We start from the raw sequence: 56548 nt of genomic DNA on the forward strand, positions 1-56548 counted from the left end.
AGGTTGCCGTTGATCGCCTGACCAATCGCGTAGGCCCAGAGCATTGCAGCAGACGCCCATCCGAGGGTCTCCTTGCTCAAACCGAACTCGGCCTGAATCCCCGGAATGGCAAAACCGAAGGTCTGCCGCCCGGTGTAGAAAAACAGGTAACAGAACATCGCCGCCAGCAGCATGCGCCACTGCGCGACCCGGAACGAGGCAGAACGGACGGCGAGACCAGGCATTGTTTCGGCACGATTCATGATCTTTTCCTTATTGTTGTGGGTTCCCGCCGTTTGTCGTCGGCGGGTGCACTCTTTTTTGGTGCGGCAGGAAATCACCGCGGCGTTGTACGCCGCCGGCTGTGCTTGGGTCGTTCAGGTTGCGGGCGAGGTCAGGCGGCTTGTGAACCGATGAAGTTCTTGCCGCGCGCGCCCTGCATCGCGAGGTGGATGATGTCTTCGGCGTCCTTGGCCGAGACGCCGTAATCGGCAAACTCGGTCTTTACCCCGAGGCTGTGCAGGAACTCGCGCAATTGCTGTTGCGCAGTGAGCAGATCTTCGCCGAATACCCGTTGCAGGATGCGGTCACGTGTTGCGTCATGACCCCAAGCCAAGCCGAGCACCAACGGCAGGGTGAAAGAGCAGGCGATGCCGTGGGGCAAGCCGTGGCGCAAGGTCATCTCATAGGAAATCGAATGCGCCAGCGCGGTTTTGGTGTTGGAAAACGCCAGCCCGGCCTTGAGTGCGGCCAGTGCCATGCGCGTGCGCAACTCTTGGCTCGACAGGTCTTTGTGCAAACGGGGCAGGCATTCGAGAATGTCCTCAATCGCAGAAATGGCGAAGGTGTCGGAGACCGGGTTGGCGTTGACGTTCCAGATCGCTTCCAGCGCGTGGGACAACGCATCGAGACCGGTGGAAACGGTGACACTGGCCGGTACGGTGAGCATCAGTTGCGGATCAATAATCGCCACGCGCGGCCAGGTGCAGTCCAGGTGCAGCGAGTATTTCTTCTGGCTGGCGCTGTCCCAGATCGTCGCCCACGGCGTGACTTCGCTGCCGGTGCCGGCGGTGGTCGGCGCGGCGATCAACTGTTTGCAGCGTGCCGGGGTGAACGGTTTGCCGGCCGCCAGCAGCGCCAACAGTTCATCGAAATGCCCGGATTCGGTGCCGACGATCAACGCTTTGGCGGTGTCGATGGCGCTGCCGCCACCCACGGCGAGTACCACGTCACATTCGCCGGCGTGCTGCCAGAAATGCTCGTAAGTGCTGCGCAGATGGCCGACGTCGGGGTTGGGCTGGACGTCTTCGACAATGTAGATCAGACGTTCGCCGAGCAAGCGTTGCAAACGGTCCACCAAGCCCAGCCCTCGGGCTTCAGGGAAGGTTACGAGGGCGACGCGCTGTTGCTCGGTGATGGCGGCGAGGTCTTGCAGGCTGCCCCAGCCGAAGCGGGTATCGACGGGGTTCTGAAAACGGGCAGTCATGGTGGATCCTTCTTGTTGTTGTCGTGTGGCCACATACTCGATGGCGGTCGACAACGGTACAAATCGATAAATCGCAGGTTTGAATCGGCTCAGCCGATAGCCGCTTTGCGCTAGCGCGCCGAACCGCTCTGGATAGCCGCGCGCAGGCGACTGGAGATGGCGTCGGCGACGATCACCATGAAGGTGATAACGATGATGCAGGTCGCGGTTTCCTGATATTTGAACAACTTCAGACTGCTCACCAGTTCGAAACCCAAGCCACCAGCGCCGACCATGCCGAGCACCGTGGCCGAGCGCAGGTTGACCTCGAAGCGGTACAGAATCACGGCAATCCACGCGGTGATGACTTGCGGCAAAACGCCAAACACGATCACCTGTAGCGGCCGGGCACCGGTCGCTTGCAGCGCTTCAATCGGGCCTTGGTCGATCTCTTCGATGCTCTCGGCGAAGAACTTGCCGAGCATGCCCAGGCCATGCAGCGCCAATGCCAATACACCGGGGAACGGGCCGAGGCCGACCGCCGAGACAAAGATCAGCGCGAGGATCAGTTCGTTGATGCTGCGGGTGAAATTCAGCGCCTGACGCGTGGTGTGAAACAGCCAACGATTGCGGCTCAGATTACGCGCCGCGAGAAACGACAGCGGAATCGCCAGCAACACGCCGAGCAGGGTGCCCCAAATGGCGATCTGCAAGGTTTCCACCGCTGGCGCGACCAGACGCGGAAGAATGCTCAGGTCCGGTGGGAAGGTGCGTGAAAGGAAATCACCGATTTGCGGCAATCCCGCTGCAAGTTCTCCGAGACTGAGTTGAGCACCTTGCGCGCTCCAGTTCAGTGTCCACAGCACAATCAGGACGACGGCGCCCGTAGTCAGCCAACTGCGCGGGCCACGCGGACGATCGCCGACCCACTGATAGTTTTGCGATTGCATGTTCAGGCCCTCGAGGCAGCGCGGTAGGACAGGGTGGGCGTCGGGATGTCAGCGGAGAACTCTGTGGATTGCCCCGGATAGATTCGCGCCAGATCCGCTTCGGTCATGCTCGACGCTTGGCCATCGAACACCAGACTGCCGTGAGCGAGGCCGACCACGCGGTCGCCAAACTCGCGGGCGTATTCGACCTGATGCAGATTGCACAGCACGGTGATGCCCAGTTCGCGGGTGGCATCGCGCAGGTACTGCAACACCAGTCGCGCGGTTTTCGGGTCGAGGCTGGCGATCGGCTCATCGGCCAGAATCACCTGCGGCCGCTGCGCCAAGGCGCGGGCAATGCCGACGCGCTGCTTCTGCCCGCCGGACAGCGAATCGGTGCGCTCACCAGCCTTGTGCGCCAGTTCGACGCGCTCCAGGCATTGCATTGCCAGCGCCACATCGTCACGGCGAAACAGTTGCAGAATCGAGGCGAGGGTGCCGACGGAACCGAGGCGCCCGGTCAGCACATTCTTCAATACGCTCAGGCGCGGCACGACGTTGTGGTGCTGAAAAATCATCGCGACTTCACGGCGCAAAACGCTGGTATCAGGGCAGGCGAGGGCGTCGATGCCGGCCACGTTCAACGTGCCGCTGTCGGCCTGCGCCAAGCGATTGATGCAACGCAGCAAAGTCGATTTGCCGGCGCCCGACTGACCGAGCACCACGACGAATTCGCCCGCAGCGACGTCAAGGTCGATGCCGCGCAACACCGGGTTGCTGCCGTAATGCTTGGTCAATTGACGGATGCTGATCATTTCATGCTCCGCAAATCGAGATCGAGCACCTTGGCGGTTTCGCGTACCACGTCATAGGACGCGTCGGTGGTGGGCTGGAAGCCATTGAGCACGCCCTGATCACCCCACGGCACGTCCTTGATCGAAGCCAGCGCGTCGGCGATTTTCTTCTTCAGTTGCGGATCGAGCGCCTTGCGCCAGACCATCGGCGATTCGGGGATCGGCCTGGAACTCCAGACAATTTCGAAGTCATCCTGCTTGACCACACCTTTGGCCACGGCGCTGGCAAAGATGCGGTCAGCCACGGCGGCGGCGTCGACTTTCTTGTTCTCGACCGCGAGGATACTGGCGTCGTGGGAACCGGAGAAAATCACCCGTTTGAACAGCGTGTCCGGGGCGAACCCTGCCTGCTCCAATCCTGCTTTCGGGAACAGATGACCGGATGCCGAACTCGGGTCGACGAACGCGAATGTATGGCCCTTGAGGTCGGCCAGCGAATGAATGCCGCTGTCCTTGCGTGCCAGAATCACGCTTTTGTAAGCGCTCTGGCCGGTCTTCTTGGTCACCGCCACCGAGAACGCTTCGACGTCCGCCACCGAGGTCGCCAGCACGTAGGAGAACGGCCCGAGGTACGCGACGTCGAGTTTGCCCGAGCGCAGCGCTTCGATGATGCCGTTGTAGTCGGTGGCCACGAACGGCACCACCGGCATGCCGATTTTGGCTTGCAGATCGTCGAGCACTTGTTTGCTCGATTCGATCATCGCTTGGGAGTCTTCCGAAGGGATCAGGCCAATGGTCAGTTTGTCCTTGGCCCAGACCTGGCTGGCACTCAAGGCAAGTACGGCAAGGCTGGCGGCACGCAGAAACTGGTTAATTGTTTTCATGGCATTCCACGGTGTGGTTGGGAGTTGCCACAGGCTAGGTCTGTCACGTGACAGTCATTCAATCAATTCAATATGGGAAACGGCAGTTAACTATTGATGGAGTCTATGGATGTCGAGCGCTAAGTTGCGGGCCTTTCTCGCCGTCGCCCGCCACGGCAGTTTCAGTGCCGGGGCGCGGGCGTCAGGCTTGAGCCAACCGACCCTGACCACTCAGGTGCAGGCCTTGGAACGTCAGCACAATGTTGAGCTTTTCCACCGGCGTGGGCGGCGGATCGAGTTGTCGGATGTGGGTCGGCAACTGCTGCCTATCGCTCAGCGCATCGCCCTGCTGGAACTGGAAGCGCATAACCTGATGCGTGATTCCGGGCGGCTCGACAGCGGCCAGCTCAAGGTCGGTGCGGTGGGGCCGTTTCATGTGATCGAGATGGTCGACAGTTATTTGCAACAGCATCCGAACATCGACGTGTCGATCCGCGTCGGCAACTCGGCGCAAGTGTTGTCGGATCTGGAAAATTACGTGACAGATATCGCCGTGTTGGCTGGGCGTCAGGATGATCCGGCGTTGAGTTCAGTGCGTTATGCGCGGCACGCAATCATCTTGTTTGCGCACCATGAGCATCCGCTGGCCAATCGTGGCAGCGTGCGGCTGGAGGAACTGGAAGGGCAGCGTTTGCTGCAACGCGAACCCGGCTCGACCACGCGGCTGGTGCTGGAGCAGGCGCTGAATGCGGCGCAGGTCAAACCGCGCATCGCCATGGAAATCGGCAGTCGTGAGGCGTTGCGGGAAGCGGTGGTGCGTGGGTTGGGGTTGGGTGTGGTGTCGGAAGCGGAGTTTATTGCTGACCCCAAAATACGCACGATCAGAATCGAAGGCGAGGAGCTGTTTACGGAAACGTATTTGTATTGTCTGGCCGAGCGGCGTTCCAGTCGGCTCATCTCATCGTTTTTCGACGCGGCGCTGGGTTGATTTGCAATTTCGCATAAGGCTTGGCTAATATACGTTCCATATACACATCGTATCGGATCCATATATGGGCATCGTAAAGATTTCAGAGGACATGCACGAGAACCTGCGTATCTCCAGCAACGCCCTCAGCCGCTCGATCAACGCGCAGGCCGAGCACTGGATGCGCATCGGCATGCTCGCCGAACTGCATCCCAACCTCGACCACAGCGCCATTTGCCGCTTGCTGATCCGCGCCGAACAGAACGGCGGGCTGGATCTGCAACAACTGACTCAGGAAGCCGTCAGCGCATGAGAAACCAGATCAAGATCAACACCCCGGCCGACATCGCGCAATCTCGCGCTGCCGGCAAACTCGCCGCTGAAGTGCTGGCGATGCTAGTGCCACACGTCAAGGCCGGCGTCACCACTGATCAGCTCGATCAACTGTGCAACGACTACATCGTCAATGTGCAAAAAGCAGTGCCGGCCAACGTCGGTTATCACGGCTTTCCGAAAACCGTCTGCGCCTCGGTCAATGATGTGGTCTGTCACGGCATTCCGTCGGGCACGCCGTTGAAGGATGGCGACATCGTCAACCTCGACATCGCGGTGATCAAGGACGGCTGGTTCGGCGACACCAGCCGCATGTACGTGGTCGGCGAGGCAACACCCGAGGCGCAGCATCTGATCAAGACTACCTATGACGCCATGTGCGCGGGGATTCGCGTGGTCAAGCCGGGCGCCACCTTGGGCGATATCGGCCACGCGATCCAGACGTTGGCGGAAAAGGAAGGCTTAAGCGTCGTGCGTGAGTATTGCGGGCACGGGATCGGCAAGGTCTATCACGATGAACCGCAAATCCTGCATTACGGCTTTCCCGATCAGGGCATGAAGCTCAAGGCCGGGATGATTTTTACCGTGGAGCCGATGCTCAATGCCGGCAAGCGCCATGTGAAGAACATGCCCGATGGCTGGACGGTGCTGACCAAGGATGGCTCGTTGTCGGCGCAGTGGGAGCATATGGTGGCGGTGACGGAGACGGGCTTCGAAATCCTCACTGCATGGCCGGATGAAATCGAAGGCTATTCCCCGATCACCTAAACACCATAAACCCTCTGTGGGAGCTCGCTCGCGAAGACGCCGTGTCAGTCAACATCAACATTGAATGACACAGCGCATTCGCGAGCAGGCTCGCTCCCACAGTTGGAATGCACTCCTGTAGGAGCTGTCGAGTGAAACGAGGCTGCGATCTGTTGATCTTGTTTTTAACAGCAAGATCAACAGATCGCAGCCTGCGGCAGCTCCTACAAGTTATGTGGTGCGTGCAGGGACGCTTTGCAGCCAATCAAGCACCTCATCCCACAACGGCTGTGCGCTTTCACGGAAGTAACCCATGTGCCCGTACGGTTTGCTGCCCAGTGGCGGCTGCAGATCCAGCAATGTCAGCGGCGCATTCACCATGGCTTTGACAAACGCATCGCGCGAACGCGGCGGCGCCCACGGATCATCGACCGACGTGGCGAAAACGCATGGCGTTGTGACCTCGGCGTAGAGCGCATGCAGATGGCTCATCTGGTGGTCGTCGAAGTAGTAGTGGGGGAATTTGCACCAGCGTTTCCAGTCGTTGTAAACGCCCAGCGGCAAATCATCGCCCATGCCTAGCATGCTCCAGGCCATGTAGCCTTTGCGGGCGACAATCACCGGCAGCACAAACGTCCACATCAGACGGATTTTCCAGGCCTCGGTTCGGGACATCCAGCCGCTCCACCCCGCGCCACTGCCCAGGGTGTAGCAAGCTGTCAGGGCGGGGTGATTGGGCAACAGACCAATCGCGTGACCACCAAACGAATGGCCGACCCAATACAACGGCAAAGCTTCCTGGCTTAGCAGATCCACTGCCGCCGCCAGATCCTGATAAGCCCAATCCAGATAAGACATCTCAAAGCCTTTGAGGGAAGCCGGCTTCGATTCACCGATGCCCCGGTAATCGAGGGTCAGGACATTGAAGCCCTGACGCGCTGCATGCTCGGCAAAGCGCCGATAAAAACGCTGTTGCACCCCGGTGGCGCCGGCCATGATCAGGTTGCCTTTGACCGCGCCCGGCGCGCTGTAGCGCTTGGCTGACAACGGATAACCATCGCGGGCAATGAGGGCGATGTCCTGTCTCTGGATCGATTCGGTGAAGGCTGCGGCCATGGTGTTCATGAAATTGTTCCGAGTGAGTTGAGCAAAGCCTTCAGCGACCTTTGAACTGCGGTTCGCGCTTTTGCATCATCGCCATGACGCCTTCGCGGACATCCTCGGTTTTGATCAGGGCCAGCAGTTGTTCATCAAGCTTCGACAGTGCCACATCGTCTCCCTGATCCTGCGCCAGAAACGCCGATTGCAGCGTCGCCTGAATCGCCAGAGGCGCAGCCTTGGCAATGCATTCGGCGTATTCGATGGCGCGTGCCAGAGTCTGGCCGGGTGCGACCACTTCGGTCAGCAGGCGCATGTGCAGGGCGGCAGTGGCATCGAACTCTTCCCCCGTGAGCATGTAGCGCATGGCGGCGGTCCAGCCCGCTGCGCGGGTGAAGCGCACGGTGGAACCGCCGGCGGGTGAGATCCCGCGCAACACTTCCAGATGAGCGAAACGGGCATTGGTGGCGGCAATGCTGATGTCGGCGTTGAGCATCAATTCGATGCCCGCCGTCCAGCAAATGCCTTCAATGGCAACCACCACCGGTTTACGCCTGCGCGGTTTGGAAACGCCCCATGGGTCGATGCCTTCTTCAGGATACTTGAAGGCGCCTGACACCAGTTTTGGCGTCAGTTCCATCAAGTCCAGACCCGCAGTGAAGTGCTCGCCATGGGCGAACAGCACGGCGCAGCGCAGTTCGTCATTGCGCTCATACTCGCCGATGGCCAATGCCAGGTCCGTCAGCATTGCACTGTCGAATGCGTTGCGTTTGCCGGCGCGATCCAGACCGATCAAAAACAACTGACCGCGTTGTTCGCGGGTGACTCGGCCGAGGCCACTGTTGGCTTCGTTCATCTCTGCTCTCCCTGATTTTTTGTCGGCGGCCAGTTACTGACCATCCGTTCGGTAAATAGAAACTAAACGAACAGTTGGTAACCGTCAAATTGAGAAGGGCAGGCTTATGTCATAGAATCACCGCCAGTTATCCGGATCAGGAAATACTCGTGCGACCGTTGAAAATCCCCCGTGAAGAGCTGCTTCTGCGGTGCGCCAATACCTTCAAGCGCCTTGGCTATCATGGCACCACCATGGACGTGCTTGCGTCCGCTTGCGGCTTTACCAAGGCTTCGTTCTATCACCACTATCCGAACAAGGAGGCCTTGCTGCGTGACGTGCTCGACTGGACGCATCAGGTCATCAACCAGACCTTGTTTGCCGTGGCCTTCGACGAAAAACTCACGCCACAAGAACGCCTGAGCAAAATGGGCCGCAAGGCTGCGCGGCTGTTTCAGGATGACTCGATTGGTTGCCTGATGGGCGTGGTGGCGGTCGATGCGGCGTACGGTAAAAGTGAATTGCTGGAGCCGATTCGCGGTTTTTTCGATGCATGGGCCAAGGCGTTTGCGCATTTGCTGGAAGGCGAGGTCGATGAGGGACAAGCCTTGCTGACCGCTCGACAATGGGTGGCGGATTACGAGGGGGCGATTCTGCTGGCGCGGGTCTATGGTGACGCGGCTTACATTGATGCGGTGACGCGTCGGGCGCTGGAACATTTGAGTGCCTGTCAGGCACCGACATAAGGCTTACCCGCTGGGTGTTGTGTCCTCGACAGTTGTCAGTCACGACACACATTGATTTCTTATCCAATCAGGGAGCAACACGATGAGTGTAATCACCCCGGCCGTGATGGCCGATCTCGTGCCCGACGGCGTGCTGCATGCCGCCATCAACTTCGGTAACCCGGTGCTGGCGCAGCGCAGAGCAGATGGTGCGCCGCAAGGTGTTTCGGTGGCTTTGGCGATCGCGCTGGCTGCCGAGCTGGGTGTCGAACTGGAGATGCGCACCTTTGATGCGGCGGGCAAGGTCTTCGCGGCGTTGGAGGAGGGCGTATGGAATCTGGCATTCCTCGCCATCGAGCCGGTGCGTGAGGCGCAGATTGCGTTCAGCGAGCCGTACGTGATCATTGAAGGGACTTATCTGGTCGAGGCGCAGGCCTCGTATCGCAACGTCGAGGATCTCGATCAGCCAGGATTGCGACTGGCCGTTGGCAAAGGCGCAGCCTACGACCTGTTCCTCAGTCGCACGCTGCAGCACGCACAATTGGAGCGTGCCGAAACCTCGGCGGGTGCCGTTGACCTGTTTATCGAGCAACACCTGGATGCCGCCGCCGGTGTCCGTCAGCCATTGCAGAAAGTCGCGGATGCCGACGCGCGTTACCGCGTGTTGGACGGCGCGTTCACGGCGATTCGCCAGGCCATGGCGGTGCCCCGTGGGCGGGAGGCAGGCGCAGCGTATGTGCGGGCGTTCGTCGAGCGCAAGAAGGCTGAAGGGTTTGTCGCTGCAGCGCTGGCCGAGAGTGGGCAGGGCGATGTGACGGTCGCGCCTTGAGAGCAAAAAAAAGAGCCACCGCAGCCCTGAGGGGCAAACACGGTTCAATTGTAGGAGTGAGCCTGCTCGCGATAGCCTCTATGCGAGCAAGCCCGCTCCCACATTTGCAATGCATTCCTGTAGGAGCTGTCGAGTGAAACGAGGCTGCGATCTGTTGATCTTGTTTTTAACGGCAAGATCAAAAGATCGCAGCCTGCGGCAGCTCCTACAGGGGGTTTCAGTGGGAGCCGGCGGCTTTGTTGAGGTCGCTTTCGGTCCATTCGGTGTAGACGCAAGCATCAGCGGTGGCCCAGCGCACTTGCACCGGATCGCCAGCCTTGAGCGGCATGCCGGCGGCTGACAGTGCTTTAACCGTCATTGAGGTGCCGCCCGAGGTGACTACGCTGCACGTCTGGCTCTCACCCAGAAACAACACTTCCACAACCTTCGCTGATACCTCATTCCAACCCGACGGCAGCGGTTCGCTGATTGCTTGCGCCACGCTCAACGCCAGTGCCTTTTCCGGCCGCACCATCAGCAAAACATCCTGATCGGTGTGCAACCCAGCGGTCAGGCGAATCGACAATGACTGTCCTTCAAACGAAGCCGCCGCATTGCCTTGAGCCTTGAGTTTGAGGAAGTTCGAGTTGCCCAGAAACGACGCGACAAACGCATTCGGCGGATTCTGATAAAGGTCGTAACCGCTACCCAGACCGACAATCTTGCCGTGACTGAAAATCGCGATGCGTTGCGACAAGCGCATGGCTTCTTCCTGGTCGTGGGTCACGTAAACAATGGTGATGCCCAGACGGCGATGCAGTTGGCGCAGTTCGTCTTGCAAATCCTCGCGCAGTTTTTTATCCAGCGCACCGAGCGGTTCGTCCATCAGCAAAATGCGTGGTTCGTAGACCAAGGCGCGGGCGATGGCGACACGTTGTTGCTGGCCGCCAGACAGTTGCGAAGGGCGGCGATGCGCGAACTGCTCAAGCTGCACCAGTTTCAGCATCGCATCGACGCGCTTTTCACGTTCGGCGGCCGCCAGTTTGCGGATCGCCAACGGGAAGGCGATGTTGTCGCGCACCGACAGATGCGGGAACAACGAATAGCGCTGGAACACCATGCCGATGTCACGCTTGTGTGGCGGCACATTCACCAGCGACTGACCGTTGACGAGGATCTCGCCGCTGCTCGGCGTTTCAAACCCGGCGAGCATCGACAACGTCGTACTTTTGCCCGAGCCGCTGGAGCCGAGGAAGGTGAGGAATTCACCGTCCTTGATGTCCAGCGAGATGTTGTCGACGGCGGCAAAGTCGCCGTAGTGTTTGTTCAGGTTGCGCAGGCTGACCAGGGGTTTGTCGTTCTGCTGGGAAGCGTCTTTGATCACGGCACTCATGTCGTACTCCTGGGCGCTCAGGCGCTGATTTCGTTGCGCCGGCGCAATGCGGCGGCGATCACCATGACCAAAACAGACAAGCCGATCAGCAACGTCGAAGCGACGGCGATCACCGGTGTCAGGTCCTGGCGCAGGGTGGTCCACATTTTCACGGGAAGGGTTTGCAGGGTCGGGCTGGCCATCATCACGCTGAGCACCACTTCGTCCCACGAAACGAGGAAGGCGAAGAGGGCGCCGGCGACCATGCCCGGGCGAATCGCCGGGAAGGTCACCTTGAACACCGCTTGCAGGCGCGAGGCACCGCAGATCACCGCCGCGTCTTCAATCGACTGATCGAACAGCTTCAGCGAGTTGATGATCGAGATGATGGTGAACGGCAACGCGACAATCACATGGCTGACCACGAAGGCGAACATGGTCCCGGTGTAACCGAGCTTGAGGAACAGCGCGTACACCGCCACGGCGATGATCACCAGCGGCACGATCATCGGCAGGGTGAACAGACCGTAGAGCATTTCCCGGCCGGGAAAACGTCCGCGCACCAGCGCAAACGCCGTCGGCAAACCGAGAGCCACGGCGCAGATCGTGGTCAGTACAGCGACCTTGAGGCTGGCCGCTGCAGCGTTCATCCAGTCGGGATTGGAGAAGAACTGGCCGTACCATTTCAGCGTCCAGCCCGGCGGCGGAAACACCAGCCACTGCGAAGAGCCGAACGACAGCAGCACGATAAACACGATCGGCAACAGCAGGAACAGACCGATCAGCCCGGTGGTGGCATACAAGCCGAAGCGCATGCGCCGGCTCATCGCATTGGGGGTCAGGAGCATGTCGGCTTACCTCGCGTTACTGGCGCCAACCGGGGATTCCGGCTGAAGCTTCAGGTAGAAGTAGAACAGCACCAAAGTGATCGCGATCAGCAACGCGGCGCCGGCACTGGCCAGTCCCCAGTTGAGGAACGATTGCACCTGCTGAATGATGAACTCCGGCAGCATCATGTTCTGCGCCCCGCCGAGCAGCGCCGGGGTGACGTAGTAACCGAGAGACATGACGAACACCATCAAGCCACCGGAGGCCAGACCCGGCCGGCACAGCGGCAGGAACACCCGGAAGAAGTTGGTCCACGGACTGGCGCCACAGATCGAACCGGCCTGCAGAATCATCGGGTCAATGGCCTGCATGGTTGCCTGCAACGGCAGGACGATGAACGGGATCATGATGTAGCTCATGCCGATCACTACGCCGGTGAGGTTGTGCACCATCTCCAGCGGCTGATCGATGATGCCCATCGCCATCAAGGCCTTGTTGATCACGCCCGAAGCTTGCAGCAAAACCAGCCATGAATAGGTGCGGGCGAGCAGGCTGGTCCACATCGACAGCAGCACGATGTTGAGGATCCAGCGCCCCCAGCCGCGCGGCACCAGGGTGATCGCCCAGGCCAGCGGAAAGCCCAGCAGCAAGCTGAACAGTGTCACCAGCCCGGCCACCGAAAAGGTGTTGAGCAGCACCCGGGCATACGCCGAGTTGGCGAACAGTTGTTCATAGTTGCCGAGGCCCGGGGTCGGTTCGAGCACGCCGCGCAACAGCAGGCCAATCAACGGCGCGAGAAAGAACAGGCCGATGAACAGCAGCGCCGGTACGAGGTTGCCGGCGCCGCGCCAGCGTTGTTTGAGGGACGGGGCTTGCTGCATCGCAACCGCCTGGGTTCCGTGGGCCGAGCCGGCAGCGCTGGTCGCGCTCCCGGTGGCAGTGGAGGGACGGGACGCGGTGGCCGCCATTTTCATTTGACCAGCCATTCGTTCCACCGTGTCGCGATGGCCTGGCCGTTTTTGGCCCAGTACGCGAAATCTAGAGTGATCTGATCCTTAGCGTAGGCAGTCGGCAGGTTGGGGGCCAGCGTCGAATCCAGACGCTCCACACTGTCGAGGTTGACCGGGGCGTAGGCGGTCAGGTTGGAGAAGTCGGCCTGGCCCTTGGCGCTGCTGGCGGCAGCGAGAAACTTCATCGCTGCGTCCTTGTTTTTCGAGCCTTTTGGAATCACCAGAATGTCGGCCATGACCAGGTTCTGTTTCCAGCTCACACCGACCGGTGCGCCGTCTTCTTGCAGGGCATGAATGCGGCCGTTCCAGAACTGGCCCATGCTCGCTTCACCGGACGCCAGCAGTTGCTGCGACTGCGCGCCGCCACCCCACCAGACGATGTCTTTCTTGATGGTGTCGAGTTTCTTGAAGGCGCGATCCAGATCCAGCGGGTAGAGCTTGTCGGCGGCCACGCCGTCGGCCAGCAGCGCCAATTCGAGCACGCCGGGGCTTGGCCATTTGTACAGGGCGCGTTTGCCGGGCCAGGTTTTGGTGTCGAACAGGGCGCTCCAGTCCTGCGGTTTGTTGGCGCCGAGTTTGCCCTCGTTGTAGCCGAGGACGAAGGAGAAGAAGAACGAGCCGACACCGTGATCGCTAACGAATCGCGGGTCGATCTTGTCGCGCTGGATGACTTTGAAATCGAGGGGTTCGAGCAGGCCTTCAGCGGCGGCGCGCAGGGCAAAGTCGGCTTCGACATCGACCACGTCCCACTGAACGTTGCCGCTCTCGACCATGGCTTTGAGTTTGCCGTAGTCGGTCGGGCCATCCTGCACGACGGTGATGCCGCTGGCCTTGCTGAACGGATCGGCCCAGGCCTGTTTCTGCGCGTCCTGGGTGCTTCCGCCCCAGCTGACGAAGTTCACGCTTTCGGCAGCCATTGCAGCCTGGCCGGTGACGCTGAGCAGTCCCGCAAAAAAGATCGCGGTTGCAGCTTTGTTCAACACCATGTTCACGCCCTCATTGTTGTGTTTTTGAGCGGGCTTGCGTTGTTGCCCGCCTATCGGGAGCAGTAGATGGACGTTCGTTGGAGTGTCCGGTCTATGGAATATCATATTATGGTATTCCAAACTTTGTGCAAGCACTTTGCCTTACCGGTTATCTGGCGGTTGAGGATTTTTGAGGTGTTAGGTTTGAGAGATGTGGAGAAATTTCAGATCCAGCCCCTCACCCCAGCCCTCTCCCAATGGGAGAGGGGGAAAGGGAGCAGATTTTCATGCTGTTCAAAACCGAGTCCGACCCGGTATTGGAAAGGGAGCCGATCTTTGTGCTGTTCCAAATCTGAGTTCGACTCGGTATCTCAGGTCGGTGTATAGCTACTAAACACCTCGGTCGGCTCCCTCTCCCTCCGGGAGAGGGCTGGGGTGAGGGCAGCTTCATTCAGTGAACGGAATACTCTCTACCACCTCCAGGTCATACCCGGTCAGGCCAGCGTACTTCAGCGGCGGCCCAAGATGCCGCAGCTTGCCCACCCCCAGATTCTGCAAAATCTGCGCCCCAGTCCCCACCTCCGAATAAATCCGCGATTGCGAACGGCTGAACTGCCGCGGCGGCTGGGTCAATTGCGGCACGCGCTCCAGCAACGCCTGCGAAGACTCATGATTGGCCAGCACCACAACAACCCCATGCCCCTCAGCCGCGACCCGTTGCAACGCCGCCCACAGCGTCCAGTTGCTCGGCCCGCTGTACTCGGCACCGACCAGATCCCGCAACGGATCGATCACGTGCACGCGCACCAGCGTCGGCTCTTCACGGCGCAGATCACCCATGACCATCGCCATGTGCACGCCGCCCTCGATGCGATCCTCAAAGGTGATCAAGCGGAAGGTGCCATGCACCGTCGGCAGCTCGCGTTCGCCAATCCGCTCGATGGTGTGCTCGGTGCTCAGGCGATAGTGGATCAGGTCGGCGATGGTGCCGATCTTGATCCCGTGCTTGCGCGCAAACACCTCCAGATCCGGGCGGCGGGCCATGGTGCCGTCGTCGTTCATCACCTCGACGATCACCGAGGCCGGGGTAAAACCGGCCAAACGCGCCAGATCGCAACCCGCTTCGGTATGCCCAGCACGCGTCAGCACGCCACCTTCCTTGGCGCGTAGCGGAAAGATATGGCCCGGCTGCACCAGGTCTTCAGCGCGAGCATTTGGCGCGACGGCGGCGGCCACGGTGCAGGCGCGATCAGCCGCCGAGATGCCGGTGGTCACGCCAACCGCCGCTTCAATCGACACGGTGAACGCGGTGCTGAACACGCTGCCATTGGCCGGCACCATTTGCTCCAGGCCCAGACGCTGGCAGTGGTCGTCGGTGAGCGTCAGGCAAATCAGCCCGCGCGCTTCACGGGCCATGAAGCTGATCGCCTCAGGCGTGCAACGGTCGGCGGCCAGCAACAGGTCTCCTTCGTTTTCGCGGTCTTCGTCATCGACCAGCAAAACCATTTTGCCGAGGCGATAATCTTCGATGATTTCTTCAATGCTGTTGAAGGCCATGCTGGACTCTCAGGGTTCGTTGGAAATATATTGGTATACCATAATACAAAATCAACAAAGAGGTCACTATGAAGGCGTACTGGATTGCTCATGTGGATATAGCCGATGCCGATCACTACGGCCAATACACCCAGCGCGCGCCGGCGGCGTTCGCCGAATTTGGCGCAAAGTTTCTGGCAAGAGGCGGGCGCAGCGAGGCGATGGAAGGGCGCGAGACGCCGCAACGCAGCGTGGTGATTGAATTCGACAGTTATGAGCAGGCGGTGGCGTGCTATCGCTCGGCGGCGTATCAGGAAGCGAAAAGTTATCGCGAGGAATGGGCGAGGGCGGAAATCATCATCGTCGAAGGCATCGCCCCAGCTTAAGCAACACCACAAACCCCGCGTATTGATCGTTCCCACGCTCCGCGTGGGAATGCAGCCCGGGACGCTCCGCGTCCCTTTCAACGCCGAACGCGGAGCGTCCGAAGAGGCATTCCCACGCGGAGCGTGGGAACGATCAGATCGTGATCAGCGGATAAAGTGGATCTTGCCGCTGTCGTCATTGCCCATGTAAATCCCATACACCCCAGCCTGGCGCTCTTCGATATAGCGCTCAAGAATCTGCCGGATCGCCGGGTAATAGATCTGTTCCCACGGAATGTCTTCAGGCGCGAAGAATTTGTAATCCATCGTCTCGGGCCCGTACTGCCCGGTGATCTCCTGCGCGATCGCACGAAAGATGATGTACACCTCGCTGATCTTCGGCACGCTGAAAATCGAGTACGGCGAGACGATTTCCGCACGCACGCCGCTTTCTTCCCAGACTTCGCGGATCGCCGCTTGCTCGGTGGTCTCGCCGCTTTCCATGAAGCCGGCCGGCAGCGTCCAAGTGCCCGGGCGCGGGGGAATCGCCCGTTGGCACAAGAGGTATTTGCCGTCCTGCTCGATGATGCAGCCGGCGATGATCTTCGGGTTTACATAGTGGATGTAGCCGCAACCGCGGCACATCAGGCGCTCGTGCGTATCGCCCGGCGGTATCTGCTGACCGAGGTCAGGGCCACCGCATTTCGGGCAAAAGCTCGGGCTGAACATGTCATTGACCTATGCGTGGTTCTTTCAGCGCGATCGGCAGGGTGATCGCGGGCGTAGCGCCGGTTTCTTCCTGTTTGCGCTTGAGATAGTCGAGGGCCACGGCAGCCGCTGCGCGAACGTGATCGACACAGGCCTGATGCGCCGCCAGCGGATCGCCGCTCTTGATCGCCGCGACCATTTTTTCCATTTCCTGATTACTCGCGCCGCGACGGTTTTCCTGGGACACCGAGGTCGCGCGCAAGTAGCTGATGCGCGCCTGCAACTGACGCAACTGAGTGGCCGCAACATGGTTGCCCGAGCCTTCGAGCAGCACATCGTAGAAGCCCTGCACCGAGTCGATGACCTGTTGCAACTCGCCGTCCTTCAACGCTTTGCGATTGTCGTCGAGGGCTTTTTCCAGGGCTTTGATGTCCTTGGCCTTGGCGCGCAGGGTGAACAGCTGCACGATCAAACCTTCGAGCACGCAGCGCAGTTCGTAGATATCGACGGCGTCGGCCAATGTGATGATGGCGACACGCGGACCTTTGGCATCGGCGAACTCGACCAGGCCTTCGGATTCCAGGTGACGCAAGGCTTCACGCACGGAGGTGCGGCTGACGCCCAGGCGATCGCACAGATCGCGCTCGACCAGACGATCACCGGGCATGAGCTGAAAATTCATGATCGCGCTACGCAGTTTGTCCAGCACGATTTCGCGCAGGGTAACGGGGTTGCGATTGACCTTGAAGCTGTCGTCGAGTGGCTGGCGTTTCATGGGGTCCGCTCTTTAAGTTGGCTGTCCATGCCAGACGGGCATCTAAACAGCCGAGGGGTTAACTGAGGCTTCGGCGTCGGCTTCGGCAAAGGCTTCACGGGCCAGCCGGAAACTGTCCACGGCTGCCGGAACGCCGCAATAAATGCCGACCTGAAGCAGAATTTCGCGTATTTGCTCACGACTCAGGCCGTTACGCAAGGCGCCGCGTACATGCAGTTTCAGTTCGTGCGGGCGGTTGAGCGCCGAGATCATCGCCAGGTTGATCATGCTGCGCTCCTTGAGCGACAGGCCTTCGCGTCCCCAGACGTGGCCCCAACAGTATTCGGTGACCATTTCCTGCAGCGGGCGGGTGAAGTCGTCGGCGTTGTCGATTGAGCGCTGCACGTAGGCTTCACCGAGTACCTGAGTGCGGATTTTCAGGCCTTTTTCGTACTTTTCGTTACTCATAAATCCTCCAGTCACCACAAATCCCTTGTAGGAGTGAGCCTGCTCGCGATAGCGGTGGATCAGTCGACATCCATGTTGAATGTCAGTCCGCCAATCGCGAGCAGGCTCACTCCTACAGGGGGTGGTGTGAATCCGTCAGGCCAGTGTCGGCAACGGCCCGAGCTTGCCTTTGTGGTAAATCATCGGCGTCACCGGTTGCGCGGGCAGGATCAGGTTCTTCACCGCGCCAACGATAATCGCGTGATCACCACCATCGTATTCCCGCCACAACTCGCACTCGATGATCGCCGTCGCCTTGGCCAGAATCGGGTTACCGAGCTCGCTAAGATGCCACTCGATGTCCTTGGCCTTGTCCTTGCCCTTACCGGCGAAGGCGTAGGCCTCGGCAGTCTGGTCAGCTGACAGCAAATGGATCGCGAACTTCTTGCTGTCGCGCAACACCGGATACGTGTCGGAAGCATAGTTGGGACAGAACAACACCAGCGCCGGGTCAATTGATAGCGCGCTGAAGGCGCTGGCGGTGATGCCGACAATGCCGCCTTCCGGGTCAACGGTAGTAACCACCGTGACGCCGGACGGGAACGAGCTCATGACGTCTTTGTAAATGCCGGGTTCGATCATTTCGCAGGACTCCTAGCGCATCACAAACGGATCAGGCATCGGTGCCTGGGAGAGGTTGATCCACACCGTTTTCAGTTCGGTGTAGGCCAGCACCGAATCGATGCCGCTTTCGCGTCCATAGCCACTGTTCTTGAAGCCGCCGATCGGTGCCATCGCTGACACCGCGCGGTAAGTGTTGACCCAGATAATCCCCGAGCGCACATCGCGAGCGAGGCGATGGGCGCGACCGAGATCGCGGGTCCAGATGCCGGCCGCCAGGCCGAACTGCGAGTCGTTGGCGATCGCCAGCGCTTCGGCTTCATCTTTGAATCGAATCACCGACGCCACCGGGCCGAAGACTTCTTCCTGCATGATCTTCATCGAATTGCGGTCGCATTCGAACAGCGTCGGCTCGTAGAACCAGCCTTCGCCGAGATCGGTCGGGCGCTTGCCGCCGGTGCGCAAACGCGCGCCTTCAGCGATGGCATCAGCGACCAGACCTTCGACCACCGCCAGTTGCTGCGCGGTGGCCATCGGGCCCATCTCGCTGTTGTCTTCCTGGGGGTTGCCGATGCGAATGCGCTGGGCGCGTTCGACCAGTCGGCTGACGAATTCGTCGTAGATTTCGTCCTGCACCAGCAAGCGCGAACCGGACACGCAACTCTGCCCGGAGGCGGCATAGATCCCGGCAATCGCGCCGTTGATCGCGCTGTCCAGATCGGCGTCGGCGAAGATGATGTTCGGCGACTTGCCGCCCAGTTCCAGCGACAGCTTGGCGAAGTTCTCCGCGCTGCTGCGCACCACATGCCGCGCCGTCGCCGCGCCGCCGGTGAAGGCGATCTTGCGAATCAGCGGGTGGCGGGTGAGGGCGGCGCCAGTGCTCGGGCCGTAACCGGTGACGACGTTGACCACACCCGGCGGAATCCCCGCTTCGAGGGCCAGCCGCGCCAGCTCAAGAATGGTTGCCGAGGCGTGTTCGGACGGCTTGATCACAATCGTGTTGCCGGCGGCCAGGGCCGGGGCGAGTTTGATCGCGGTCAGGTACAGCGGGCTGTTCCACGGAATGATCGCCGCGACCACACCCATCGCTTCGTGCACGGTATAGGCGAACAGATCAGGCTTATCCAGTGGCAGCGTGCCGCCTTCGAGCTTGTCGGCAAGGCCGGCGGTGTAGTGGAAGAACTCCGGCAGATAACTGACCTGGCCACGGGTCTCGCGGATCAGCTTGCCGTTGTCGCGGCTTTCCAGCTGCGCCAGTTGTTCCTTGTTCTCTGCGATCAAATCACCGAGACGGCGCAGTAACTTGCCGCGTGCGGTGGCGGTCAGGCCGCGCCACGCCGGGCTGTCGAAAGCAGTCTGTGCCGATTGCACGGCGCGTTCGACGTCCGCCTCATCGGCGTCAGGCAGTTCGGCCCAGGCTTGCGCCGTGGCCGGATTGAGGCTTTCGAAGGTTTTCCCGGAGAGGGCGTCGACCCATTCTCCGCCGATGCACATCTGGAAGCGTGCGAGTGTCATGCAACGATCCCCTTTATATGGTTTTGTCGGGAGTGTGCGAATTGGAGAAATTCCAGCAGCGTCTGATTGACCAGACGCGGCGACTCTACGGGCATCATATGCCGTTGCTCGGGCAGCACGGCAACCTTTGCACCGGGGATGCGTCGTGCCAGTTGCTCGGCCATTTCCGGGGTCGAACCGGGGTCGAGTTCGCCCGTGGCGATCAGCGTCGGCGCCTGAATGCTGCCCAGGTCGTCGGCGCGGTACATGTCTTGGGTGGCGAACAATTCGTAGGTGGTCAGGTAACCCTGCGGATCATTATTGGCAAGGGTCTGGCGCAATGCGGCGATCTGCGCCGGATTGGCCGCCTGATACTCGCGGCTGAACCAGCGTGACAGCGCCGCTTCGGCATTGGCGTCCGGGCCGTGTTCGGCCGCTTGCGCGGTACGAGCGATGACACCGGCACGCTGTTCTTCACTGCGGTTGAACACGCTGTTCAACACCACCAGGCTTTGCAGGCGCTGCGGGTAATGCAGGGCAAAGGCCCGCGCGACCAGACCGCCCATGGAGAAACCGATCACTGCGGCCTGTGGCAAATTCAGGTGATCGAGCAGCTCCAGCAACTGATCGGCGTAACCGAGCAGGTTGGTGCCGCTGGCCGGTCGCGGGCTGGCGCCATGGCCGAGCATGTCGTAGGCGATCACTTGATATTGGCTGGACAGGCCGACAATCTGCCCGCCCCACATTTCTTTGTTCAGGCCCACGCCGTGGATCAAAACCACGGGCTGGCCTTGGCCGGTCGCCAGGTAACTGGTGCCAGCCGGGGTGAGTTCAGCGGTGAGCCGAATCATGGAGCGCTCCTGCAATGCCTTTTTATTGTGGTTACTGGGCTTTTTCGGCGGCCAGTTCTTCCAGATCGATGTAGCGGTTGCCGATGCGCGGGTGCAGACGACCACCGTCGGCGCAACCGAGCACGACAACGATTTCGTCGGCACGCGGCGCGTCTTCGATCTGCATTTCCAGGGTGATGTAGTGCGAACGCTGACCTTCGTCGTCCTTGTGCATCATCGGGATCTGGATCGAAGTGCCCGGACCGCCGCGCTTGTTGGTGAAGCTCAGGTAGCTCTTGGCGTTGACGGCTTCGCGGTAGTGGTTGCCGAAGCGCAGGGTGTGGATCACGGCGGAGGCGTGTTCGATCTCGCCGTCAGCGCCGACCACAGCGGCCTTGCCGTAGGCCTCGATCTTTTCCGCACCGCCGATGATGCCGACCAGACGCTCAACCATCAGCGCACCGAGGTCGGAGCAGTTGGCGCGGATCTGCGGCTTGAGGTCTTCGACGAAACCGTTGCCCACCCAAGGGTTTTTCATCACCACGGCGAGGCCGACCATGGTCACCGGCTTGTCAGTGGCTTTGCCGCCTTCGATGAAGGTTTCTTCGACATAGCTGACGATCTTGCGAATTTCGAAACTCATGAGCTGCTCCGTTGAGGGATTGAGAGTGTCTGTGCGTCTGATGGTATACCATAATACCGATCGTGCAAGTCCCCTCGATGACTTTTGCCGCATCACCCCGGCGAATGGTCATGTATTCAAATCCCATAGCCCCCACAACCCCTGTAGGAGTGAGCCTGCTCGCGATAGCGGTGTGTCAGTCAATGATTTCTTACCTGATACACCGCTATCGCGAGCAGGCTCACTCCTACAGGGGGATTGGCCAGTCATGTGGTTAACAAAAGATAACGTGGCGCCGATTGTCAGACGTTTCGAAAGCCCGATAGGATGAGCCAGCTTCCGAAGTGGCTCTGGATTGCGGGTTTCAGGACTATGCTCCTGAGCAGCCATCAGCGGAGCACACTTGCGGCGCCCTTGAAGGCCAGATGGCCTAACAATAATAAATAGGGGAAGGTCTATGAGTCGTTGCCGCCCGCCGGCGTTACGCAACACCGCGTTGTTGGCCACAGCACTCTCTCTGCTGGGCTTTGCCACGTTATCGGCACCGTTGATGGCCGCCGAGGCGCCTGCCGAGGTGGTCTATGCCACCGAATCCAGCAAAGCGGCGAAAAGCCTGATTCTCGATGTCGTCCACGCCGGTGCGCGTCTGGTCGCGGTCGGGGATCGCGGGCACATTCTCTATTCCGATGACCAGGGCAAGACCTGGACCCAGGCCAAGGTGCCGAGCCGGCAACTGCTGACCGCGGTGTATTTCGTCGATGACAAGCACGGCTGGGCGGTCGGTCACGACGCACAAATCCTCGCCAGCGCAGACGGCGGTCTGACCTGGACCAAACAATTCGAAGACCTCAAACGTGAATCGCCGCTGCTCGACGTCTGGTTCAAGGACGTCAACAGCGGCCTCGCCGTGGGCGCGTACGGCGCGCTGCTGGAAACCACCGATGGCGGCAAGAACTGGGAAGACGTCAGCGACCGCCTCGACAACGAAGATCAATTCCACCTCAACGCCATCGCGGCGGTGAAGGACGCCGGTCTGTTTATCGTCGGCGAGTCGGGCAGCATGTTCCGCTCCGCCGACGACGGCCAGACCTGGGAAAAACTCGAAGGCCCGTACGAAGGCTCGCTGTTCGGCGTGATCGGCACGGCACAACCGCAAACCCTGCTGGCCTACGGCTTGCGCGGCAATCTTTATCGCTCCACGGATTTTGGCAGCAACTGGGAGCAGGTCGAGCTGAAAGCCGCGCGCGGTGCGCTGGAGTTCGGTCTGTCCGGCGCGACCCTGCTTGAAGACGGTTCGATCGTCATCGTCGGCAACGGCGGTTCGGTGATCAGCAGCAGCGACAACGGCGAAACGTTCAGCGTGTTCAACCGCCCGGATCGCATCTCGCTGTCTTCCGTCACCGCTGCCGGCGACGGCAACCTGATTCTGACCGGGCAGGGTGGCGTTCACACCACACAGCCAAACGGCGCCGAAGTTAATAACAAGAAGGCGGGGCTATGACTTCCTTGATCACTCCTCAGCAGGACAAGGCGACGTTTCTTGAGCGCCTGATCTTCAACAACCGCCCGGCCGTGATCCTGATCTGTCTGGTGGTGAGCATTTTCCTGTTCTGGCAGGCCACGCTGATCCGCCCGTCGACCAGTTTCGAAAAAATGATCCCGCTCAAGCATCCGTTCATCGAGAAGATGATGGAGCACCGCAACGATCTGGCCAACCTCGGTAACACCGTGCGCATTTCGGTGGAAGCCAAGGACGGCGACATCTTCTCCAAGGAGTACATGGAGACCCTGCGCCAGATCAACGACGAGGTGTTCTACATCTCCGGCGTCGACCGCTCCGGCCTGAAGTCGCTGTGGAGTCCGAGCGTGCGCTGGACCGAAGTGACCGAAGAGGGTTTTGCCGGCGGTGAAGTGATCCCGCAGAGCTACAACGGCTCGCAGGACAGCCTCGACCTGCTGCGCAACAACGTGCTCAAGTCCGGCCAGGTCGGGCGGCTGGTGGCCAACGACTTCAAGTCGAGCATCGTCGACATCCCGCTGCTGGAGTCCTACCCGGACCCGGAAGACCAGGGCAAGTTGCTCGCGCTGGACTATCGCAAGTTCTCCCACGAACTCGAAGACAAGATCCGCAACAAGTTCGAAGCGCAGAACCCCAACGTCAAGATCCATATCGTCGGTTTCGCCAAGAAGGTCGGCGACCTGATCGACGGTCTGGTGATGGTGGTGTTGTTCTTCGGCATCGCTTTCGTCATCACCCTGATCCTTCTGTTGTGGTTCACCAACTGTGTGCGCAGCACCATTGCGGTGTTGAGTACGACACTGGTGGCGGTAGTCTGGCAGCTTGGTCTGATGCACTTCTTCGGTTTCGGGCTCGATCCCTATTCGATGCTGGTGCCGTTCCTGATTTTCGCCATCGGTATTTCCCACGGCGTGCAGAAGATCAACGGTATCGCCCTGCAATCCAGCGAGGCCGACAACGCATTGACCGCTGCGCGGCGCACCTTCCGGCAACTGTTCCTGCCGGGGATGATCGCGATTCTCGCCGACGCGGTGGGCTTCATCACGCTGCTGATCATCGATATCGGTGTAATCCGTGAACTGGCCATCGGCGCGTCGATCGGCGTGGCGGTGATCGTGTTTACCAACCTGATCCTGCTGCCGGTGGCGATTTCCTATGTCGGCATCAGCAAGCGCGCGATCGCCAAGAGCAAGAAGGATGCTAATCGCGAACACCCGTTCTGGCGCCTGCTGTCGAACTTCGCCAACCCGAAAGTTGCACGCATCTCGGTGCTGCTGGCGCTGATCGCCTTTGGTGGCGGTCTCTGGTACAGCCAGAACCTGAAAATCGGTGACCTCGACCAGGGCGCACCGGAACTGCGTCCGGACTCGCGCTACAACAAGGACAACAATTTCATCATCAGCAATTACTCCACCAGCTCTGACGTATTGGTGGTAATGGTCAAGACCAAGGCTGAAGGTTGCTCGCGTTATGAAGCCATGGCGCCGATCGATCAGTTGATGTGGAAGATGCAGAACACCGAGGGCGTGCAGTCGGCGATCTCGCTGGTGACCGTGTCCAAGCAGATGATCAAGGGCATGAACGAGGGCAACCTGAAATGGGAAACCCTGTCGCGCAACCCGGACGTGCTGAACAACTCGATTGCCCGTGCTGACGGTCTGTACAACAACAGTTGCTCGCTGGCGCCGGTGCTGGTGTTCCTCAACGATCACAAGGCAGAAACCCTCGATCGGGCAGTTCACGCGGTGCAGGAATTCGCCAAGGACAACAACAAGGACGGTCTGGAATTCATCCTCGCGGCCGGTAACGCCGGGATCGAAGCGGCCACCAACGAAGTCATCAAACAGGCTGAGTTGACCATCCTGATTCTGGTGTACATCTGCGTGGCGGTGATGTGCATGATCACCTTCCGTTCGTGGGCCGCGACCCTGTGCATCGTCCTGCCGCTGGTACTGACCTCGGTACTCGGCAACGCACTGATGGCGTTCATGGGCATCGGCGTGAAGGTTGCGACCTTGCCGGTGGTGGCGTTGGGTGTGGGGATTGGTGTCGACTACGGCATCTACATCTACAGCCGTCTGGAGAGTTTCCTGCGCGCGGGGTTGCCGTTGCAGGAAGCCTATTACCAGACGCTGAAGTCCACCGGTAAAGCCGTGCTGTTCACCGGCCTGTGCCTGGCGATTGGCGTGTGCACCTGGATCTTCTCGGCGATCAAGTTCCAGGCTGACATGGGCCTGATGCTGACCTTCATGTTGCTGTGGAACATGTTCGGTGCGCTGTGGCTGCTGCCGGCACTGGCGAAGTTCCTGATCAAGCCGGAGAAACTGGCGGGGCAGAAGGGTAATTCGCTGTTTGCGCATTGATCTGAAGGGCTGAAACGACAAAGCCGCAACCTTTGGGTTGCGGCTTTTTTTGTGGCTGAAGATCAAGAGCCCCTCACCCTAACCCTCTCCCCGAGGGAGAGGGGACTGACCGAGGTGTGCGGCTTGATCCATCGACCTGAGATACCGAGTTGATTATGGCTTCACAGCAAATCGTTCAAGTCGGCGTAAATCTCGAATATCCCCCAATCGGTTCCCTCTACCTCTGGGCGGTCCGACGTTTCGGGAGGGCTAGGGTGAGGGTAAGCGGTCTCCAGCCTTAGGAGAGTTCAGCGCCAAGCACAACACTCAAAGCACTACGCGCATCATCCAGCTGCACCAACGTCGCATGCCGAGCACCGAGGGCATCACGATTCTCGATCGCCGTCAAAATCGCCTTATGCCGAGGCAACGCCAACTCATGCAAATTCGGCCGCTGATTCGAATGCTTCAACGCCTCGGCAATCGCCACCGACAACATGTTGCACAGGTTCGCCAGCAAATCATTGTGCGTCGCATCGGCAATCCGGCTGTGGAAATCCAGATCCGGCTGCAACAGCGCCTCAGGCGTCGGCGCTGCTTCCATGCGCTGATAGGCCTCACCAATCGCGGCAATATCCGCCTCTGTCGCATGTTGAGCGGCGAGGGCGGCAGCAGCGGGTTCAATAATGCTGCGCACACTGGTCAGCACATTGAAGAACTCATTCTGCGGGCTGCTTTGCATCAGCCAGTGCAGCACGTCCGGGTCGAGCATGTGCCATTCGCGGCGCGCCTTGACCACCGTGCCGACGCGGGGTTTGGAATACACCAGACCCTTGGCCACCAACACCCGCGTGGCTTCGCGCAAGACCGGCCGGCTAACCGCGTACTCCTCGCAGAGCAAGGCTTCGGCGGGCAGTTTGTCGTCGGGCAAAAAGCGTCCGGAGACGATCTGCATGCCCAGTTCCTGGACGATGCGCGAGTGCATGCTTTTGCGGTCGGAGGGTTTGCGGTAATCCATGGGGAACGGCGCGATCCTGAGCGATGGAGATGCCGCGCATCATAGCAGGCGTGCGGCATTCTTGAGGCTGATGCATAGCAAATGTAGGAGTGAGCCTGCCCGCGATTGCGGTGTGTCAGTTACCAGAGTTATCAACTGACAGATTGCTATCGCGAGCAGGCTCACTCCTACAGGGGGCGGTGGGCTTAGTGAGAGTGGCGCGGTACTTCGGCGCCTCGGCAACCAACGAGGAAATCAAAGTCACAACCCTGATCCGCCTGCAGCACATGATCGATGTACAGCTGACGATAGCCACCCACCAGCAACTGTTGCGGTGGCTGCAGATCGGCCATGCGCGCTGCCAGTTCGGCATCCGGAATGTCCAGATGCAGACGCCCGGTGGCGCAATCCAGCTCGATCCAGTCGCCTTCCTTCACCGTCGCCAAAGGTCCGCCAGCCGCCGCTTCCGGCGCCACGTGCAACACCACTGTGCCGTACGCGGTGCCGCTCATCCGCGCATCGGAAATGCGCACCATGTCGGTCACACCCTGCGCCAACAGCTTTGCCGGTAAACCCATGTTGCCGACTTCAGCCATGCCCGGATAACCCTTCGGCCCGCAGTTCTTCATCACCAGAATCGAATCTTTATCGACATCCAGCTCCGGATCGTTGATCCGCGCCTTGTACATGTCGAAGTTCTCGAACACCACCGCGCGCCCACGATGCTGCATCAGTTCCGGCGTCGCGGCGGACGGCTTGAGCACCGCACCCAGTGGCGCCAGATTGCCGCGCAACACACAGATGCCACCGTCGGCGCGAATCGGATTGTCGAGGGTGCGGATCACCTCGTCTTCGCCGTAGATCGGCGCGTCCTTGGTGTTCTCGCCGATGGACTTGCCGTTGACCGTCAGCGCATTCGGGTTGGGAATCAGATTGGCTTCACCGAGACGACGCAGCACCGCTGGCAAACCACCGGCGTAATAGAACTCTTCCATCAGGAAACGCCCGGACGGTTGCAGGTCGACGATGGTTGGCATGCCGCGACCGATGCGCGTCCAATCGTCCAGATCCAACTCGACGCCAATGCGCCCGGCGATGGCTTTCAAGTGAATCACCGCGTTGGTCGAACCACCGATGGCGGCGTTCACGCGGATAGCGTTTTCGAAGGCTTCCTTGGTCAGGATCTTCGACAGTTTCAGATCTTCGCGAACCATCTCCACCGCGCGCATGCCGGACATGTGCGCCAGCACATAACGTCGTGCGTCCACCGCCGGAATCGCCGCGTTGTGCGGCAGGGAAGTGCCGAGCGCTTCAGCCATGCAGGCCATGGTCGATGCGGTGCCCATGGTGTTGCAAGTGCCTGCCGAACGCGACATGCCGCCCTCGGCCGCGAGGAAATCGTCGATGGTGATGGTGCCAGCCTTGACCTGTTCGCTGAGCTGCCAGACCACCGTGCCGGAGCCGATGTCCTTGCCCTTGTGCTTGCCGTTCAACATCGGCCCGCCAGTCACAACAATCGCCGGCACGTCGCAACTGGCCGCGCCCATCAGCAGCGCCGGGGTGGTTTTGTCGCACCCGGTCAACAGCACCACGCCGTCAATCGGGTTGCCGCGAATCGCTTCTTCAACGTCCATGCTTGCCAGGTTGCGGGTGAGCATGGCGGTCGGGCGCAGGTTCGATTCGCCGTTGGAGAACACCGGGAATTCCACTGGAAAACCACCGGCCTCGATCACCCCACGTTTAACGTGCTCCGCGATCTGGCGGAAGTGCGCGTTGCACGGGGTCAGTTCCGACCAGGTGTTGCAGATGCCGATGATCGGCTTGCCATGGAACTGGTGGTCGGCGATGCCCTGATTCTTCATCCAGCTGCGGTACATGAAGCCGTTCTTGTCGGCCGTGCCAAACCATTGGGCGGAGCGCAGGGTGGGTTTCTTATCAGACATGATCGATTCTCTTATTGTATGACTATAGTGTTCCAGCTACGGCCTAATCTAAGCGCAAAATCCTGCGTTTGGAAGTGTTGTTGGTGAATTAGTATTACTATATAGTCGTTTTCGACGGAGGGATGGCCCTGACGGTTTTCCGTGAGAGGCGTCCCCCGAGGTTCTATAAAAACAACAATCGGAGACCGATCTCATGAGCCAGGAACTGCGGCTGATACGGCGCATAACGCTGAAACTGATTCCCTTCCTGATCCTGCTGTACCTGATCGCCTATGTGGATCGCTCCGCCGTCGGCTTCGCCAAGCTGCACATGGGCGCCGACATCGGCATCGGCGATGCGGCTTACGGCCTCGGCGCCGGGCTGTTCTTCATTGGCTACTTCCTCTTAGAAATCCCCAGTAACCTGATGCTCGAACGCTTCGGCGCACGACGCTGGTTCGCGCGGATCATGATCACTTGGGGCGCCATCACTATCGGCATGGCCTTCGTCCAGGGCCCGCACAGTTTCTACGTGATGCGCTTTCTGCTCGGCGCGGCCGAGGCGGGGTTCTTCCCCGGCGTTCTCTACTACATCACCCAATGGTTCCCGGTGCGCCATCGCGGCAAGATCCTTGGGCTGTTCATCCTCTCGCAACCGATTGCGATGATGATCACAGGTCCCGTTTCCGGCGGTTTGCTTGGCATGGACGGCGTTCTCGGTCTGCATGGCTGGCAGTGGCTGTTCATTGTCATTGGCACCCCGGCGATCCTGCTGACCTGGCCGGTGCTGCGCTGGTTGCCGGACGGCCCGCAGCAAGTGAAATGGATGGATCAGGCCGAGAAAGACTGGCTCACCGGCGAGCTGAAAAAAGATCTGCAGGAATACGGCCAGACCCGTCACGGCAATCCGCTGCATGCGCTGAAAGACAAACGTGTGTTGCTGCTGGCGCTGTTTTACCTGCCGGTGACGTTGAGCATTTATGGCTTGGGTTTGTGGTTGCCGACGCTGATCAAGCAGTTCGGTGGCAGCGATCTGGTCACCGGTTTCGTCTCGTCGGTGCCGTACATCTTCGGGATCATCGGATTGCTGATCGTACCGCGCAGTTCTGACCGCTTGAATGATCGCTACGGGCACCTCGCCGTGCTTTATGTGCTGGGCGCGATTGGCCTGTTCATGAGCGCCTGGCTGTCGTTGCCGGTGGCGCAACTGGCGGCATTGTGCCTGGTGGCGTTCGCGCTGTTTTCCTGCACGGCGGTGTTCTGGACCTTGCCGGGGCGGTTCTTTGCTGGTGCGAGTGCGGCGGCGGGGATTGCCTTGATCAACTCGGTGGGGAATCTGGGCGGGTACATCGGGCCATTCGTGATTGGCGCGTTGAAGGAGTACACCGGCAATTTGGCTTCCGGCCTGTATTTCCTGTCGGGCGTGATGGTGTTCGGCTTGATCCTGACCGGCATTGTCTACCGTGTACTGGAACGCAAACACGTCCTGCCGGTTGACCAATTTGCCGCCAGCGCCCGCGGCGCCACCCGAACCTGAAACCCAACCACCAATCACCACTAAACCTGTGGGAGCTGGCTTGCCAGCGATGACGGCGGCACATCCAACATCAATGTGTCAGACAGATTGCCATCGCTGGCAAGCCAGCTCCCACAGGGTTTTGCAGTGTTTCGAAGTTTTGTAGACAGGAGAGGACATATGCATCTGGTTCAATTCGAATTAAGCAACCGCGAACGCCGCGTCGGCGTGGTCGACAACGGTCTGGTGCGCGAAGTGCAGGACGCCCGCACAGTGCGCGATCTGGCACTCGCCGCCATCGAGGCCGGCAACACCCTTGAGCAGCAAGTGCAAACCCTCGGCCTCGGCATCAGCCATGACTACGCCGAACTGCTGTCGCAACTGCGCATCCTGCCGCCACTCGACCACCCGGATCCGGCGCACATGTTGATCAGCGGCACCGGCCTGACCCATCTGGGCAGCGCCTCGGCGCGGGACAAAATGCACCAGCAAGCCGGCGACGAAGCGACGATGACTGACACCATGCGTATCTTCAAATGGGGCGTGGAGGGCGGCAAACCGGCGGCGGGGCAGGCCGGTGTGCAACCAGAATGGTTCTACAAGGGCGACGGCAGCATTGTTGTCCGTCCAGGCCAACCCTTCCCGGTACCACCGTTTGCCGAAGACGCCGGTGAAGAGCCGGAAATGGCCGGCCTGTACCTCATCGGCAACGACGGCAAGCCCTATCGACTGGGCTTTGCGGTTGGCAACGAGTTCTCCGACCACGTCATGGAACGCAAGAATTACCTGTACCTCGCACACTCGAAACTGCGCAGTTGCAGCTATGGTCCGGAACTTCGCACCGGTGAATTGCCTCAACATCTGGCAGGCAGCAGCCGCATCCTGCGTGACGGCGAAGTACTTTGGCAGAACGAGTTTCTCAGCGGCGAGGCGAACATGTGCCACAGCCTCGCCAACCTCGAATACCACCACTTCAAGTACAGCCAGTTCCTCCGTCCCGGTGACGTACACATTCACTTTTTCGGCACCGCGACCCTGTCGTTCGCCGATGGCATCCGCACCCAACCGGGTGACGTGTTTGAAATAAGCCAGGCCGAATTCGGTGCGCCGCTGGTCAATGGCATCGTCCCGGTCCCAGCGGCTTATGAACCGGACAGCATCGGCACCCTTTAAGGAGATCCCATGACTCAGATTCTCGGTCACAACTACATCGGCGGTCAGCGCAGCGCCGCTGGCAACGTCAAACTGCAATCGGTCGACGCCACGACGGGCGAACAGCTGCCACACGATTTCATCCAGGCCACGGCTGAAGAAGTCGACGCCGCTGCCAAAGCTGCCGCTGCCGCATACCCGGCCTATCGCAGCCTCAGCGCCGAACGTCGCGCGCAGTTTCTCGATGCGATTGCCGATGAGCTGGATGCCCTCGGCGATGACTTCGTTGCCGTGGTATGCCGCGAAACCGCATTGCCGGCCGGACGGATTCAAGGCGAGCGCGGGCGTACCAGCGGGCAGATGCGTCTGTTCGCCAAAGTGCTGCGCCGGGGCGATTTCTACGGGGCGCGGATCGATCAGGCGCTGCCGGATCGTCAGCCATTGCCACGCCCGGATCTGCGCCAATACCGCATCGGCCTCGGCCCGGTGGCGGTGTTCGGCGCAAGCAATTTCCCGTTGGCATTTTCCACCGCTGGCGGCGACACCGCCTCGGCGCTGGCCGCCGGTTGCCCGGTAGTGTTCAAGGCCCACAGTGGTCACATGGCCACGGCTGAACTGGTCGCCGATGCACTGATCCGCGCCGCTGAAAAAACCGCCATGCCGGCCGGCGTGTTCAACATGATTTACGGTGGTGGCGTCGGTGAGTGGCTGGTCAAGCATCCGGCAATTCAGGCAGTCGGCTTCACCGGTTCGCTCAAGGGCGGTCGGGCACTGTGTGACATGGCCGCAGCGCGCCCACAACCAATCCCGGTGTTTGCCGAGATGTCGAGCATCAACCCGGTGATCATCTTGCCGCAGGCCCTTGCCGAGCGTTCGGAAACCGTCGCCCGCGACCTGACCGCTTCGGTGGTGCAGGGCTGCGGTCAGTTCTGTACCAATCCGGGTCTGGTGATCGGCATTCGTTCGCCAGAGTTCAGCGCGTTCGTGCAGCAGGTTGCGGGTTTGATCGGTGATCAACCGGCACAAACCATGCTCAACGCCGGCACTCTCGGCAGCTACGGCAAAGGCTTGCAGAAGCTGTTGGCACACGCCGGTATTGAACATCTGGCAGGTAATCCACAGCAGGGCAATCAGGCGCAGCCACAGTTGTTCAAGGCCGACGTGAGTCTGCTGATCAATGGCGATGAAGTGCTGCAGGAAGAAGTGTTCGGCCCGACCACGGTGATTGTCGAAGTGGCGGATCAGGCGCAACTCAGTGCGGCATTGCATGGCCTGCACGGGCAACTCACTGCGACTATTATTGGTGAGCTGGCGGACTTCGAGCGCTTCGCAGAACTGACACCGCTGCTGGAACAGAAGGTCGGGCGGATCCTGCTCAACGGCTATCCGACCGGTGTCGAGGTGTGCGATTCGATGGTCCATGGCGGGCCGTATCCGGCGACATCCGACGCACGCGGCACCTCGGTCGGTACGCTGGCCATCGACCGCTTCCTGCGCCCGGTGTGCTTCCAGAATTACCCGGACAGCTTGCTGCCCGAGCCGCTGAAAAATGCCAACCCGCTGCGCATCCAGCGCCTGGTCGACGGAAAGCCCTCGCGCGACGCCCTCTGACACGCTGCCCCTGTAGGAGCTGCCGAAGGCTGCGATCTTGATCTTCCTCTCGGGATCGTTCCCACGCTCCGCGTGGTAACGCAGCCCGTGACGCTCCGCGTCACTGGACGCAGAGCGTCCCTAGAGGCGTTCCCACGCTGAGCGTGGGAACGATCAGATCGCAGCCTTCTGCAGCTCCTACAGGGGGAGTGTGCTTCTTGAGCTATCATTGCCGGTTTCCCCCTGAAAGACTTTACTGCCATGACTGCCCAAACCCTTCTCAACGCCCTCGAACACTGCGGTATGGTCGAAATCGACGGCCTGCATGCCTTCGAATTCGCCCTTGACGAGGACGATAACCTGCACATCGAATGCATCGATGGCCGAGCGGCCAAGCATTGGGAGTTCACCCCGGCTCAGGTTGCAGCGGCAACGTTTGATGACTCCCTGCAAAGCTGGCTGATCGTCGGTTATTTCAATGAAACCAAAGCGGTCGGCGAACACCGCCTGGTCTGCCACGGCGATGTAGTCAGCAGCAGCGACGATGAGGATGACACTGATGAAAATGCGTAAATTCTGGCCGCTGCTGATGGCCGGCAGCGTCGGTGCCATGGGCCTGTCCACGGCTTCCGCAGAAAGCTTCCAATTGCTGGTCGGTTCCTACACCGCCGGCACCAGCCAGGGCATCTATCGAATGAACTTCGACAGCGCTACGGGCCAGATCGACGCGAAACCGTTGCAAGTGGTCAAAAGTGAAAACCCGTCCTGGCTGACCCTGTCCAAAGACCAGCAGCGCCTGTTTGTGGTCAACGAAAACGGCCCGGGCCAGGAAGACCCGGTCGGTCGCGTCAGCAGCTATTCGATTGATCCGAAAACCCACACGCTGACCCTGATCAATCAAGTGCAAAGCCTGGGCAACGAGCCGACCCATTCAAGCCTCAGCGCTGACGCCAGCCACTTGTTCGTCAGCAATTATTCGGTGATGGAAGATCCGGGTGGAACGCTGGCGGTATTGCCGGTCGGTGCCGACGGCAAACTCAAACCTGTCGTGCAGATGAGCGCGCACCCGGCCAGCCGGATCAATCTTGAGCGCCAGGCCTCCAACCACGTGCACTCGACGGTTTCTTCGCCTGACGGCCGCTACGTATTCTCCAACGATCTGGGCGCGGACAAGGTTTTCGTCTACCTGTTCGATCCGAAGGCCAACCCGGACTTGCCGCTGACGCCGGCGATGACCGCCGCAGTGCCCTTGCCGGCCGGCAGCGGCCCGCGTCATCTGCTGTTCAGTGCTGACGGCAAGCACGCCTGGCTGACCATGGAAATGAGCGCGCAGGTCGCGGTGTTCGACTACCACGACGGCGTACTGACGCAAACCCAACTGGTCGATCTGGCCGCCGGTCAGCCGACCTCGGACAAGGCCGGGGCGGCATTGCACACGTCTGCCGATGGCAAGTTCCTTTACGTCAGCAACCGTGGCACCGCCAATCAGCTGGTGGTGTTCAGCATCGATCCGGCGACCGCGCAGCTCAAAGAGCTGCAAAAGCGTTCGGTTGAGGGTGATCACCCGCGTGAGTTCAGCCTCGATCCAAGTGGCAAATTCCTGCTGATCGCCAACCAGAAGAGCAACCAGATTGTCGTCGTCGAGCGCGATGCCAAGACCGGTCTGCTCGGCAAAACCGTGCAGAAACTGCCGATGGACGCGCCGAGCGACCTGAAGTTTCTGCTGCGACAATAAGCCACAGGCCCCGGTTTACGGGGCCTGTCTGCTTGTATTAATTGCACTGATATCGGCTAACGTTACAAAGCATTTCAGGCAATCAACCCTCGAGCGTTAAGTTTGCTTCACAGCCCAACCGGGCAAGCAAGCCAACCGAACACGAGGGTTACCGCCATGAACTTCAATCTCTTTTCCGTGATTGCCGCTTCCGCCATCTCTGCCACCGTGGTACTGCCAGCCGGTGCCAACGTTGAAATCGCCAGCAAAAAATCCCACACCCAGAGCTACACCCAGAAATACCTGCAACAGAGCGCCAACTTCTACGCCGCACTGGATCACAAAGCCCAACACTGAACGCCTGCACCGAACTCCCCTGTAGGAGCTGCCGAAGGCTGCGATCTTGATCTTGCCCTGATCGTTCCCACGCTTTGCGTGGGAATGCCTCTAGGGACGCTCTGCGTCCAGTGACGCGGAGCGTCACGGGCTACATTCCCACGCTTTGCGTGGGAATGCCTCTAGGGACGCTCTGCGTCCAGTGACGCGGAGCGTCACGGGCTACATTCCCACGCTTTGCGTGGGAATGCCTCTAGGGACGCTCTGCGTCCAGTGACGCGGAGCGTCACGGGCTACATTCCCACGCAGAGCGTGGGAACGATCGGCAAAAGCAAAATCAAAAGATCGCAGCCTTCGGCAGCTCCTACGTTTTTGCGCAGGTTGATCAGCGTCATAGGGTTTTTCAAACACGCAGATAGACTGGCTAAATAATCAACGAAGCTGATGTTCACTATGGCAAACCCTGAGTGGTTACCCCGGCTTTTTTGATTGATTCTGTGGACATCGAAACATGCCCACGGGAGAACACCATGGCCAGCGCAATTATCACTTCAGCCAAACGCGGCGCCTACCTGGCCATCGGTCTGTACCTGGCCGTGGTGCTGGTCGTCAGCATCGCCTCGCAGATGGAACACACGTTCGACGCACCGATCGACGTCGCCCACCCCGGCATCCAGTTCGAAGTCCGCTCGCAGAGCGTGATGGTCGACCGGGCTGAACTCGCGGGAGTCGGCGGCGCATGAAAGGCTACAGACTTTGGGTAGTTGCCGGTTTGGCGTTCTTCACCAACGGCGCTTCATTATTGGGTATCGGCCAAGGCTCGGTAGGCGCACTGGCCCGGGCCATAGAGGCCAACCACAACATCGCGCACAACATTGAACGGGCGAATACGCTGGGGCTGATGGCGGGGAATCCACCGGTGAAGGCCGCCGCCAATTTCCTCGGCCCCTTCGAAGTGGATTGCATGGCACTCGGCATGTGCAACGCGCTGGCGTAAAGCGCTTGACTGATCGTTCCCACGCTCCGCGTGGGAATGCAGCCCCGGACGCTCCGCGTCCGATTGGAACGCAGGGCGTCCCTTGAGGTATTCCCACGCAGAGCGTGGGAACGATCAACGCAGGAAGGTAAGGGTTATTTCTTCATGATCGAGGTGAAGAGGTCGGATTCGAGGAAACGCTGCAACCAGGCTTGTAAGCGAACATAAGGCGTCTGCGCAAACCACTCACGATCGACATGCGCAAACTGCCGAACAAACGGCAGCAGGGCGATATCCGCCAGACTCGGATGATCCGCCAGCAAATAATCGCGATCCTGCAGCAACCCCTCCAACCGCTGCAAATACACCGCGCCCTCAGCCCGATAAAACTCCATCGGTTGCTCCGGATAACGCTCGGCATACTTGTAGCGATTGAGATGCACCTTGAATCCCTGATCATTGGCTTCGATCAGCTCGGCAATCCGTGAATCGCCATCAAGCAACCAGTCCTGCGGATCATTCTGCGCCAGTGCCCAGTGCATGATCTCCAGGCTCTCATCGATCACCCGCCCACCGGCATCCAGCACCGGCACCGTACCTTTGGGCGAGATCGCCAGCATCTCCGCCGGTTTGGCCTTGAGGCTGACTTCAACGATGTCCACCGGCACGCCCGAATAGCGCAGGGCCATCCGCGCCCGCATCGCATACGGGCAGCGGCGGAAGGAATACAACGTGTTCATTTCACCTCCAGTGTGCTCAAACCGTTGCCCTGACGCTGCACCTGAATCTGCACGGGAATCCGTTCGTGCATTTCCTGCACGTGGGAAATCACTGCGACTTTTCGACCCTGGGCCTGCAAGCCATCGAGCGCATCCATCGCCAGTTGCAACGACTCCGGATCGAGGCTGCCGAAGCCTTCATCGATAAACAGCGATTCGATTTTCAGCGTGCTCGAGGCCATCGATGCCAAGCCCAAGGCCAGCGCCAGCGACACCAGAAAGGTTTCGCCGCCGGACAACGAATGCACCGAGCGCAGTTCGTCACCCATTTCCGTGTCCATCACCAGCAGGCCAAGCATGCTGCCGCCGCGCTTGAGGCGATAGCGTTTGACCAGTTGGCGCAGTTGCACGTTGGCGTGATGCACCAACAGGTCGAGGTTGTAGGCCTGGGCAATCTTGCGGAAAGTGTCGCCAGTCGCGGAACCGATCAAGGCACTCAGCCGCGCCCAGCGTTGATACTCGGCGTAGGCGTCGGCGATTTGCTGGGCCAGTGCCTGATTGGCGTTCTGCCGACGTTGATCCTCGACTTGCTCGGCGCGCAGTTCGGCGCACTGCTGTTCGCTGACAGTGAATTGGTTTTGCAGGTCAGCCAGAGCTGTAGCGAGTTGTTCGGCGTCGAGATTGCCGTTGCTTTGTGCCTGATGGTCGAGCAATAACCGCTCACGCTCCTGCAACAGGACCGTGGCCTGCTCGATGGCTTTTTCGTTCTGTTGCAAGCGTTGACGCAGTTCGCCGAGTTGCGTGTCATCGACCCGCAGCAAGTCTTCGAGGCCTCCGTCATCCAGCTCGGGGTGACGCGCACGCCAGTCGGCAATCTTGCTCGCCAGATCCTGTTCTTCGCTTTCCAGCGCCTGCAAGCGTTCTTGCTGCGCCTTGAGTTCAGCGGCGATCTGCACAAGTTGCGTGCGCACGCTTTGCAGCTCCTGCGCGGTGTTGGCTTCTGCGTTGCGTGCCTGTTCCACCCGCTGCTCAAGCTGCTGCTGCCACTGTTCGGCGCTGCTGTGCTCGCCAAGCAATTGCGTGAGTTTCTGCTGGCAGATTTGCTGCTGATCGGCCAACGCGGTGAACTGCTGCTGCGCCGTCTGCGCTTGCACGACTCGGGTCTGCTGACGATCCTGTTCTTTTTCCAGGGTCTGCTGGCGTTGTTGCTGCTCGCTCAATTCTTCCTTTTGCTGATCGACTTGCGCCAGGCGTTCGGCGATCTGCCGGTCGAGCTGCATGAAGGTAGCCGCCGGTTCCTGGCGCAGGGCTTCAAGGGTGTCGGCCGGGAGCAGGGTGGCGAATGCCGTCAGTTCTTCGTCAAGGCGCTGGTGGTCGCTGCTCAGTTCGCGTTGCTGGTTGCTCAGCTGTTGCGCGGCCTGCTGATGCGCCGTTTCGGCCTGACGCAATTGCTGGGTCAGACGCGCGGCATCCTGTTGCAGGGTGAGCAGGGCGCTCTGGCGTTGTTCGTCCTGAGCGATGCTCTGGTTCAGTTGCTCATGTTGCCGGATCAGCCAGGCATCGCGCTTGTCGGCGTCCTGATTGAACAACTGCGCGGCCAGCGGATGCGCGTCGAGGCTTGGCGCGAGTGCTTGCTGCTGAGTCGTCAGTTGTTCCTGCTGTTGCAGCAGCTCTTTCTGCTGAGCAATGACCGCCCCCACGTCGGCCCGCAATTCGCTGAGTTTTTCCTTGAGCTGATCGACCACTTGCTGCGCGTTGGCCTGTTCGCTTTCATCGTGACGACCAAGGCTTTGCAGCAGTGCTTCCGGCTGGTGATACGGATGCTCATTGCTGCCACACACCGGGCACGGCTGATCATCCTGCAACTGTGCGCGCAACTCTTCGACACTGGCACTGCGCGCCAGCCGCTGGCGCTCAAGCAGCTCGCGGGTGACGTTGAGGGTTTGTTCGGCGACGGTCAGTTCGGCTTTGCTTTTCACCCCGTCCTGGGTCAGGCGTTCGCGCTCCTGCTGGGCGCTGAGCTGACGCTGTTGCAGTTCGCTGCTGCGCTTGTCCAGATCCTGTTGCGTGGCCCACAGGCGTGACAAGTCTTCAAAGGCGCGCAGTTGTTTGCGGTTGTCCTGCAGCAGCGTGCCGAGGAGGCCGATCTGTTCGGCGACGGCGTCGGGTTCGGCGCCGGCTTCTTTGAACAACACTTCCAGTTGCTGTTTCTGCGTGCTCAATGTATCGGCGCTACGGGCGGCGTTATCTTCCAGGCTCGCCAGCTCGGCCTGACCCTTGTTCAGGCGATTGCCGATCAGCATCAGTTGTTGCAGACGATCACGGTAGGCATTCCACGCGTCGCTCAACGGCGCCAGATGGGCACTTTGCTCAAGCTCAGCGGCGATGCGTTGCAGACGTTCGCCGACCTGAGTCTGTTGTTCCTGCAAAACCTGTATGGCCTTCTGGCCTTCGGCGCAGCCGGTTTGTGCACTGTCTCGGGCTTCAGCGGCAGCCGCCACATCCTTGCTCAGGCGGGCGAGGGTGCTTTGCTCTTCAAAGGCCTGACGCAACAGCGGCGCGTTCTCCCCTTGCCGTTGCTGCGCTTGGCTCAGAGTGACTTTTGCCGCTTCGAGGGCTTGTTCAAGTTGCGTCTGGCGCTCAGTCAGTTCTGTGTGTTGCTGCGTGTGCGCGGCTATTTGCGCAGCCAGTGGCGTCAGCAGCGCATCGAGCTCGGTTTTCCGCGCGAACTGGTGCCGCTGCGGGCCGAGCTGTTCGAGTCGTGTCAGTTTCACCCGCTCGCCGGCCAGACTGTCCGATTGCTGCCGTGCACTGTGCAGTTGCTCGGTGGCGGCCTGTTGCGCGTCCTGCAATACGCGCAAATCCTTGAGCCAGCCGTGCTGTTGCTCAAGTTGTTTGAGCTGCGCCTGCTGCAACTTCAGTTGTTGCTGCGCGGCGTTGAAGCGCTCATCCAGTTCCGCTCGCGCCTCGGGTGGCAACGGGGTGACGCCGGTGGCTTGATCCTGCAGCAACTTGTGCGCTTCGCGAGCCTCTTTGGTCTTGTCGAAGGCGCGACGGCCGAGGCGGGTATACAGCGCGGTGTCGGTGAGTTTCTCCAGCAGTTCGCTGCGATCGTTGTCGTCCGCTTTGAGGAACGCGCTGAACTCGCTCTGCGCCAGCAGCACGGCGCGGGTGAACTGTTCGAAGTTCAGACCCAGTGCCGCTTCCAGCTGGGTTTTGTATTCGCCTTTCTGGCTGGCGAGCAGTTGATCCTGATCGATGTCGCGCAGGCTCTGACGACTGGCTTGCAGCTTGCCGCCTGCCTTCTCACGCGCACGATTGGCTTCCCAGCGCGCCCGATAGCGTCGGCCATCGACACCGACAAAATCCACTTCGGCATAGCCTTCACCGGTGCCGCGCCGCAACAGGGTGCGCGGGTCACCGGTGGCGATTTCGCCGTCGGCATCGGGGACTTTGGCGTCACGCCCGGTGTTGTTCAGGCGCGGCACGGCACCGAACAGCGCCAGACACAAAGCATCGAGCAGGGTACTTTTGCCGGCGCCGGTCGGGCCGGTAATCGCAAACAGCCCAGCGCTGGCCAACGGTTCAGCGGTGAAATCAATTTCGAACGGACCGGCCAGCGAGGCGAGGTTCTTCAAGCGAATGGCGAGAATCTTCATGGCTGCTCACCCTCCAGTTGTACGTCTTGCAGCAGTTCGGCGAAGTCCTTCAGCGTTTGCTCATCGACCTCGTTGCCGTAGTTGTCGAGCCAGGCGCGGCTGAACAGTTCCTGCGGCGTCAGTTGGTCGAGTTCGATCAGTGTGGTGCCTTCCTCCTCGCCGTCAGCGCCACGTTTACCGGCGTATTCGGCGGCAATGCGCACCAGCCGCACGGCTTTGCCTTGCAGGGCATTTTCCACTTGATGGCGCAGGTCTGGCTGCGGCTCGTCGAGGATCACCCGCACTTCCAGCCACGGCTGACGCTGGGTTTCGGCAAGCAGATCGACGTTCGGCAGGTCTGCCAGTTGCAGCAGGATCTCGGCCAGCGGTGCCGGGCCGATACGTTGCAGATTGACCGAACGCGGGATCAGTTTCGGTTCGACGCTGACCAGGGTTTCGCCATCGAGGCTGATATCGAGAATCTGATGCTGATAGCCGATCTCAGAGAACGACAACGGAATCGGCGAACCGCTGTAGCGAATGCGTTCTTCACCGTTGACCTTCTGCGGCTTGTGCAAATGGCCGAGGGCGACATAGCTGATGCTTGGCCCGAAGAGACTGGCGGGCAGGGCTTCGGCATTACCGATGATCAGACTGCGCTCGGAGTCTTCCGATACCGAGCCGCCGGCCATGTGCGCGTGGCTGATGGCAATCAGCGCCTGGCCGGGTTTGCGCTTGGCGTTGGCCGCTTCGATCAGCCATTCATGCACCTGACCGATGCCACGCAGATAGTTGTCGCCCAAATGCGCGCCCGTCACTTCCGCCGGGCGCAGGAACGGCAGCGCCAGGCACCACGCGGCAATCTCGCCTTGTGCATTGGGCAGCGGCAGCAGTAGACGTTCGGCATCGAGCTGGCCATCGTCCAGCCACAACACCCGGCCCAGCGCGTGCGTGCGCAAACGGCGCATCAACGGCGCCGGCAGCTCGATACGCGAGCCGGAATCGTGGTTGCCGGCAATCATCACGATGGTCAGCAGCGGTTGCTGTTCGTGAGCGCTGACGATGAAGTCGTAAAGGCGTTCCTGCGCTTTGACCGGCGGATTGACCGTGTCGAAAATGTCACCGGCGATCAGCAGCACATCCGGCTGCGCCAGTTGCAGTTGGCGCAGCAGCCATTCGAGGAAGCACGCATGCTCGAAATCGCGCTCCTGGCCGTGCAGGTTTTGCCCAAGGTGCCAGTCGGAGGTGTGGAACAGACGCAAGGTGGACTCCGCTACAGAATGAGTTGATGGCCACGGATGGAGCGCGCGGCGAAAAGGGGAGAGTTTACAGATTATTGCGCTGGGAGGGCTTGTCCGGGAGGAGGACGCGCGTATCACGTCGATTGCAAAAATTGACGGCCTGATATCCGCTGCCTACCATCGCGCCACTATATTGATATCGTTTTCGCTGGTGCGAATCGCCGCTGGTTGAACCGGAGTAGAAGAGAAATGCGCGTTGAAAGCTTGTTCAATCAGGCCAGAGGGATGGTCAAAGGGCTTTATTCTCACGCGATGGATGAGCTCGGGTTTCGTCCCGAGCAAGCGTTTGCCTATGCTCAGGATGAACTGGAGCGCCTGATGCGCAAAGACGCACCTGGCCCCAATGCAATCCTGCAGACGGCGATTTATATGGAAGGTCTCCGGCGAGGCCTGAAGTTATCGAAAGACAGCCCCTACGCGGTTGATATGTTGGGTATTTTGATCGATACGTACGGGCAGTGCAGCGTTGAGAGTCTGGCCGAAGCCGGGGCCGATGACGAAGAACTGAAAGCCATTCGGTCGGACATGGACACCGTGCGCAATGTGTTTCTTTCTCAAGAGCTACGGTGAGTCAAAAGACAGCGCTTGAATAGAAAAAGCGTTGGCTAATGCTATGTGACGCTACTTTGATTGGGGAGTGGTAATGAAAGTTGGCGCTTGTGTTGACTTGCAAGGGTGGCTGGTAATTATAAATCATAGATTGTTCCTCGTTCCGGAGAACTACTGCGAAAACTATGAGGAGGGTGATCGCTACGAGATTTCAAGGCCGGAGATAATATTTGCAGTTGCAGAGCTGGTTCTTCCACTCGGTGGAGGGAAGAGCTTTATATTTCACAGGTCGAAATTGTCGGGAATCGTGGTAGGCGACTCTCCGACCAAAATAGATCCCGTGTCTCTGTCTGTTGAGGAGAGAGGGCGTGGATATATTTGCATAGATGTTGCAGCTGCTTCTCTAGATAGATACAGAGAGCGATATGAGGATTTTTGTGAAAAGGGGCGTTCGGTTAATTCAAATGACTGGTTGGATTATTCATAAGAATGTAATCGTCTGTCCTCTGGAAATGACAGGTAAACTTTAAACCTGCGCATCAATCTGCGTGCCGCCGATTGCCTTTGGTCTTTTTTGATCTTTAGCAAAATCAAAAGATCGCAGCCTTCGGCAGCTCCTACAGAGATATGTGTAGAAGTTGCCAAAGCCTGCGATCTTTTGATCTTTTACTTCGGATAAAGCGGTGGCAGGCCACTGTCGCCCACTGGGTCGTGTACGCGCTCAGCGGTCGGAATCGTGCGGATCGCTCGCCACAAATCTTCACCTTGCCAATGCTGGCCGGTTTCGCTGTAAAGCGCGCCGTTGAGCCCGTCGAGGGCGTCCGACAAGGGCACAAACCGCGCCGCCATGTCCGCCAGGGTTTCCGGCTGTTGACGCGCCCACGCATCCAGCGCCTGCCGCGTTGCTTGCGGATCGTTGGCCTGGCTCGCGCGCTTGATGTCATCCATCAAGGTGCGCGGGCTCGGGCCGGTTTGGGCGGCGCGATGTACCGCCGGTTGCCAGCGCGCGCGCCACCAGAGGCCGAAGCCGAGCAGGGTGGTGCAGGCGAGAATCAGCGTGCTGAGCTTCCACCACCACAACACATCGTTATCGACGACACTCGGTTGCAGCGTACCGGCCGGCGTATCGACCTGCAGGCTCGGGTTGTTCGCCACTTGCAGGGTGCGTGCGGGCAAGCTGCTGTGTTCCAGGTGATCTTCGAAGGTGTTCCACCACACCACGTCGACCGTCGGCAGGTCGATTGCGCCGCTACGGCTGGGCACCAGCGCTTCGCGTTCTTCGCGAGTGCCGACCAGGCCGCGGTCGGTGCTTTGATTGCTCAGCACCGGTTGATCGGGGTAGCGGCGCAAACCGTTGACGTCGGTGGCGGGCAGCACTGGCAGTTGCGAACTGGCGAGACCTTCGACTTTCAGGGTCAGGCTGCGGGTCAGCGAGTCGCCCACCTGCGTGTGCTCCGGTTCCGGATTCCAGCTTTCGCTCAACGTCAGACTGCGCGCGGGCAGCCATGGCGCATCGACGGGGTAGGTCAGGGGTTTGGGTTTGACCGTCAACGGGATGTCGGCAGAACTGACACGCATCAGTTTGCCCGGCTTCGGCCCTTGTGCGCTGACGTCCGGGGACGGTTGAGGATCGACCAGCGTGGCGCTGAACGTTTGCGGGGCAATGGTCAGCAAGCCGCTGTGCTGCGGGTAGATTGCATAACGCATTTCGATCACGCCGTGGCGCACGCCGTTGATGTCTTTCTCGTACGTTCGCGTATCGCCCAGTTGCTCGATGCGCGCATCGGCGATCTGCAACGGGGTCAGGCTGCTGTCGTCGTACAGCGACACCGAATGGTAGATGCGCAACGTCAGGATCGCCTGGGCCTGCACATAGACGCTGGACTGATCGAGACTGGCTTCGATGAACACCGGATCGAGGCCGTTGTTGTCTTCGCGGGTAGCGCTTTCAACCACTTGCACGGTGATTGGCTGGCTCTGCACATCGCCCATCTGCAACGGCGGAATCACCACGCTGCCGTTCTCTTTCGGCAACAGCGTGATGATCCAGCGGGTGGTCGCGCGGTTGTCGCCATTAAGCGTGTTCAACTGGTTGACCTGGCGCGTGCCACGCACTTCGAACAGCGGCTCCAGCGGGGTCAGGTCAGGTTTGCCGAACTGGGTGACGTCGCTGGTTTCGAGCGTGAGTTCGACCGTCTCGCCGGAGTTCAGGCGACTGCGATCCACGCTGGCGGTCAACTCGGTCGCCTGGGCGGTGGCCGTGCAGATCAGCAAGGGCAGCAAGAGAGCGGTGAAACGGGTCATCGAGTGTTTTCCTGATCCTGATGTTGTTGCTGTTCGTACCAGAATTTGCGTCGCAGCAGTTCGCCCGGGTCATCCGGGATCTTGCCCAGCCATTGCTCCAGTGCCTGGCGTTGTTCGCCTTCGAGGTTGTCCTCGGTGGGGCGCAGGGTGGGCGCGGTGTCGGTTTCTTCTTCCTCGTCGCTGCCCGGAATCTCATTGGGGCCCGGTTGCGGCGGCGTGGTCGGCGGTGGTTCGCTGGCCGGTTCGGCGGGCTGCGTGTCGCCCTGGGTTTCGCTTTTCACCGCAGGCGGCGGCGCGGTAGCGGGTGGCGGTTCATCGCCGGGCAGACTTTGCTCGGTCGGTTTCTGTTCCGGCTCAACGGGCGGCGGGGTGTTTTTCTGCTTCAGCAGGTTCTCCACCAGGGCCTTGTTGGTCTGTGCCGGGCGCAGATCCGGTTGCAGTTCCAGCGCCTGCTCGTAGGCATCGATGGCTGCTTCCAGCTCACCGCTTTTCGCCAACGCGTTGCCACGATTGTAGTGGGCGCGGGCGTCGCTGCCCTCGGCAAAGCGCTGGGCGGCGCCACTGTAGTCGCCAGCCTCGTACAACGCCACCCCTTGCCACTGATGATCGTCGAAATGCTGCGCGGCTTCGGCCGGGCGCTTTTGCTTGAGCAAATGCAGGCCCTGTTGGTCCGGGCGCAGCCACAAATCTTCGAAGTCGAAAGCGTAGCTCGGCTGTGGCAGGCACAGCAGCAGCGGCAGGCAGAACAACCAGCCGCGACGCCCAGCGCACGCAGCGAGCAACAATAGTGGCAGCAGCAGCCAGTAACCCTGATCGGCCCAAGTGTCCAGGCGCACGGTCTGGCCATCGTCTCGCAAGCTGCGCGGGCCATTGAGCAGGCCGAGGGCGCCGAGGTCGGCTTCGTCCAGTCGTGCCGGGTGGTAGTCGCCGCCGACACTGTTGAGGAAGGCGCTCAGGCCGGGGCTGTCGAGCTGCGGCACACGGATTGCGCCTTGCTCGTCTTTAAGGAAGCTGCCGTCCTCTTGAGCAATCGGCGCACCTTCAGCGGTGCCGACGCCAAGCATCAACAATTGTGCGGATTCACCACTGAGCGCACGACGAATGCCTTGGCGTTCCTGTTCATCAAGTGACGAGCCGATCAACAGAATCCGCCCCTGACCCAGTGCGCCTTGCTTCAACAAGGCCAGCGCTTTGCTCACCGCCAGATCGGCGCGATGACCGCTCTGCGGCATCAGCGATGGCTTGAGCGCATCAAGCAGGTTGCGACTGGTCGCCAGGTCATCCGACAACGGCACCAGCGTGTGCGCGCTGCCGGCGTAAACGACGATGGCGGTCTGCGCATCGCTGCGCGCCTGCAACAGGTCGAACAGCTTGCGCCGCGCCTGTTCCAGTCGCGTCGGCGGCGAATCGGTGGCGAGCATTTCCGGGGTCAGTTCGAGCACCACCACCAAGGGATCGGCAGGTTTCTGACTGGTCTGTTCAACGCGCTCCCAGCTCGGCCCGAGCAGCGCCAGAACGGTCAGCAACCAAGCCACGCCGAGGGCGATCCACGGCAGTTTGCTGTCGCGTCCGTTGCCGCCGCTGAGCAAAGTGGCGTGGAACGCCGGCGGCAGAATCATCTGCCAGCGCCCGGCGCGTTTCTGCCGATGCCAGAGCTGCCAGATCAGCCAGCCGAGCAGCGGCAGCAGCAACAGCCACCAAGGACGGAACCAGTGCGGCCAGAGCGCGATCATCGGCGCCTCCGCAGACGCAGGCGCTTGAGACGCTCGCGCCAGTCAGGCAGCGGACTTTGCAGATACAGCTCCTTGCTGAACAGGCGTTGCAGCGGGTTATCCGGCCACAATTCGCGGGCGACCAGCAGCAGGCTCAACCACAGCGCCAGTGCCAGAGGCCAGTGATACAACGCCTGAGCCGGGCGTGCCTGAGTCGGTTGCTGGGTCACCGGTTCGAGCTGGTCGAGGGTGTCCTTGATCGCTTGCAGTTCTTTGCCGTCGTGCGCACGGAAGTATTGGCCACCGGTGACTTCGGCGATGGCCTTGAGCGCAGGTTCGTCGAGGTCCAGGCTCGGATTGACGCCGAGCAGACCGGTCGAACCGCTGTCTTCCGGATTGGCGCCGATGCCGATCGGATAGATTTTCACGCCTTCGCTGGCGGCTAATCTGGCTGCGGTCAATGGATCGATTTCACCGCCATTGTTGGCGCCGTCAGTCACCAGAATCAGCACGCGGCTTTGCGCCGGGCGCATGCGCAGGCGTTTCAGGGCCAGACCGATGGCATCGCCGATGGCGGTGTTCTTGCCGGCAATGCCGATCCGCGCTTCGTCGAGCCAGACGCGCACGGTGTGGCGGTCGAAGGTCAATGGCGCTTGCAGGTACGCTTGGCTGCCGAACAGGATCAAACCGACGCGGTCGCCGTCGCGGCTTTCAAGGAAATCGCCGAGCAGATGTTGCACCAGTGTCAGGCGACTGACTTCTTCGTCCTGCCACTGCATATCGGGGAAATCCATGGAGCCGGACACGTCCACCGCCACCAGCAGATCGCGGCCACTGGCGGCAATCGGCAACGGCTCGCCGAGCCATTGCGGGCGAGCGGCGGCAGTCAGCAGCAACAGCCACAACAGCATGAACGGCGCCTGTTGACGCCACGCCGGCAGATTAGCCCGGGCGCGACGGCGGGCGAGGCCTTCGAGGTCGGACAGAAAGCTGACTTTCAGCGCCGGTTCGCCGCTGTCGGCCACCGGCAGCACAAGGCGCATCAACCACGGCAGCGGCAACAGCGCAAAGATCCACGGCCAGGCGAACTCAAACATGTTTGCGAATCCACGTGTCGACTGCTTGCGTCAGGCCGGCGATGGCCTTGTCGTCGAGTTTGCATTCCGGTTTGTACGCGCCTTCGACCAGCACCATCCAGCGCGTCAGGCCCGCCGCTGGGCAGCGATTATCAAGGAACGCCAGCCATTTACGCCCGTTGAGGGTGTGGCTCTGGCTGTACGGGTAGTGGTTGCGGCACAGGCGTTTGAGCAGGCCATTGAGTTGTTGCAACCAGGCACCGGCCGGGGCGCCGTCGTAGGGCTTGGGCATTTGCGCGAGTTCGGCGAGGGCGGCGATGCGCACCGGGTCGAGCGGCTGTTCGGCGCGTACGATCGGGCGTTTCTTCATGGGAATGAAACGGCGCAGGCGCCATACGGCGAAACCCAGCAGCGGCAGCAACAGAAGCAGCAGCCACCAGCCCGGCGCCGGTGGCCAGAAGGCAATGGGTGGCGGCGAGATCAGCGGTTGCAGTTGTTCGAGGCCGTTCATCGACCTTTCCCCGGACGCTGCGGATTGAGGAATTCGCGCATCTGCTCGACCATTTCGCTTTGCGTGCTCAGCGGCATCAGCAACACCCGCAGTTTTTGCGCGAGCAGTTCCCAGCGGGCGATGCGTGCTTCGGCCTGGGCGCGATAAGTCTGGCGCAGGTCGAAATTCAGCGTGTCGAGTTCCAGTTGTGCGCCGCGCTCGGCAAACCTCAGCAGGCCGGCAGCGGGGAGGGCATGATCCAGCGGATCAGAGATGGGCAGCATCAGCAGATCGCAATGGCGCGCCAGCAGGCTCAGCTGTTGCTCGGCGCTGTCGGACAACGCGCGTTCGTCACAGATCACAATGGCCAGGCTGCCGGGGCGCAGCACTTCGCGGGCGCGGCGCAGGGCCACGCCAAAGGCATCGCGATCCGGCTCACGCTCGGTGTGCAGCGACTGATTGACCTTCACCAGACGGTTGAGCAGTTGCAGCAGGCTTTGCTTGCTGCGTCGTGGCTTGATTTCGTAATGCTCGTTGTCACCGAATACCAGTCCGCCGACCCGATCGTTGTGGCCCAGCGCGGCCCAGCCGATCAGCGCCGCCGCTTGCGCCGCCAGTACCGATTTGAACATCAGCCCGGAACCGAAAAACAGCCGCGTGCTTTGCTCGACCATGATGAAAATCGGCCGTTCGCGTTCTTCATGGAACAGTTTGGTGTGCGGCTCTTGCGTGCGCGCCGTCACGCGCCAGTCGATGGTGCGCACGTCGTCGCCGGCCTGATAGACCCGCACCTGATCGAAGTCGACGCCGCGACCACGGAATTTCGAGTGATGCAGGCCGATCAGCGGGCTGCGCTGACTTGGCGTGGAAAACAATTGCACTTCGCGCACCCGATGACGCATCTCGATCAGCTCGGCGAGGCTGACGCGGATGCCCGGTTCGGACGGCAGGGGGGCGTTCATGGGGGTCAAGCGACGGCTACGACGTCGAGAATCCGCTGCACCACCCGATCCTGATCGATGCCGGCGGCTTCGGCTTCAAACGACAGAATGATGCGGTGACGCAACACGTCGAACAGCACCGCCTGAATGTCTTCCGGGCTGACGAAGTCGCGACCGGCCAGCCAGGCGTGGGCACGGGCGCAGCGGTCGAGGGCGATGGAACCGCGCGGGCTGGCGCCATAGGCGATCCACTCGGCCATTTCCGGGTCGAACTTGGCCGGCGTACGGGTGGCCATGACCAGTTGCACGAGGTATTCCTCCACGGCATCGGCCATGTACAGACCAAGGATTTCCTTGCGCGCGGCAAAGATTGCCTGCTGGCTCACGCGGCGCTCGGGCTTGGTTTCGCCGTTCAACGCTTCACCACGGGCCTGCTGGAGGATGCGGCGTTCGACGGCAGCGTCCGGGAAACCGATTTTCACGTGCATCAGGAAACGGTCGAGCTGGGCTTCCGGCAGCGGGTAGGTGCCTTCCTGTTCGATCGGGTTTTGCGTGGCCATCACCAGAAACAGTGGCGACAGTTCATAGGTGCTGCGACCGACACTGACCTGACGCTCGGCCATGGCTTCGAGCAGCGCCGATTGCACCTTGGCCGGCGCACGGTTGATTTCGTCCGCCAGCACCAGGTTGTGGAAGATCGGCCCTTGCTGGAACACGAAACTGCCGGTTTCCGGGCGATAGATCTCGGTGCCGGTGATGTCGGCCGGCAGCAGGTCAGGGGTGAACTGAATGCGATGGAACTGGGCTTCGATGCCCTCGGCGAGTTCTTTGATCGCTTTGGTCTTGGCCAGACCCGGCGCGCCTTCGACCAGCATGTGGCCGTCGGCGAGCAGGGCGATGAGCAAACGCTCGATGAGTTTTTCCTGGCCGAGAATCTGCGTTGAAAGAAAGGTTCGCAGCGCCAGCAGCGCTTCACGATGTTCCATCGGTGACTGTTCCTGGAAAGGGGTGGCCACAGGCGTTCGGATAACGCCGGGGCTGGGGGCGTTACTTTAATCCATCGCAGGGGGTGGCGACTAACGGCATTTTGCGCAAAGTGCGGGAAATGACTGGGGGATTTGTTGGATTTTTGTAGCCAGGGAGTGATTGGTTGCCTGTGCCGGCCCTATCGCGAGCAGGCTCACTCCTACAATGGATCGTCGTACACCGACCTGTAGGAGTGAGCCTGCTCGCGATGGTGCCAGTCCGGGTGCGATCAAACTTCGTTGATGAACGTGCCAGTCCCATCAAGGATATTCGTCAAGGTCTCGACCACCTCATCCATATCCACCATATCCGGGTTAAAGCTGATCTCCAGCACATCATCCCCATTCAACGCATCAGCATCCGCCGCCGCGATCTCGATCTTCAGCAGCGTCGAAGTCAGCGTGACTTTCACGCCATCGAGAGTCGAAGGCTCGCCATCCAGGGTGATTTCCAGCTCATCCTCATCCGGATAACGGCTCATCAGGAACATGTCGCCCTTGTCGCTGTGGCAGCAGAGCATGGCCATGTTGTCTTCTTCGTCATCGCACGGGTTGACGATCAGTAGGGCGGTGGTCATTTGCATGGTCAATTCCTGCCTCGAGGGGCGTGTTGGTCGCTAATGGGCGCGATTCTGCCAGTCCTCGGGAATTTCTGCATGTGAGAGTGTCAGAGGATGTGTCGTGAACGCGACGTGGGTCAATGGTCATTTCTGGCACGCATGTACCGTAAAAACGGGCATTCAGACCAGCGTTTTGCGCCATGAGTGCTAGTGTTTACCGGTGTCAAACCCTCGGTTTACGTGCCAATGACCGAATATGTCGCAGCACCGCAAGCAGACACATTGTCGCACCCTTTAAGCTGCGCAACGGATGAGCACCCGTAAAGGCATTGTCGGCGACGCTGACAGTCGCTTTTGCAGATGCTCATTCAATGGAAGGTGAATGTGACCTCAGTGTCCCGTCCAGCTTCACCCACCTGTCCCCCTGTTTCCTCTGCCCGAGAATCAGGAACAGGGCGACACAAGCCCCGAAAGGGGTGTTGCACGCGACGCTTTCCATCAATAACAAGCTTAAGCGGAGTACCACAGATGGCGTTCTTCACCGCAGCCAGCAAAGCCGACTTCCAGCACCAACTGCAAGCGGCACTGGCGCAGCACATCAGTGAACAGGCACTGCCACAAGTGGCGCTGTTCGCTGAACAATTCTTCGGCATCATTTCTCTGGACGAGCTGACTCAACGTCGCCTCTCCGACCTCGCTGGCTGTACTCTTTCTGCGTGGCGCCTGCTTGAGCGCTTCGATCACGCGCAACCGCAAGTGCGCGTCTACAACCCCGATTACGAGCGTCATGGCTGGCAGTCGACCCACACCGCGGTCGAAGTCCTGCACCATGACCTGCCATTCCTCGTCGACTCGGTCCGTACTGAACTGAACCGCCGCGGCTACAGCATCCATACCCTGCAAACCACCGTGCTCAGCGTACGTCGTGGCAGCAAGGGCGAATTGCTGGAAATCCTGCCAAAAGGCAGCACTGGCGAAGGCGTGCTGCACGAGTCGCTGATGTACCTGGAAATCGACCGCTGCGCCAACGCGGCCGAACTGAATGTGCTGAGCAAAGAGCTGGAACAGGTTCTCGGTGAAGTCCGCGTTGCGGTCGCCGATTTCGAGCCAATGAAAGCCAAGGTGCAGGAAATCCTCACCAAGCTCGACAACAGCGCGTTCGCCGTCGATGCCGACGAAAAGAACGAAATCAAGAGCTTCCTGGAATGGCTGGTGGGCAACCACTTCACCTTCCTCGGCTACGAAGAATTCGTGGTCACCGATCAGGCCGATGGCGGCCATATCGAGTACGACCAGAACTCCTTCCTCGGCCTGACCAAACTGCTGCGCACCGGCCTGACCTACGAAGACCTGCGCATCGAAGACTACGCTGTTGCCTACCTGCGCGAACCGACCCTGCTGTCGTTCGCCAAGGCTGCGCACCCGAGCCGTGTTCACCGTCCGGCGTACCCGGACTACGTATCGATCCGTGAAATCGACGCCGACGGCAAAGTCATCAAGGAACACCGCTTCATGGGCCTGTACACCTCCTCGGTGTATGGCGAGAGCGTGCGGGTCATCCCGTTCATCCGCCGCAAGGTCGAAGAAATCGAAACCCGCTCCGGCTTCCAGTCCAAGGCTCACCTGGGCAAGGAACTGGCGCAGGTGCTTGAAGTGCTGCCGCGTGATGACCTGTTCCAGACCCCGGTCGACGAACTGTTCACCACCGTGATGTCGATCGTGCAGATCCAGGAACGCAACAAGATCCGCGTGTTCCTGCGCAAAGACCCGTACGGTCGTTTCTGCTACTGCCTGGCCTACGTGCCGCGCGACATCTACTCCACCGAAGTGCGCCAGAAGATTCAGCAAGTGCTGATGGAGCGCCTGAAGGCTTCCGACTGCGAATTCTGGACGTTCTTCTCTGAGTCGGTGCTGGCGCGCGTGCAGTTGATCCTGCGTGTCGACCCGAAAAACCGTCTCGACATCGACCCGGTGCTGCTGGAAAAAGAAGTCGTGCAAGCCTGCCGCAGCTGGCAGGACGACTACGCCGCACTGACCGTCGAAAGCTTCGGCGAAGCCCACGGCACCAACGTGCTGGCCGACTTCCCGAAAGGCTTCCCGGCCGGCTACCGCGAGCGTTTCGCAGCGCATTCGGCCGTGGTCGACATGCAGCACCTGCTGAGCCTCAACGAAAAAAATCCGCTGGTGATGAGCTTCTATCAGCCGCTCGGTCAGGTGTCCGGCCAGCGCGAGCTGCATTGCAAGCTGTACCACGCCGACACGCCGCTGGCGTTGTCCGACGTGCTGCCGATTCTGGAAAACCTCGGCCTGCGCGTACTGGGTGAATTCCCGTACCGTCTGCGTCACACCAATGGCCGCGAGTTCTGGATTCACGACTTCGCGTTCACTGCCGCTGAAGGCCTGGACCTCGACATCCAGCAACTCAACGACACCCTGCAGGACGCCTTTGTCCACATCGTTCGTGGCGACGCCGAAAACGATGCGTTCAACCGACTGGTACTGACCGCCGGCCTGCCTTGGCGCGACGTCGCGCTGCTGCGTGCTTACGCGCGTTACCTGAAGCAGATTCGTCTGGGCTTCGATCTGGGTTACATCGCCAGCACCCTGAACAACCACACCGACATTGCTCGCGAGCTGACCCGGTTGTTCAAGACCCGCTTCTATCTGGCGCGCAAACTCAGCGACGACGATCTGGAAGACAAGCAACTGCGTCTGGAACAAGCGATTCTGACCGCACTGGACGACGTCCAGGTGCTCAACGAAGACCGCATCCTGCGTCGTTACCTCGACCTGATCAAAGCCACGCTGCGGACCAACTTCTATCAGACTGATGCCAACGGCCAGAACAAGTCGTACTTCAGCTTCAAGTTCAACCCGCACGCGATCCCTGAACTGCCGAAGCCAGTGCCGAAGTTTGAAATCTTCGTTTACTCGCCACGCGTCGAAGGCGTGCACCTGCGCTTCGGTAACGTAGCCCGTGGTGGTCTGCGCTGGTCCGACCGTGAAGAAGACTTCCGTACCGAAGTCCTCGGCCTGGTTAAAGCTCAACAAGTGAAGAACTCGGTCATCGTGCCAGTCGGCGCGAAGGGCGGCTTCCTGCCGCGTCGCCTGCCACTGGGCGGCAGCCGTGACGAGATCGCGGCCGAGGGCATCGCTTGCTACCGCATCTTCATTTCCGGTCTGTTGGACATCACCGACAACCTGAAAGACGGCGCGCTGGTGCCGCCATTGAACGTGGTTCGCCACGACGATGACGACCCGTACCTGGTAGTGGCAGCGGACAAGGGCACTGCAACCTTCTCCGACATCGCCAACGGCATCGCCATCGACTACGGCTTCTGGCTGGGTGACGCGTTTGCATCCGGTGGTTCGGCCGGTTACGACCACAAGAAAATGGGCATTACCGCCAAAGGCGCGTGGGTTGGCGTACAACGTCACTTCCGCGAGCGCGGCATCAATGTTCAGGAAGACAGCATCACTGTTGTCGGCGTCGGCGACATGGCCGGTGACGTGTTCGGTAACGGCCTGTTGATGTCCGACAAGCTGCAACTGGTCGCTGCCTTCAACCACATGCACATCTTCATCGACCCGAACCCGAATCCGGCGACCAGCTTCGTCGAGCGTCAGCGCATGTTCGACCTGCCGCGTTCGGCCTGGACCGACTACGACACCAGCATCATGTCCGAAGGCGGCGGTATCTTCTCGCGCAGCGCGAAGAGCATCGCGATCTCCCCGCAGATGCAGGAACGCTTCGACATCAAGGCTGACAAGCTGACCCCGACCGAACTGCTGAACGCCTTGCTCAAGGCACCGGTGGATCTGTTGTGGAACGGCGGTATCGGTACTTACGTCAAGGCCAGCACCGAAAGCCACGCCGATGTCGGCGACAAGGCCAACGATGCACTGCGCGTCAACGGCAACGAGCTGCGCTGCAAAGTCGTGGGCGAGGGCGGTAACCTCGGCATGACCCAACTGGGTCGTGTGGAATTCGGTCTGAATGGCGGCGGTTCCAACACCGACTTCATCGACAACGCCGGTGGCGTGGACTGCTCCGACCACGAAGTAAACATCAAGATCCTGCTGAACGAAGTGGTTCAGGCCGGTGACATGACCGACAAGCAACGCAACCAGTTGCTGGCGAGCATGACCGACGAAGTCGGCAATCTGGTGCTGGGCAACAACTACAAGCAGACTCAGGCCCTGTCCCTGGCGGCGCGCCGCGCTTATGCGCGCATCGCTGAGTACAAGCGTCTGATGGGCGATCTGGAAGGCCGTGGCAAGCTGGACCGTGCCATCGAGTTCCTGCCGACCGAAGAGCAACTGGCCGAGCGTATTGCTGAAGGCCACGGTCTGACCCGTCCTGAGCTGTCGGTGCTGATCTCCTACAGCAAGATCGACCTCAAAGAGCAGCTGTTGGGCTCGTTGGTACCGGACGACGATTACCTGACCCGCGACATGGAAACGGCGTTCCCGCCGTCTCTGGTCAGCAAGTTCTCCGAAGCCATGCGTCGTCACCGTCTGAAGCGCGAGATCGTCAGCACCCAGATCGCCAACGACCTGGTCAACCACATGGGCATCACCTTCGTTCAGCGACTCAAAGAGTCGACCGGCATGAGCCCGGCGAACGTGGCCGGTGCTTACGTGATCGTGCGCGACATCTTCCACCTCCCGCACTGGTTCCGTCAGATCGAAGCGCTGGACTACCAGGTCAGCGCTGACGTGCAGCTGGAGCTGATGGACGAGCTGATGCGTCTGGGTCGCCGCGCCACGCGCTGGTTCCTGCGTGCCCGCCGCAACGAGCAGAACGCTGCCCGTGATACCGCGCACTTCGGTCCACACCTGAAAGAGCTGGGTCTGAAGCTCGACGAACTGCTGAGCGGCGAAATCCGTGAAAACTGGCAGGCGCGTTATCAGGCGTACGTCGAGGCCGGTGTACCGGAATTGCTGGCGCGTATGGTCGCGGGCACCTCGCACCTGTACACCCTGCTGCCGATCATCGAAGCGTCCGACGTGACTGGCCAGGATCCGGCCGAAGTGGCCAAGGCTTACTTCGCCGTCGGCAGTGCGCTGGACATCACCTGGTACCTGCAACAGATCAGCGCGCTGCCGGTTGAAAACAACTGGCAAGCCCTGGCCCGTGAAGCGTTCCGCGATGATGTCGACTGGCAGCAACGTGCGATCACCATCTCCGTCCTGCAACAGGGCGACGGCACTCAGGACGTGGAAACACGCCTGGCGCTGTGGATGGCGCAGCACGAAAGCATGATCTCGCGCTGGCGCGCCATGCTGGTGGAAATCCGTGCGGCGAGCGGCACGGACTACGCCATGTATGCCGTGGCCAACCGTGAACTGCTGGATCTGGCGTTGAGCGGGCAGGCGGTAGTGCCTGCGGTTGCTGCGAATGCCGAGCTTGAACTGGCATAAGTAAGCGCTGAATGAAAAAGCCCCGGTGTCGTGAGATGCCGGGGCTTTTTTATGTCTGAGGGTTTTGTAGTGTTAGGTCTGGCCCCTTCGCGAGCAGGCTCGCTCCCACAGGGGAATGCATTTCAAATGTGGGAGCGAGCCTGCTCGCGAAAGGGCCCTTACATTCAATACAACTTCTGACCTTGTTTACTATCCAGCATCGACACTTTGTCCGCAGGCCGCGCGACCAAATTATTGAGCGACTGGTCAAACTTCTGCAGCGCCCGAACTTGCACATCCTGCTGCTGATTAATATCGGCAACTATCTCTTCTGACCGCTTGAAGTCCGCCCATACTGGCATCAACTCTCGCGCCTCTGAACCTTTCGCCGTACCGATATAGTTCAACTGCGTATCATAAAAATCGGCACTGACATCGGCTTTGATGTCGGAACTGCGCGAGGTGATCAATTGGCTGTGAGTGTCGACAATCGCCACCACATCCGGTTTAGCTGCTCGCAGGCTCTGCATGTCCGGATACACCGTCACTGAGCCAAACTGACGTTGCAGGGAGGCGTTGACCCAGTCCACCGCCATGTCCGGTTTCGAGCTGGCGACGTAGGCGTCGTGGATCGGCTGCACCAGCAGGCTCTGGCCGAAACCGGTGCCGGCGTTGGCCTGGTAGTCGCGCAGGTATTCGCGGTTGGTCTGGGTGCTTGGGCTGTAGACCACGCCCAACGACACGCCGGGACCGCTTTTTACCTGGGTGGCGCTGCTGCGGCCGGTGGGATGAGGGAGCAAGGTGTCGAGCGAGGAAACTGCCTTCGGCGCGGTGGGGACTGAACAGGCTGACAGAGCTAAAACCGATATCGCCAGTACACTGGTGAGCGCAAGTTTCATGGTGTTTCTCCCGTGAAACAACATCAGTCGGAAAGTTTGGAAATGCCGTCGGCGACGACAGTTAATTCAGACTAAACCCGCCAACCTGACAATTTGCTGAGTTAAAACGTGTTGGATAGTTTCATTTGCTGTAACCCGGCGCGGTTAATTGCGCCGGGAAATAAAAAGGCGCGAAACGATGATTTGCGCCCGTTTATTTATGGTTGGTTAAACAGCCATCAGTTTTTCAGCGGGATCAGCACTTGCTCATCCGGGGCCAAGACCATGAACACCAGCAACTTCGCAGGTTTGCTTTGGCTGGCATTTTTTGACACCAGATGCTCGGAGCCGGCCGGTTCGTACCAGAACTGGCCCTTTTTGTAGGTGATCGCCTGTTCGCCCTTCACCTGGGAAATCACTTCGCCCTCCAGCACATAAGCCATCGCCGTGCCATCGTGTTTATGGGCGATGGAGGACTGGCCGGGTTTGTAGTCGACCTCGATCATCATGGCTTTTTTGCCGGGGGCGTTTTTCAGCATCTGGTCTTGGAGGACGGTGACTTTTTCCGAGGGATCGTGAGCGAAGGCGGCCGAGGTGCAAAGGCTTAAGGCGAGGGCGGCAGCGAAGAAGGGCAGGGCTTTCATGGCGGGTTACCTGTGATAATCGGGGTGTTGCTGATCACAGTAGTCCGCGGGGCGGGGCATTCAAACGGCCAATATTCGGGAAGATCAGGTGACCAATCGGCGAGGGAGGCAGGAAGGTTATCGATGTGGCGCAATACGCTTTCGCGAGC

The 56548-nt window shown here is 60.3% G+C and carries 53 protein-coding genes (1 of these 53 only partly in view); 19 read left to right on the forward strand and 34 right to left on the reverse strand.

What is annotated here, in order from left to right; all coding sequences use genetic code 11:
• The 5 genes from CQ009_RS04740 to phnD form a co-directional block, all read right to left on the reverse strand.
• Positions 1-242, reverse strand: partial view of an MFS transporter gene (locus CQ009_RS04740; RefSeq protein WP_064392989.1) — the 5' end (the start) only. Its footprint begins 1054 nt before the window's first position; the window shows 242 of its 1296 coding nt (coding positions 1-242); the start codon lies at positions 240-242; its stop codon lies off the left edge, out of view.
• Between the two features lie 131 nt (positions 243-373).
• Positions 374-1465: an iron-containing alcohol dehydrogenase PsrA gene (gene psrA, locus CQ009_RS04745; RefSeq protein ID WP_105705031.1), complete on the reverse strand. Its 1092-nt coding sequence runs from the start codon at positions 1463-1465 to the stop codon at positions 374-376.
• Positions 1466-1575: 110 nt separating this feature from the next.
• On the reverse strand, positions 1576-2394 hold the full coding sequence (phnE, locus tag CQ009_RS04750; RefSeq protein ID WP_105705032.1) for a phosphonate ABC transporter, permease protein PhnE: 819 nt from the start codon (positions 2392-2394) through the stop codon (positions 1576-1578).
• 2 nt (positions 2395-2396) lie between these two features.
• A complete protein-coding gene (gene phnC, locus CQ009_RS04755) occupies positions 2397-3188 on the reverse strand; it encodes a phosphonate ABC transporter ATP-binding protein (protein WP_064392986.1) in 792 nt (263 codons plus the stop codon).
• Complete coding sequence (gene phnD / locus CQ009_RS04760; RefSeq protein WP_105705033.1) at positions 3185-4051, reverse strand: phosphonate ABC transporter substrate-binding protein; 867 nt, start codon at positions 4049-4051, stop codon at positions 3185-3187. The genes phnC and phnD overlap by 4 nt, the downstream gene beginning before the upstream one ends.
• 109 nt (positions 4052-4160) lie before the next feature.
• On the opposite strand from phnD, the gene CQ009_RS04765 reads away from it, so the two are divergent.
• From CQ009_RS04765 to map, 3 genes are all read left to right on the forward strand, one after another.
• Positions 4161-5018, forward strand: a complete 858-nt coding sequence (locus tag CQ009_RS04765; RefSeq protein ID WP_064392985.1) for a LysR substrate-binding domain-containing protein — start codon at positions 4161-4163, stop codon at positions 5016-5018.
• A 64-nt stretch (positions 5019-5082) separates the two neighbouring features.
• Positions 5083-5310, forward strand: a complete 228-nt coding sequence (locus tag CQ009_RS04770) for a ParD-like family protein (protein ID WP_007918027.1) — start codon at positions 5083-5085, stop codon at positions 5308-5310.
• Entirely contained in the window at positions 5307-6098 is a 792-nt protein-coding gene (gene map, locus CQ009_RS04775; protein ID WP_105705034.1) for a type I methionyl aminopeptidase, read from the forward strand. The genes CQ009_RS04770 and map overlap by 4 nt, the downstream gene beginning before the upstream one ends.
• 210 nt (positions 6099-6308) lie before the next feature.
• Here map and CQ009_RS04780 read toward each other — a convergent pair whose 3' ends face one another.
• The gene (locus CQ009_RS04780; RefSeq protein ID WP_105705035.1) at positions 6309-7202 is read right to left on the reverse strand and encodes an alpha/beta fold hydrolase; all 894 of its coding nucleotides are present in this window, start codon (positions 7200-7202) and stop codon (positions 6309-6311) included.
• 31 nt (positions 7203-7233) lie between these two features.
• Complete coding sequence (locus CQ009_RS04785; protein WP_105705036.1) at positions 7234-8031, reverse strand: crotonase/enoyl-CoA hydratase family protein; 798 nt, start codon at positions 8029-8031, stop codon at positions 7234-7236.
• Between the two features lie 149 nt (positions 8032-8180).
• On the opposite strand from CQ009_RS04785, the gene CQ009_RS04790 reads away from it, so the two are divergent.
• Together CQ009_RS04790 and CQ009_RS04795 are read left to right on the forward strand one after the other, a co-directional pair.
• Positions 8181-8756, forward strand: a complete 576-nt coding sequence (locus tag CQ009_RS04790) for a TetR/AcrR family transcriptional regulator (RefSeq protein ID WP_038368069.1) — start codon at positions 8181-8183, stop codon at positions 8754-8756.
• Positions 8757-8838: 82 nt separating this feature from the next.
• Positions 8839-9564 (forward strand): transporter substrate-binding domain-containing protein, encoded by a 726-nt coding sequence (locus CQ009_RS04795; protein ID WP_105705037.1) that lies wholly within the window; start codon positions 8839-8841, stop codon positions 9562-9564.
• 217 nt (positions 9565-9781) lie between these two features.
• Here the strand turns inward: CQ009_RS04795 and CQ009_RS04800 are convergent, their stop codons facing one another.
• From CQ009_RS04800 to ribBA, 5 genes are all read right to left on the reverse strand, one after another.
• Positions 9782-10936 carry an ABC transporter ATP-binding protein gene (locus CQ009_RS04800; RefSeq protein ID WP_064392980.1) on the reverse strand — a complete coding sequence of 385 codons (1155 nt, stop codon included), beginning with the start codon at positions 10934-10936 and terminating at the stop codon, positions 9782-9784.
• Positions 10937-10953: 17 nt separating this feature from the next.
• Positions 10954-11763 (reverse strand): ABC transporter permease, encoded by an 810-nt coding sequence (locus CQ009_RS04805; RefSeq protein ID WP_007918021.1) that lies wholly within the window; start codon positions 11761-11763, stop codon positions 10954-10956.
• Between the two features lie 6 nt (positions 11764-11769).
• Positions 11770-12717, reverse strand: coding sequence for an ABC transporter permease (locus CQ009_RS04810; protein ID WP_064392979.1), 948 nt, complete (start codon positions 12715-12717; stop codon positions 11770-11772).
• Positions 12714-13739, reverse strand: coding sequence for an ABC transporter substrate-binding protein (locus CQ009_RS04815; RefSeq protein ID WP_064392978.1), 1026 nt, complete (start codon positions 13737-13739; stop codon positions 12714-12716). Before CQ009_RS04815 ends, CQ009_RS04810 begins: the two co-directional genes overlap by 4 nt.
• Before the next feature lie 426 nt (positions 13740-14165).
• A complete protein-coding gene (gene ribBA / locus CQ009_RS04820; protein ID WP_105705039.1) occupies positions 14166-15275 on the reverse strand; it encodes a bifunctional 3,4-dihydroxy-2-butanone-4-phosphate synthase/GTP cyclohydrolase II in 1110 nt (369 codons plus the stop codon).
• A 68-nt stretch (positions 15276-15343) separates the two neighbouring features.
• Between ribBA and CQ009_RS04825 the strand changes: the two genes are divergently transcribed.
• Positions 15344-15640, forward strand: a complete 297-nt coding sequence (locus CQ009_RS04825) for a DUF1330 domain-containing protein (protein ID WP_064392976.1) — start codon at positions 15344-15346, stop codon at positions 15638-15640.
• Between the two features lie 144 nt (positions 15641-15784).
• Here the strand turns inward: CQ009_RS04825 and CQ009_RS04830 are convergent, their stop codons facing one another.
• The 7 genes from CQ009_RS04830 to CQ009_RS04860 all read right to left on the reverse strand — a co-directional run bounded on the left by CQ009_RS04830 (position 15785) and on the right by CQ009_RS04860 (position 21116).
• Positions 15785-16348, reverse strand: a complete 564-nt coding sequence (locus CQ009_RS04830) for an NUDIX hydrolase (protein ID WP_105705040.1) — start codon at positions 16346-16348, stop codon at positions 15785-15787.
• 1 nt (position 16349) lies between these two features.
• Positions 16350-17102: a GntR family transcriptional regulator gene (locus CQ009_RS04835; protein WP_064392974.1), complete on the reverse strand. Its 753-nt coding sequence runs from the start codon at positions 17100-17102 to the stop codon at positions 16350-16352.
• Between the two features lie 42 nt (positions 17103-17144).
• Positions 17145-17549, reverse strand: a complete 405-nt coding sequence (locus CQ009_RS04840) for a carboxymuconolactone decarboxylase family protein (RefSeq protein ID WP_016984498.1) — start codon at positions 17547-17549, stop codon at positions 17145-17147.
• Between the two features lie 135 nt (positions 17550-17684).
• Positions 17685-18170, reverse strand: coding sequence for a flavin reductase family protein (locus tag CQ009_RS04845; protein ID WP_016984497.1), 486 nt, complete (start codon positions 18168-18170; stop codon positions 17685-17687).
• A 12-nt stretch (positions 18171-18182) separates the two neighbouring features.
• Complete coding sequence (locus CQ009_RS04850) at positions 18183-19664, reverse strand: aldehyde dehydrogenase (protein ID WP_105705041.1); 1482 nt, start codon at positions 19662-19664, stop codon at positions 18183-18185.
• Complete coding sequence (locus tag CQ009_RS04855) at positions 19661-20494, reverse strand: alpha/beta fold hydrolase (RefSeq protein ID WP_008088048.1); 834 nt, start codon at positions 20492-20494, stop codon at positions 19661-19663. The genes CQ009_RS04850 and CQ009_RS04855 overlap by 4 nt, the downstream gene beginning before the upstream one ends.
• 31 nt (positions 20495-20525) lie before the next feature.
• On the reverse strand, positions 20526-21116 hold the full coding sequence (locus CQ009_RS04860; RefSeq protein WP_007917992.1) for an amino acid synthesis family protein: 591 nt from the start codon (positions 21114-21116) through the stop codon (positions 20526-20528).
• 436 nt (positions 21117-21552) lie between these two features.
• Here CQ009_RS04860 and CQ009_RS04870 point away from each other — a divergent pair, with 436 nt between their 5' ends.
• Both CQ009_RS04870 and CQ009_RS04875 read left to right on the forward strand, forming a co-directional pair.
• Positions 21553-22596 (forward strand): YCF48-related protein, encoded by a 1044-nt coding sequence (locus tag CQ009_RS04870; RefSeq protein WP_105705043.1) that lies wholly within the window; start codon positions 21553-21555, stop codon positions 22594-22596.
• Entirely contained in the window at positions 22593-24977 is a 2385-nt protein-coding gene (locus CQ009_RS04875; RefSeq protein WP_064392970.1) for an RND family transporter, read from the forward strand. The genes CQ009_RS04870 and CQ009_RS04875 overlap by 4 nt, the downstream gene beginning before the upstream one ends.
• Before the next feature lie 277 nt (positions 24978-25254).
• On the opposite strand, the gene CQ009_RS04880 is transcribed toward CQ009_RS04875, so the two are convergent.
• The gene (locus CQ009_RS04880) at positions 25255-25974 is read right to left on the reverse strand and encodes a FadR/GntR family transcriptional regulator (protein ID WP_093437799.1); all 720 of its coding nucleotides are present in this window, start codon (positions 25972-25974) and stop codon (positions 25255-25257) included.
• Between the two features lie 185 nt (positions 25975-26159).
• On the reverse strand, positions 26160-27896 hold the full coding sequence (locus CQ009_RS04885; RefSeq protein WP_007917984.1) for an IlvD/Edd family dehydratase: 1737 nt from the start codon (positions 27894-27896) through the stop codon (positions 26160-26162).
• 193 nt (positions 27897-28089) lie between these two features.
• Between CQ009_RS04885 and CQ009_RS04890 the strand changes: the two genes are divergently transcribed.
• From CQ009_RS04890 to CQ009_RS04915, 6 genes are all read left to right on the forward strand, one after another.
• Positions 28090-29412 carry an MFS transporter gene (locus tag CQ009_RS04890; RefSeq protein ID WP_008088041.1) on the forward strand — a complete coding sequence of 441 codons (1323 nt, stop codon included), beginning with the start codon at positions 28090-28092 and terminating at the stop codon, positions 29410-29412.
• A 159-nt stretch (positions 29413-29571) separates the two neighbouring features.
• Positions 29572-30564 carry an AraD1 family protein gene (gene araD1, locus CQ009_RS04895; RefSeq protein WP_105705044.1) on the forward strand — a complete coding sequence of 331 codons (993 nt, stop codon included), beginning with the start codon at positions 29572-29574 and terminating at the stop codon, positions 30562-30564.
• A 9-nt stretch (positions 30565-30573) separates the two neighbouring features.
• Positions 30574-32154 carry an aldehyde dehydrogenase (NADP(+)) gene (locus CQ009_RS04900; RefSeq protein WP_105705045.1) on the forward strand — a complete coding sequence of 527 codons (1581 nt, stop codon included), beginning with the start codon at positions 30574-30576 and terminating at the stop codon, positions 32152-32154.
• A 240-nt stretch (positions 32155-32394) separates the two neighbouring features.
• Positions 32395-32706, forward strand: a complete 312-nt coding sequence (locus CQ009_RS04905; protein WP_064392966.1) for a DUF5629 family protein — start codon at positions 32395-32397, stop codon at positions 32704-32706.
• Positions 32693-33868 (forward strand): lactonase family protein, encoded by a 1176-nt coding sequence (locus CQ009_RS04910; RefSeq protein ID WP_105705046.1) that lies wholly within the window; start codon positions 32693-32695, stop codon positions 33866-33868. Before CQ009_RS04905 ends, CQ009_RS04910 begins: the two co-directional genes overlap by 14 nt.
• A gap of 156 nt (positions 33869-34024) precedes the next feature.
• Positions 34025-34204 carry a hypothetical protein gene (locus CQ009_RS04915; protein WP_026000548.1) on the forward strand — a complete coding sequence of 60 codons (180 nt, stop codon included), beginning with the start codon at positions 34025-34027 and terminating at the stop codon, positions 34202-34204.
• Between the two features lie 272 nt (positions 34205-34476).
• On the opposite strand, the gene CQ009_RS29930 is transcribed toward CQ009_RS04915, so the two are convergent.
• Positions 34477-34635, reverse strand: a complete 159-nt coding sequence (locus tag CQ009_RS29930; RefSeq protein WP_158262982.1) for a hypothetical protein — start codon at positions 34633-34635, stop codon at positions 34477-34479.
• 78 nt (positions 34636-34713) lie between these two features.
• Between CQ009_RS29930 and CQ009_RS04920 the strand changes: the two genes are divergently transcribed.
• Positions 34714-34926, forward strand: a complete 213-nt coding sequence (locus tag CQ009_RS04920) for a hypothetical protein (RefSeq protein WP_064392964.1) — start codon at positions 34714-34716, stop codon at positions 34924-34926.
• Positions 34923-35180: a hypothetical protein gene (locus CQ009_RS04925; RefSeq protein WP_105705047.1), complete on the forward strand. Its 258-nt coding sequence runs from the start codon at positions 34923-34925 to the stop codon at positions 35178-35180. Before CQ009_RS04920 ends, CQ009_RS04925 begins: the two co-directional genes overlap by 4 nt.
• A gap of 134 nt (positions 35181-35314) precedes the next feature.
• On the opposite strand, the gene CQ009_RS04930 is transcribed toward CQ009_RS04925, so the two are convergent.
• Genes CQ009_RS04930 through CQ009_RS04940 form a run of 3 tightly spaced genes read right to left on the reverse strand, consistent with a single transcriptional unit; the run spans position 35315 to position 40778 of the window.
• Positions 35315-35899, reverse strand: a complete 585-nt coding sequence (locus tag CQ009_RS04930; RefSeq protein WP_105705048.1) for a glutathione S-transferase — start codon at positions 35897-35899, stop codon at positions 35315-35317.
• On the reverse strand, positions 35896-39537 hold the full coding sequence (locus CQ009_RS04935; RefSeq protein ID WP_105705049.1) for an AAA family ATPase: 3642 nt from the start codon (positions 39535-39537) through the stop codon (positions 35896-35898). Before CQ009_RS04935 ends, CQ009_RS04930 begins: the two co-directional genes overlap by 4 nt.
• Entirely contained in the window at positions 39534-40778 is a 1245-nt protein-coding gene (locus CQ009_RS04940) for an exonuclease SbcCD subunit D C-terminal domain-containing protein (RefSeq protein ID WP_105705050.1), read from the reverse strand. The genes CQ009_RS04935 and CQ009_RS04940 overlap by 4 nt, the downstream gene beginning before the upstream one ends.
• A 228-nt stretch (positions 40779-41006) precedes the next feature.
• On the opposite strand from CQ009_RS04940, the gene CQ009_RS04945 reads away from it, so the two are divergent.
• Entirely contained in the window at positions 41007-41387 is a 381-nt protein-coding gene (locus tag CQ009_RS04945; RefSeq protein WP_064392959.1) for a hypothetical protein, read from the forward strand.
• A gap of 73 nt (positions 41388-41460) precedes the next feature.
• Positions 41461-41853 carry a hypothetical protein gene (locus tag CQ009_RS29755; protein ID WP_146117523.1) on the forward strand — a complete coding sequence of 131 codons (393 nt, stop codon included), beginning with the start codon at positions 41461-41463 and terminating at the stop codon, positions 41851-41853.
• Positions 41854-42032: 179 nt separating this feature from the next.
• Here the strand turns inward: CQ009_RS29755 and CQ009_RS04950 are convergent, their stop codons facing one another.
• The 7 genes from CQ009_RS04950 to CQ009_RS04980 all read right to left on the reverse strand — a co-directional run bounded on the left by CQ009_RS04950 (position 42033) and on the right by CQ009_RS04980 (position 49498).
• On the reverse strand, positions 42033-43670 hold the full coding sequence (locus tag CQ009_RS04950) for a BatD family protein (protein ID WP_105705051.1): 1638 nt from the start codon (positions 43668-43670) through the stop codon (positions 42033-42035).
• Complete coding sequence (locus CQ009_RS04955) at positions 43667-45403, reverse strand: tetratricopeptide repeat protein (RefSeq protein WP_105705052.1); 1737 nt, start codon at positions 45401-45403, stop codon at positions 43667-43669. Before CQ009_RS04955 ends, CQ009_RS04950 begins: the two co-directional genes overlap by 4 nt.
• Positions 45400-46479 (reverse strand): VWA domain-containing protein, encoded by a 1080-nt coding sequence (locus tag CQ009_RS04960; protein ID WP_105705053.1) that lies wholly within the window; start codon positions 46477-46479, stop codon positions 45400-45402. Before CQ009_RS04960 ends, CQ009_RS04955 begins: the two co-directional genes overlap by 4 nt.
• Positions 46472-46969: a DUF4381 domain-containing protein gene (locus CQ009_RS04965; RefSeq protein WP_095050116.1), complete on the reverse strand. Its 498-nt coding sequence runs from the start codon at positions 46967-46969 to the stop codon at positions 46472-46474. Before CQ009_RS04965 ends, CQ009_RS04960 begins: the two co-directional genes overlap by 8 nt.
• On the reverse strand, positions 46966-47910 hold the full coding sequence (locus tag CQ009_RS04970) for a DUF58 domain-containing protein (RefSeq protein WP_008088002.1): 945 nt from the start codon (positions 47908-47910) through the stop codon (positions 46966-46968). Before CQ009_RS04970 ends, CQ009_RS04965 begins: the two co-directional genes overlap by 4 nt.
• Before the next feature lie 5 nt (positions 47911-47915).
• A complete protein-coding gene (locus CQ009_RS04975) occupies positions 47916-48875 on the reverse strand; it encodes a MoxR family ATPase (protein ID WP_003218556.1) in 960 nt (319 codons plus the stop codon).
• Between the two features lie 269 nt (positions 48876-49144).
• The gene (locus tag CQ009_RS04980; RefSeq protein WP_064119835.1) at positions 49145-49498 is read right to left on the reverse strand and encodes a hypothetical protein; all 354 of its coding nucleotides are present in this window, start codon (positions 49496-49498) and stop codon (positions 49145-49147) included.
• 504 nt (positions 49499-50002) lie between these two features.
• Here CQ009_RS04980 and CQ009_RS04985 point away from each other — a divergent pair.
• A complete protein-coding gene (locus tag CQ009_RS04985) occupies positions 50003-54898 on the forward strand; it encodes an NAD-glutamate dehydrogenase (protein WP_105705054.1) in 4896 nt (1631 codons plus the stop codon).
• A gap of 164 nt (positions 54899-55062) precedes the next feature.
• On the opposite strand, the gene CQ009_RS04990 is transcribed toward CQ009_RS04985, so the two are convergent.
• Positions 55063-55776, reverse strand: a complete 714-nt coding sequence (locus CQ009_RS04990; RefSeq protein ID WP_105705055.1) for an ATPase — start codon at positions 55774-55776, stop codon at positions 55063-55065.
• 218 nt (positions 55777-55994) lie between these two features.
• On the reverse strand, positions 55995-56399 hold the full coding sequence (locus CQ009_RS04995) for a cupin domain-containing protein (protein WP_105705056.1): 405 nt from the start codon (positions 56397-56399) through the stop codon (positions 55995-55997).
• Positions 56400-56548: the final 149 nt, after the last annotated feature.

Source organism: Pseudomonas sp. MYb2, assembly GCF_002979955.1.
GTDB lineage: Bacteria > Pseudomonadota > Gammaproteobacteria > Pseudomonadales > Pseudomonadaceae > Aquipseudomonas.

Bases quoted from the DNA above. Each gene is read 5' to 3' on its own strand.
- CQ009_RS04815 (WP_064392978.1), bottom strand. From the start codon at position 13,739: ATGGTGTTGAACAAAGCTGCAACCGCGATCTTTTTTGCGGGACTGCTC.
- CQ009_RS29755 (WP_146117523.1), top strand. From the start codon at position 41,461: ATGAAAGTTGGCGCTTGTGTTGACTTGCAAGGGTGGCTGGTAATTATA.
- ribBA (WP_105705039.1), bottom strand. From the start codon at position 15,275: ATGGCCTTCAACAGCATTGAAGAAATCATCGAAGATTATCGCCTCGGC.
- CQ009_RS04950 (WP_105705051.1), bottom strand. From the start codon at position 43,670: ATGACCCGTTTCACCGCTCTCTTGCTGCCCTTGCTGATCTGCACGGCC.
- CQ009_RS04800 (WP_064392980.1), bottom strand. From the start codon at position 10,936: ATGAGTGCCGTGATCAAAGACGCTTCCCAGCAGAACGACAAACCCCTG.
- CQ009_RS04870 (WP_105705043.1), top strand. From the start codon at position 21,553: ATGAGTCGTTGCCGCCCGCCGGCGTTACGCAACACCGCGTTGTTGGCC.
- CQ009_RS04900 (WP_105705045.1), top strand. From the start codon at position 30,574: ATGACTCAGATTCTCGGTCACAACTACATCGGCGGTCAGCGCAGCGCC.
- CQ009_RS04825 (WP_064392976.1), top strand. From the start codon at position 15,344: ATGAAGGCGTACTGGATTGCTCATGTGGATATAGCCGATGCCGATCAC.
- CQ009_RS04990 (WP_105705055.1), bottom strand. From the start codon at position 55,776: ATGAAACTTGCGCTCACCAGTGTACTGGCGATATCGGTTTTAGCTCTG.
- CQ009_RS04980 (WP_064119835.1), bottom strand. From the start codon at position 49,498: ATGCAAATGACCACCGCCCTACTGATCGTCAACCCGTGCGATGACGAA.
- araD1 (WP_105705044.1), top strand. From the start codon at position 29,572: ATGCATCTGGTTCAATTCGAATTAAGCAACCGCGAACGCCGCGTCGGC.
- CQ009_RS04965 (WP_095050116.1), bottom strand. From the start codon at position 46,969: ATGAACGGCCTCGAACAACTGCAACCGCTGATCTCGCCGCCACCCATT.
- phnD (WP_105705033.1), bottom strand. From the start codon at position 4,051: ATGAAAACAATTAACCAGTTTCTGCGTGCCGCCAGCCTTGCCGTACTT.
- CQ009_RS04835 (WP_064392974.1), bottom strand. From the start codon at position 17,102: ATGAAACGCCAGCCACTCGACGACAGCTTCAAGGTCAATCGCAACCCC.
- CQ009_RS04765 (WP_064392985.1), top strand. From the start codon at position 4,161: ATGTCGAGCGCTAAGTTGCGGGCCTTTCTCGCCGTCGCCCGCCACGGC.
- CQ009_RS04970 (WP_008088002.1), bottom strand. From the start codon at position 47,910: ATGAACGCCCCCCTGCCGTCCGAACCGGGCATCCGCGTCAGCCTCGCC.
- CQ009_RS04930 (WP_105705048.1), bottom strand. From the start codon at position 35,899: ATGAACACGTTGTATTCCTTCCGCCGCTGCCCGTATGCGATGCGGGCG.
- CQ009_RS04945 (WP_064392959.1), top strand. From the start codon at position 41,007: ATGCGCGTTGAAAGCTTGTTCAATCAGGCCAGAGGGATGGTCAAAGGG.
- CQ009_RS04860 (WP_007917992.1), bottom strand. From the start codon at position 21,116: ATGAGTTTCGAAATTCGCAAGATCGTCAGCTATGTCGAAGAAACCTTC.
- CQ009_RS04880 (WP_093437799.1), bottom strand. From the start codon at position 25,974: ATGGATTACCGCAAACCCTCCGACCGCAAAAGCATGCACTCGCGCATC.
- CQ009_RS04915 (WP_026000548.1), top strand. From the start codon at position 34,025: ATGAACTTCAATCTCTTTTCCGTGATTGCCGCTTCCGCCATCTCTGCC.
- map (WP_105705034.1), top strand. From the start codon at position 5,307: ATGAGAAACCAGATCAAGATCAACACCCCGGCCGACATCGCGCAATCT.
- CQ009_RS04995 (WP_105705056.1), bottom strand. From the start codon at position 56,399: ATGAAAGCCCTGCCCTTCTTCGCTGCCGCCCTCGCCTTAAGCCTTTGC.
- CQ009_RS04960 (WP_105705053.1), bottom strand. From the start codon at position 46,479: ATGTTTGAGTTCGCCTGGCCGTGGATCTTTGCGCTGTTGCCGCTGCCG.
- CQ009_RS04955 (WP_105705052.1), bottom strand. From the start codon at position 45,403: ATGATCGCGCTCTGGCCGCACTGGTTCCGTCCTTGGTGGCTGTTGCTG.
- CQ009_RS04805 (WP_007918021.1), bottom strand. From the start codon at position 11,763: ATGCTCCTGACCCCCAATGCGATGAGCCGGCGCATGCGCTTCGGCTTG.
- phnE (WP_105705032.1), bottom strand. From the start codon at position 2,394: ATGCAATCGCAAAACTATCAGTGGGTCGGCGATCGTCCGCGTGGCCCG.
- CQ009_RS04925 (WP_105705047.1), top strand. From the start codon at position 34,923: ATGAAAGGCTACAGACTTTGGGTAGTTGCCGGTTTGGCGTTCTTCACC.
- CQ009_RS04780 (WP_105705035.1), bottom strand. From the start codon at position 7,202: ATGAACACCATGGCCGCAGCCTTCACCGAATCGATCCAGAGACAGGAC.
- CQ009_RS04810 (WP_064392979.1), bottom strand. From the start codon at position 12,717: ATGAAAATGGCGGCCACCGCGTCCCGTCCCTCCACTGCCACCGGGAGC.
- CQ009_RS04890 (WP_008088041.1), top strand. From the start codon at position 28,090: ATGAGCCAGGAACTGCGGCTGATACGGCGCATAACGCTGAAACTGATT.
- CQ009_RS04920 (WP_064392964.1), top strand. From the start codon at position 34,714: ATGGCCAGCGCAATTATCACTTCAGCCAAACGCGGCGCCTACCTGGCC.
- CQ009_RS04885 (WP_007917984.1), bottom strand. From the start codon at position 27,896: ATGTCTGATAAGAAACCCACCCTGCGCTCCGCCCAATGGTTTGGCACG.
- psrA (WP_105705031.1), bottom strand. From the start codon at position 1,465: ATGACTGCCCGTTTTCAGAACCCCGTCGATACCCGCTTCGGCTGGGGC.
- CQ009_RS04830 (WP_105705040.1), bottom strand. From the start codon at position 16,348: ATGTTCAGCCCGAGCTTTTGCCCGAAATGCGGTGGCCCTGACCTCGGT.
- CQ009_RS04770 (WP_007918027.1), top strand. From the start codon at position 5,083: ATGGGCATCGTAAAGATTTCAGAGGACATGCACGAGAACCTGCGTATC.
- phnC (WP_064392986.1), bottom strand. From the start codon at position 3,188: ATGATCAGCATCCGTCAATTGACCAAGCATTACGGCAGCAACCCGGTG.
- CQ009_RS04785 (WP_105705036.1), bottom strand. From the start codon at position 8,031: ATGAACGAAGCCAACAGTGGCCTCGGCCGAGTCACCCGCGAACAACGC.
- CQ009_RS04795 (WP_105705037.1), top strand. From the start codon at position 8,839: ATGAGTGTAATCACCCCGGCCGTGATGGCCGATCTCGTGCCCGACGGC.
- CQ009_RS04910 (WP_105705046.1), top strand. From the start codon at position 32,693: ATGAAAATGCGTAAATTCTGGCCGCTGCTGATGGCCGGCAGCGTCGGT.
- CQ009_RS04850 (WP_105705041.1), bottom strand. From the start codon at position 19,664: ATGACACTCGCACGCTTCCAGATGTGCATCGGCGGAGAATGGGTCGAC.
- CQ009_RS04845 (WP_016984497.1), bottom strand. From the start codon at position 18,170: ATGATCGAACCCGGCATTTACAAAGACGTCATGAGCTCGTTCCCGTCC.
- CQ009_RS04975 (WP_003218556.1), bottom strand. From the start codon at position 48,875: ATGGAACATCGTGAAGCGCTGCTGGCGCTGCGAACCTTTCTTTCAACG.
- CQ009_RS04840 (WP_016984498.1), bottom strand. From the start codon at position 17,549: ATGAGTAACGAAAAGTACGAAAAAGGCCTGAAAATCCGCACTCAGGTA.
- CQ009_RS04855 (WP_008088048.1), bottom strand. From the start codon at position 20,494: ATGATTCGGCTCACCGCTGAACTCACCCCGGCTGGCACCAGTTACCTG.
- CQ009_RS04985 (WP_105705054.1), top strand. From the start codon at position 50,003: ATGGCGTTCTTCACCGCAGCCAGCAAAGCCGACTTCCAGCACCAACTG.
- CQ009_RS04905 (WP_064392966.1), top strand. From the start codon at position 32,395: ATGACTGCCCAAACCCTTCTCAACGCCCTCGAACACTGCGGTATGGTC.
- CQ009_RS04935 (WP_105705049.1), bottom strand. From the start codon at position 39,537: ATGAAGATTCTCGCCATTCGCTTGAAGAACCTCGCCTCGCTGGCCGGT.
- CQ009_RS04875 (WP_064392970.1), top strand. From the start codon at position 22,593: ATGACTTCCTTGATCACTCCTCAGCAGGACAAGGCGACGTTTCTTGAG.